We start from the raw sequence: 56,136 nt of genomic DNA on the forward strand, positions 1-56,136 counted from the left end.
ACGACACGGCGGTCCTGGACAACCGGGCGCTGGAACTGGAGGCCGCGGAGCGGCAGCGGGTGCGGGGGGAGATCGCGACGATGGTCAGCGAACGTCCGGACGAGGTGGCGCAGATGCTGCGCGGCTGGCTGAGTGACGTCAAGTGACGCTCGCCAGCGTCGAGCAGCTGGTGGGCGCGGGCGGGACCAACCTGCCCGCGCTGCCGCCGGCTCCCCCGCGTCCCGAGATGCCGGGCCTGCGCAAGGCCGCCGTCTTCCTCGCCCAGATGAGCAGGGAGGAGGCCGGGCTGCTGCTGTCCAAGCTGCGCCCGCGCGAGGTCGAGGCCCTCACCCGCGAGATCATGAAGCTCGGCTCGGTCGAGCCGGAGGACGTCGACGGCGTCCTCACCGAGTTCTCGCAGATGATGGCCGCACAGCGGTACGTGGGCCGCGGCGGCGTCGAGTTCGCCCGCGAGATCCTGGCCGCCGGCCTCGGTGAGGACAAGGCCGAGGGCATCCTCGCCCGGCTCAACGTCGTCTACACCGAGGTGCCGTTCGCCTCGCTGCGCAACGCCGACGTCCGCCAGCTGGTCACCTTCCTCAAGGACGAGCACCCGCAGGTCATCGCCCTGGTGCTGGCCCACCTGTCGGCCGGGCAGTCGGCCGAGGTGCTCTCTGGCTTCTCCCCCGAGCAGCAGGCCGAGGTGGCCCACCGGATCGCCACGATGGACCGCACCTCCCCGGAGATGGTCCGGCTGGTGGAGGAGGAGCTCGGCCGCCGCATGGGGTCGCTGCTCGCCCACCAGGACATGTCCACCGTGGGCGGCGTCGAGACCCTCGTGGAGATCATCAACCGCTCGCCGCGGCCGACCGAGCGCTCGATCCTCGAGTGGCTGGACACCTCCGACCCGGAGCTGGCCGAGCAGGTGCGCGCGCAGATGTTCGTCTTCGAGGACATCACCACCATCGACGACCGCTCGATGCAGCTGGTGCTGCGCGAGGTCGAGGCCAACGACCTGGCCACCGCGCTCAAGGGCGTGCGCCCCGACGTCCGCGACAAGGTGGTCCGGAACCTCTCCGAGCGGGCCGCCGAGAACCTCGCCGAGGAGATCGAGCTGCTCGGCCCCGTCCGCGCCCGCACGGTCGAGGAGGCGCAGGGCAAGATCGTCGCGGTCATCCGCACGCTCGAGGAGCAGGGCGTCCTGACCATCTCGCGCGGTGGGGACGATGAGTTCGTCTCCTGACGGGCCCCGTCCGACGGCCCGGGAGTCGGTGCTGCTGCGCGGGGCCTCGGCCAGCGCGGCGGCGCCGTACCGCTCGGTGCCGGGGACGACGGTGCCCGAGCCGCGCCCGGCACCGCAGGCGGCGACCCACCAGCCGACCGAGCAGCTGACCCGGCCCCTGACCCTGCCGCCCACCCAGCCGCCGGCCCCGCAGCTGACCCGGCCCCTGACGCTGCCCGTCGTGGACGGCGCGCCCGAGGTGGTCGTCGAGCGGCGGTCCTCCGTCCGGCGCGCCGCCGACGTCCCGGTGCCCAACGGCCGCGGCGTGCTGCGGCTCGGCGACGTCTACGCCGAGGAGCTGGCCCGGCTGCGCGAGTTCGCCCGCGCCGAGGGGCACGGCGCCGGCTACGCCGAGGGCCTGGCCGAGGCCGGCCGGGTCGTCGCCGAGGCCGAGGCCGAGGCGGCCGCGCGGCTGGCCGACGCGCAGGCCCGCTGGGAGCGGCGGATGGCCTCGGCCACCGCCGCGCTCGGCGCCGCCGTCGCCGCCCTCGACGCCGCCGTGGTGCCCACCGCCGAGGACGTCCGCGACACGATCGTCGAGGGCGTCCTGACGCTGGTCGAGGACCTGCTCGGCCGCGAGCTGTCGGCCTCGACCACCGCCGGCGTGGACGCGGTCCGCCGCGCGCTGACCCTCGTCCCCGCCGACGCCCCCGCCGTCGTCCGGCTGCACCCCGACGACCTCGCCGAGGTCCCGCCGGCCGCCCTCGCCGCGCTGCCGCGGTCGGTCACCGTCGTCGGCGACGACGCCGTCGAGCGGGCCGGCGCGGTCGCCGAGTGCGGCCCCCGCCGGGTCGACGCGCAGCTGTCGACGGCGCTCGCGCGGGTGCGGGCGGTGCTGTCGGCGTGAGCACCACCGCGCTGCTGCAGCGCGCCCGCCTGGCCGCCCGCCCGCAGCTGACCGGCTCGGTCGTCGGCGCCATGGGGCTCACCCTCACCGTCGAGGGCGTCGCCGCCGCCGTCGGGGACCTCGTCGAGGTCGACCCCGGCCCGCGCGGGCTCGTGGCCGAGGTGGTCGCCGTCTCCCGGGACCGGCTCACCTGCATGCCGCTCGGCGAGCTCGGCGGCGTGCGCGCCGGCGCGCCGGTCCGGAACACCGGCATGCCGCTGCAGGTGCCGGTCGGCGAGGCGCTGCTCGGCCGGGTGCTGGACGGCCTGGGCCGCCCGGTCGACGGGCACGGCCCGCTCGGTCCCGGCAGCGGCGGGGGCATCGACTGGGTGGACCTCGCCAGCGAGACCCCGCACGCGCTGTCCCGCCGCCGGGTGGAGGAGCCGCTGCCGGTCGGCGTCCGCGCGCTGGACACCCTCGTGCCGGTCGGCAAGGGCCAGCGGCTGGGCATCTTCGCCGGGTCCGGTGTCGGCAAGTCCACGCTGCTGGCGCAGATCACCCGCGGCACCGAGGCCGACGTCCGGGTCATCGGGCTGATCGGCGAGCGCGGCCGCGAGGTGAAGGAGTTCCTCGAGGAGAACCTCGGGGCCGAGGGCATGGCGCGCACGGTCGTCGTCGTCGCCACCTCCGACGAGCCGCCGCTGGTGCGGCTCAAGGCGGCGTTCGTGGCCACCCGCATCGCCGAGGGCTTCCGCGACCAGGGCCGCGACGTGCTGCTGCTCATGGACTCCATCACCCGCACCGCGATGGCCCAGCGCGAGGTCGGCCTGTCCGCCGGCGAGCCCCCGGCCACCCGCGGCTACCCGCCGAGCGTCTTCGCGATGATGCCGCGCCTGCTGGAGAAGGCCGGGCCCGGCGCGACCGGGTCGATCACCGGCCTCTACACCGTGCTCGTCGAGGGCGACGACCACAACGAGCCGATCGCCGACACCGCCCGCTCGATCCTCGACGGGCACGTCGTGCTCACCCGGAGGCTGGCCACCACCGGCCACTTCCCCGCCGTCGACGTCCTGGAGTCGATCTCCCGGGTCGCCGGCGCGGTCACCGCGCCCGCGCGGATGGCCGACGCCCGCGAGATGCGGCGGCTGATGGGCGCGCTGCGCGACGTCAAGGAGCTCGTGGAGATCGGCGCCTACCAGGCCGGCAGCGACCCGCTGGTCGACCGCGCCCGCGCGCTGTCCCCCGCCATCGACGCCTTCCTACGCCAGCCGCTGGAGGACAGCACCGCCCCCGACGACGCCTGGGCGATGCTGCACCGGCTCGTGACGGCCGGCTGAGGTGGCGAAGCCGGCCGCCTTCCGCCTCGAGCCGGTGCTGCGGGTCCGCCGCGCCGCCGAGCAGGCCGCCGAGCGGGCCGCCGCCGAGGCGGCCGCCGCGGCCCGCGAGGCGGAGCGCCGCGCCGAGGCGCAGGCCGCCGCGCTGGCCGCGCGGGTCCCGCCCGCGTCCGCGCCGGCGCACGTCTTCGTCGCCGCGATGGTCGCATCGGCCGCCGCGGCTGCCGATGTGACAGCTGCACGGGCGACGGCGCAGGCCTCGGCCGAGCAGGCCGGGCTGCTGCGCGCGCGGTGGACCGCCGCCGCCCAGCGGACCAGGGCGCTGGAGAAGCTGCGCGAGCGGCACCTCCTCGCGCTGCGGACCGCCGAGCTCAGCGCCGAGGAGCGCGCGGTCGACGACCTGGTCACCGCCCGGCACGCGGGGACCGGACCCGAGGGAGAGGAGGACCCGTGGAGGGACTGACCGCGGTGCACAGCCGCATCGCCGAGATCCAGAACCGGATCCTCACCTTCGCCTCGGCGTCGGCCACCTCGACGTCGGCCGCCTCGACGTCGGCTGCCTGGGCCAGCGCCGCGTCCGCCGCCGGGCTCACCGGCACCGCGGCCACGACGGCGACCGGCGCGACGGCGACCGGCGCGGCGGCGACCGCCGGCAGCGGCCTGGAGGACCAGGCGGTCGCCGCGGCGCGGCGCTACCTCGGCGTGCCCTACGCCTGGGGCGGCACCGACCCGTCCGTGGGCCTGGACTGCTCCGGCCTGGTGCAGCGGGTGTTCGCCGACCTGGGCATCGACCTGCCCCGCACCAGCTCCCAGCAGGCCACCGCGGGCACCCCGGTCGCGAGCCTGGCCGAGGCCCGCCCCGGCGACCTCGTGTTCTTCGACAACTCCCCGTCGCGCCCGGGCATCGACCACGTCGGCATCTACGTCGGCGACGGGAAGATGATCGCCGCGCCGCAGGAGGGCGACGTCGTCCGGGTGCAGGACGTCGGCACCCCGACCGTCATCCGCCGGGCGCTGCCCGCCTCCGCCCCCGCCTCCACGGCGGTGGCCGCCCCCGGCGCCGGCCTGGCGGGCGTCCCGTACGCCGACCTGTTCACCGCCGCCGGCGCCAGGCACGGCGTCGACCCGGCGCTGCTCGCCGCGGTGGCGAAGGTCGAGTCCGGCTTCGACTCCTCCGCCGTCTCGCCCGCGGGCGCCACCGGCCTCATGCAGTTCATGCCGGCCACCGCCCAGGGCCTCGGCGTCGACGCCGGCGACCCGGCGTCGTCGATCGACGGCGCCGCCCGCTACCTGCGCCAGCTCACCGACCGGTTCGGCTCGACCGACCTCGCGCTGGCCGCCTACAACGCCGGTCCCGGCACGGTCGCCCGCCACGGCGGCATCCCGCCGTACGCCGAGACCCGGTCCTACGTCCGCAAGGTCACCAGCGCCGCGGAGGCCTACTCGTGACAGCTCCCGTCCTGACCGCCGCCGCGGCCGCGCCCGCCCCTGCCTCCCCGGCCGGCGGCTCCGACCCGGGCTCGGCCGCCGGCTTCGCGTCCGCCCTCGACGACGTCCTCGACGACGCCGCCGCCGGGCGTCCGCGCGCCGACCGCGGCGTCGGCCGCGACGGCGACCGTCCCGGCCGCGCCGTGGGCCGCGACGGCGACCCCGGCCGCCCAGGGGCCACCGCCGACACCCCGGCCGGCAGCGCCGACGACGCAGCCCCGGCCGACGCCCGCCCCGCGGGCGACACCCCCGTGCCGCCCGGCGCGCTGCCGGTCGGCTGGGCGCTGGCCCTCGCCCTCGGCACCGCCGTCCCCGGCACCGGCACGACCACCCCTGGCGGCACCCCCGGCGGCACCGACGCCGCGGCCCCCGGTGCGGCCGCCGCGCACGGCGCCGTCCCCGCTGGGGCCGTCGCGGTGCCGGGCGTCGCCGCCGGCCTCCCCCGGCCCGCCCCGGCGCCGGTCCCCGCGGGCGCCGGCGTGCCGACCGCGCCCGCCGCGCTGCCCGGCACCGCCGTCCCGGCTCCCGCGACCCCTCCGCCCGCGGCTCCCGCCGCGGCGGCGCTGCCCGCGGGGCTCGTCGTCGTCGCGGCCGACCCGCAGCCGGCGCCGGTCCCGGCGGCCGCCCTGCCCGTCCCCGCCGAGGCGCCGGCCGCACCGGCCGCCGCACCGGTCCCTGCGGCCGCGGACCCGGGCGCGCAGGAGCGCGACCCCGGCACCTCCGGTGGGACCCCGCTGTCGGCGGTCCCGGCGCCCGCCCCGGTACCGGCTCCCGCATCGGCGACCCCGGCCGCGGCCCCGGCCCGGCCCGACGTGCCCCAGCCGCCAGTGGCCGCCCAGGTCGCCCCCACGGTCGCCACGCTGGCCGCGGGCCCCGACGGCACCCACACCATGACGCTGGTGCTCACCCCCGAGACGCTCGGCCCGGTCGAGGTCCGGGTGACCGTCCACTCCGGCACGGTCGAGCTCAGCCTGCGCGGCGCCTCCGACGCCGGCCGCGCCGCCCTCCTCGACGCCCTGCCCGACCTGCGCCGCGACCTGGAGGCCTCGGGCCTGACCTGCTCGCGGCTGCAGGTGGACCGCGACGCGGCCGGCTCCGGCTCGTCGCAGGCGCAGGCCGGCTGGCAGCAGGCCCAGCAGCAGGCCGGCGAGCACGGCCGCGGGTCCGCGCAGGGCGGTGCCCAGGGTCGTGGCGCCGCCGACGACCGCGGCCGGCCGTGGCTGCGCACCCCCGACACCGACGGGAGCCGCCCGGCTGCCGCCGCCGACCACCCCGCGTCGAGCGTCCTCGACGTCCGGGCCTGAGAGGAGCCGACGATGACCGAGCCCGTGGGCGGCGTGGGCGGCAGCCCGGCCACGTACACGGCCACCACCGCGGTGGACCGCAGCGACCAGATGGGCAAGGACACGTTCCTGCAGCTGCTGGTCGCGCAGATGCGGTACCAGGACCCGAACAGCCCGACGAGCACGACCGAGTTCATGTCGCAGACGGCGACGTTCACCCAGGTCGAGAAGCTCGAGGAGATCGCCGCGCAGAACGCCGAGCTGCTGGCCCTGCAGCGCTCGCTCTCGGCCGGCGCGCTGGTCGGCCACAGCGTCAGCTGGACCGCCGAGGACGGCACCACGCGGACCGGGACGGTGTCGTCGGTCCGCTTCGGCGGCGACGGGCCGACCGCCGTCGTCGGGGGCACCGAGGTGCCCCTCGGCCGCCTCAGCGAGATCTCCCTCCCCGCCTAGCCCACGCTCCCCCCTCCTGAGAGGACCTCCCCGTGCTCCGCTCGATGTTCTCGGCCATCTCCGGCCTGCGCGCGCACCAGACCAAGCTCGACGTGACCGGCAACAACATCGCCAACGTCAACACGGTCGGCTTCAAGAGCAGCCAGACCGTCTTCGAGGACACCCTGTCCCAGGTGATCCGCAACGGCTCCGCGCCGACCGCCGAGACCGGCGGCACGAACCCGGCGCAGGTCGGCCTCGGCGTCCGGGTCGCCGGCGTCACCACCAACTTCGGGCAGGGCTCCACCCAGAACACCGGCCGCGCCACCGACTTCATGATCAGCGGCGACGGCTTCTTCGTGACCCGCGCCGGCAACGAGAACCTGTTCACCCGCGCCGGGTCCTTCGACTACGACGGCGCCGGCAACCTGGTCACCCCCGACGGCGCCCAGCTGCAGGGCTGGACGGTCGGCGCGGACGGCACCGTCGACGCCAACGGCCCCATCGGCCCGCTGCGCATCCCCTTCGGCCAGGTCATGGCACCGACGGCGACGACCGGCGGGACGCTCGCCGGCAACCTGTCGACGTCGACCGCGGTCGACGGCGAGGTCGAGACGCAGGTCACCGTCTACGACTCGGTCGGGACGGCGCACGAGATCGCCCTCACCTTCACGAAGGACGCCGCCAACCGGTGGACCGTGTCCGCGCAGGAGGGCGAGTCGGCTCCCCTCGCCTCGCAGGTCCTGTCCTTCGACCCGGCGACGGGCGAGCTCCCCCCGGACACGACGTTCTCCTTCACGGTCGCGGGTCAGAGCGTGGGCATCCGCCTCGGGGGGCTGACCGAGTACGGCGGGAAGACCTCGCTCACCCCCAGCGGCGTGAACGGCAACGCCATGGGCACGCTGCAGTCGATCTCGCTGAGCAACGACGGCACGATCATGGGCGTCTACTCGAACAGCCTGCGCGAGCCGATCGGCAAGCTGGCGCTGGCCACCTTCGCCAACCCCGGCGGCCTGTCCAAGGCCGGCAACTCCAGCTACCGGGTGGGCGACAACTCCGGCCAGGCCGTCATCGGCGAGGCCGGCACCGGCGGGCGAGGCTCGCTGACCGCCGGCGCGCTGGAGATGTCCAACGTCGACCTCGCCGAGGAGTTCACCGGCCTGATCGTCGCCCAGCGCGGCTTCCAGGCGAACAGCCGCGTGATCACCAGCTCCGACGAGATCCTGCAGGACCTGGTCAACCTCAAGCGCTGAGCGAGGACCTCCCCCACCAGGCCGCGGCCCGGCACCCGTTCCCCGGGGTGCCGGGCCGCGCCGCGTCGTGCCCCGGTGCGCGTGTGACGTGCGGGAACGCGGTGCCGGGCTCACCCCCGGGGGTGGTGCGGCGGGCCGGGTTCGGCTCAAGCAGTCCCCGCGCGGGACCGATGGTCCCTGTAGCCGGCGCCGCGCCGTCGCGGCCCTCCCCCTTCCCGAACGAGCCAGAGGACCCACCCGTGATCCGAGTGACGCGCCTGAACGGGGAGCACTTCGCGCTCAACCCCGACCTGATCGAGCGGGTCGAGGGCCACCCCGACACGGTCGTCTTCCTCGTCGACGGCACCAAGTACGTCGTCAGCGAGGACGTCGACGAGGTGCTCGACGAGATCCGCGAGTACCGGGCCAGCATCCTCGCGACCGCCTACGCCATGGACCGCGGCACCTACCGCTCCAGCACGACCGCCGGCCCGGGCGCCCCGGCGACCGACCCGGCCGGCGACACCCGCCGCGCGTCGGTCGTCCCCTTCCCGGCCCGTGAGGAGCGCTGACCCGTGGACCCGTCGACCCTGATCGGCTTCGTCATCTCGCTCGTCGCGCTCCTGGTCTTCATGGTCATGGAGGGCGCCGACCCGACGTCGCTGATCTTCCTCCCGGCCATCGTGCTGGTCATCGTCGCCACCTTCGGCGCGGCGATGTCCGGCCAGACGATGGGCGACCTCAAGAAGATGGGCGGCTGGTTCAAGGCCGGCCTGATGCCGGCCAAGGTCCCGGCGGCCTCCGAGCAGATCCAGACCCTGGTCACCCTCGCCGAGAAGGCCCGCAAGGAGGGCCTGCTCGCGCTGGAGGCGCAGGTCAAGCAGATCGAGGACCCGTTCCTCAAGCGCGGCCTGCAGATGGGCATCGACGGCACCGACCCGGAGGAGCTGCGCGCCGTCCTCGAGAGCGAGATCGCCGCCAAGAAGGCCGAGGACAAGGTCGCCGCCAAGTTCATGACGACGATGGGCGGCTACGCCCCGACCATCGGCATCGTCGGCTGCATCGTCGGCCTGATGAACGTCATGGGGAGCCTCAGCAACCCCGAGGCCCTCGGCCCGATGATCGCCTCGGCGTTCGTCGCGACCCTGTGGGGCGTCATGGCGGCCAACTTCTGGTTCCTGCCCATGGGCGCGAAGATCCTGCGGGTCAGCGAGCTGCAGGCCGCTCAGATGGAGCTGCTCGTCGAGGGCATCGCCGAGATCCAGGCCGGCACCAGCCCGCGCGCCGTCCGGCTCAAGCTCAGCGCCCTGATCCCGCCGAGCGAGGCCGCCAAGGAGGCGGCGTGACCATCCCCGGGGGCGGCGCGTGAGCGCCGGCGGCCACGGCGGCGGCAAGCGCCGCGGCAGGAAGCACCCCGAGCACGAGGAGCACGAGAACCACGAGCGGTGGCTGGTGTCCTACGCGGACATGATGACGCTGCTCCTGGTGCTCTTCGTGGTCCTCTTCGCGATGAGCCAGGTGGACAAGGAGAAGTTCGCCGCGCTGGCCAGCGGCCTGTCGGAGGCGTTCGGCGCCCCGGTGAGCGCGCTGAGCAGCGCGGGCACGAACTCCGACGCCTCGGTCCTCGACTCCCTCGACGCCGCCGTCGACGTGCAGATCCCGCCGGCCCCCGCCGCGGAGTCCGACGTCGACGCCGCCGCCGCGCAGGCCGCCGCCCAGGAGGCCGCGAACGTCGCGGCCGAGGCGCGGGCCGAGTACGACCAGCTCGCCGCCGCGCGCGACGCCATCGACGCCGCCCTCGCGGCGGCCGGTCACGCCGGGACGGCGCGGTACGAGATCGACGAGCGCGGCCTGACCGTGCACATCGTGTCCGACCCGGTGCTGTTCGGCCCCGAGGAGGCCACGCTGCAGCCCCAGGGCCGCACCATCCTCGACGCCGTCGCCCCGACCCTGGCCGCGCTGCCCAACGACCTCGCGATCGAGGGGCACGCCAACTCGCTGCCGGTGACCCCGGGCGGGCCGTGGCCCTCCAACTGGGAGCTGTCGGCCTACCGGGCCACCACGGTGGTGCGCCACCTGGCCGCCGCCGGCGTCCCGCAGGACCGGATGTCCGGGACCGGCTACTCCGACACCCGCCCGGTGGTGCCGGCGAGCGACCCGGACGCCCTGTCCCTCAACCGCCGCGTCGACGTCGTCGTGCTGTCCGACGCCTCCGCCGAGGCCCGGCAGCTCCTGCCCGGCCTCGACGCCCCCGCACAGGCCGCGCCCGCACCGGCCGCCGCCCCTGCCCAGGAAGGCACCCACGAGTGAGCACCAAGAGCAAGGCCAAGGAGAAGGAGAAGGACGCCCCGGCCGAGGGCGAGGAGGCGAAGGGCGGCGGCAGGAAGAAGCTGCTCGTCGTCGCCGCCGTCCTGCTGGTCGTCCTCGGCGCCGCGGCGTACCTCTTCCTGTTCGCCGGCGGCGAGGCCGAGGCCGAGGAGCCCGAGCACGGCGGCTACACCGCGCTGGAGCCCATCGCGGTCAACCTGGCCGGCGGCGGCTACCTCAAGATCGGCATCACCCTGGAGTACACCGCGGCCGCCGCCTCCGGCGGGCACGGCAGCGGCGGCGTCGACGGCTCCAAGGCCCTCGACATCCTCATCTCCACCTACTCCCAGGCCCAGCCGGCCGACGTGACCGGCGCCCGCGAGGCCCTCAAGGAGTCCCTGGAGCACCAGATCGTCGAGGCCTACACCGAGGACGGCGTCCCGATGGTCATGCACGTCTACCTCACGGAGTACGTCACCCAGTGACGCACCAGTCCCACTCGTCCCACACTCCCCGGCTGACCGGCGGCGCCCCGCGCCGCCGGTCAGTTCGCGTCCGGGCCCCGCCGATGAGGGGACCGTGACCCGCCCCGACACCGCGACCGCGCCCGCAGGGCCCGGGCCGCAGGCGCCGGCCGGTGGCGGCCGCAGCCGGCGCGGTGCGCCCCGCACCTACGACTTCCGCCGCCCCACCAAGCTCTCCCGCGAGCACGTCCGCGTGCTGCAGATCGCCCAGGAGGCCTTCGCCCGCCAGGCGACGACGGTCCTCACCACGATGCTGCGCACCGGCGCCCGGATGGAGCTGCACGGCATCGAGCAGCACTCCTACGACGACTTCCTCGCCACGCTGCCCGACCCCTGCTTCCTGACGACGTTCACCATCGAGCCGCTCGGCGGCAAGGGCCTGCTGGCCTACCCGCTGGACATGGCGATGGCCGGCGTCGACCACATGCTCGGCGGCTCCGGCGCCGCCCACCAGCCCGAGCGGCCGATGACGGCGATGGAGACCACCATCACCACGTCGCTGCTCACCCGGCTGCTGCAGGAGTTCGCCGCCTCCTTCGCGCACGTCACCGAGCTGCAGCCGGCCATCGACGGCATCGAGTACAACCCCGCCCTCGCCCAGGCCGCGGCCGGCTCGGACACCGTGATGGTGGCCCGCTACACGATGTCGATCGGCAGCCGCGAGGGCGCCGCGTCCCTCGTGCTGCCCTTCAGCTCCTTCCAGCAGGCCCTCGACAGCGCCGCCTCCCCGCAGCTGTCGGAGTCGGCCCAGCGCACCCGGCAGCGCGCCGCCGAGCTGCTCGCCGCCCGCCTGGAGCTGGTGCCGGTCGACGTCAGCGTCCGGTTCAGCCCGCTCGAGGTGTCCTCGGAGGACCTGCTCTCCCTGACCGTCGGTGACGTGCTGCTGCTGCGCCACCCGCGGGACGCGCCGCTCGAGGTCACCACCAACGACGCCGTCTTCGCCCACGCGATCGCCAGCAACCACCGGCGCCGGCTGGCCGCCGCCATCGTCCCCGCCCCGTCCGCCGTGAAGGACCCCGCATGACCGCCACGCTCGACACCACCCAGGCCGCCACTCACGCCGCTGCAGAGACCATCACCGCCGTCGTGGTGGCCGCCGCCCGCGCCGCGGCCGCGCTCGTCCCCTCCGGCGCCGAGCTGGTCCCGGGGCCCGCGGTCACCGACCCCGACGCCGTCCCGGTCCCGCCGGCCGCGGCCGCCGCGGTCGGCGCCCGGCTCTCCGGCGAGATCACCGGCGACGTCGTCCTGGTGCTGTCGGCGGAGGTGGTCGAGGCGCTCGACAACTCCCCCGTCGGCCCGATGGACGTCGCGACCGCGCTGCGCCCCGCGCTCGAGGCCGCCGCGGCCACCCTGGGCCGGGTCCGGGTCGACGCCGAGCGCACCGAGGACCCGGTGACCGCGCTCGACGGGCTGCGCGACAAGGGCATGTTCGTCGCCGTGCCGCTGGTCGCCGGCGCGGGGCACCCCTCCGCTGACCACATCGCGACGCTCGCGCTGCAGGTCACCCTGCCGACGGCGCCGCGCAGCCCGCGCAACAGCCTGGACCTGCTGCGGCACGTGGCCATGGAGGTCACCGTCGAGATCGGCCGCACCCGGATGACCGTGGGCGAGCTGCTCTCGCTGCACCCGGGCGAGGTGGTCGAGCTCGACCGCGCCGCCAGCGCCCCCGCCGACCTGCTGGTCAACGGCACCCTCATCGCGCGCGGTGAGGTCGTCGTCGTCGACGAGGACTTCGGCCTGCGGATCAGCGAGATCGTCAGTGACGCCGCCGCCGAGCTGGGGGCCGCGCAGGCATGACGTGGATGCTGATCCGGCTGGTGCTGTCGCTGGCCTTCGTCGGCGGGGTGCTGTGGTTCGCCGCGCGCCTGGCGAAGAAGCGCGGGCTGGGCTCCAGCGGCGGCCTGGTCGAGGTCGTGGCACGCCAGCGCATGGGCCGCGCCAGCACGGTCAACGTGCTGCGCATCGCCGACCGGGTGCTCGTCGTCGGCGCCACCGAGGAGCAGGTCACCCTGCTCGCCGAGCTCGACGGCGACGCCGTGGAGGCCACGCTCGCGGAGCGCGCCGCCGCCGCGCCGACGGCCGCGGGCGGCCCGGCCGTCCCGGCGCCCCGCGTCGGCGGCGCGCTGGCCGGCTCGGTCTTCGACCGGTCGGGCTGGCAGGGCTTCGTCACCCAGCTGCGCGAGCGGACGGTCCGCCGCTGATGACCGCCACCGCCCCCGCGCGCGCCCTCGCGCGCCGGGCCGCCACCCTGCTGCTGGCCCTGCTCGGCTGCGCGCTCGCCGGCGTGCTGCTCGCGGGTCCGGCCGCGGCGGCGCCCACCGCGCCGACCGCCCCCACGGCACCGACCGTGCCGGCGGTCGACGGCGGGGTCGACATCTCGGTCGGCAACGGCAGCCCGAGCACCTCGATCACGCTGATCCTCGCGGTCACCGTGCTGTCGGTGGCGCCGGCGGTGCTGCTGCTGTGCACGTCGTTCACCAAGATCGTCGTCGTCCTGTCGCTGACCCGGAACGCGCTGGGCCTGCAGTCCTCGCCGCCGAACTCCGTGCTCACCGGCATCGCGCTGTTCCTGACGCTGTTCGTCATGGGGCCGGTGCTGTCCGACGTCAACGACGTCGCCGTGCAGCCGTACGTGGACGGCGCGATGACGGTCTCCCAGGCCTACGACGCCGGCGTCGTGCCGCTCAAGGAGTTCCTGCTCGACAACACCCGCGGCGACGAGCTGCAGCTCATGGTCGGCCTGTCCGGGGAGGAGCAGCCCGAGGACCGCGCCGCGGTGAGCATGACGACGCTGGTCCCGGCGTTCGTCCTCTCCGAGCTCAAGAGCGCCTTCATCATCGGGCTGGTCGTGTTCATCCCGTTCCTGGTGATGGACATGCTGGTCAGCGCCGCGCTCATGTCGATGGGCATGATGATGGTGCCGCCGTCGATCGTGTCGCTGCCGTTCAAGCTGCTGTTCTTCGTGGTCGTCGACGGCTGGGCGATGATCACCACGTCCCTCGTGGGGTCGTACGGATGACCGACGCAGACGTCACCGACATCGCCGTCCAGACCATGATGGTGGCCGCGAAGGTCGCCGCCCCGGTCCTGCTCACGGCCCTGCTGGTCGGTTTCCTCATCTCGCTGTTCCAGGCGGCGACCCAGATCCAGGAACCGACGCTGTCGTTCGTCCCCAAGATGATCGCGGTGAGCATCGCCCTGCTGGTCACCGGCAACTGGGTGCTCTCCGAGCTGGTCGACTTCACCCACACCCTCTTCGACCAGCTGCCGCGCCTGCTCGGGCGGACCTGACCGTCATGGACCTCGAGGTCCCGGCGGTCACCCTCGCGGCCCTGCTGCTGGCCACCGCCCGGGCGGCCGGCTTCGTCCTGCTCGCCCCGCCGTTCACCACCCGCACCATCCCGGCGCCGGTCAAGGGGGCGCTGGCCCTGGCGCTGGCGGTCGCCCTGGTCGACCGCGTGGCGCCGGGCCTGCCCGAGCCGACCACCGGGTTCCTCGTCGTCACCGCCGTCAGCGAGGTGGCCATCGGCGCGGCGCTGGGCTTCGTCGTCCAGCTGTTCTTCACCGCGGTGCAGTTCGCCGGCGAGCTCATCGACCTCACCGGCGGCTTCTCCCTGCAGCCGGCCTACGACCCGCTGGCGATGACCACCAACTCGGTCATCGGCAAGCTGCACTACCTGCTCGCGACGACGCTGCTGTTCACCAGCGGCGGGCACCTGGTGATCGTGCGCGGGTTCGCCACCTCCTACGAGGGGCTGCCGGTCAGCGGCGGGTTCCCGGCCGGGGACGTCGGCCAGGTCGTGCTGACGGCGTTCTCGATGATGTTCCTCGCCGCGCTGCAGATCGCCGGCCCGATGGTGGCCGTGCTCCTGCTGGCCGACGTCGCCCTCGCCCTGCTGTCCCGGGCCGCCCCGGCGCTGAACATCTTCGCCATCGGCTTCCCCGTCAAGATCATGCTGACCCTCGCGCTGCTCGGGCTGACCTTCCCGCTGCTGCCGCCGGCGCTGGACGCGCTGGTGGAGCAGGCCACCCGCGCGATCGTCGGCTTCCGGAGCGGGTGAGGCCGGGTGGCCAAGGACGGACCGGGCGGTGAGAAGACCGAGAAGCCCACTCCCAAGCGCCTCAAGGAGGCGCGCAAGGAGGGGCAGATCCCGCGGACCCAGGAGCTCGGCACCTGGGCGGGCGTGGCGGCGGCGAGCGTGTTCCTGCCGGTGCTCGTCGCGAACGCCTTCGACGCCGTGGGCCGGTTGTTCGTGCGGTTCGGGTCGGTGGTCGAGCACCCGGAGCCCGACGCCGTCGGCGCGCTGCTCGAGGAGGCGCTGACGACCTTCCTCGAGACGGTGCTGCCGATGGCGCTCGCGCTCATGCTCGTCGGGGTGCTCGCCTCGGCCGCGCAGGGCGGGGTCGCGCTGGCCACCAAGGGCATGAAGCCGACGCTCAAGAAGCTCAACCCGTTCCCCGGGATGAAGCGGATGTTCGGCACCCACGGCCTGTGGGAGGCGGTCAAGGCGGTCGTCAAGACGGCGGCGCTCGGGACCGTCGTCGTCGTGACCAGCGGAAGGGCGCAGGCGCTGGTGTCGGCGTCAGGAGCGCTGCCGCTGTCGGCGGTGGTGGCGACGTTCGCCTCCTCCGCCGTGCTCATGTTCCGCGTCGTGGCGATCACCGGCCTGGTCATCGCCATCGCCGACTACGTCGTGGTGCGCAAGCAGACGATGACCAGGCTGAAGATGACCAAGTACGAGATCCAGCAGGAGCACAAGCAGTCCGAGGGCGATCCCCACGTGAAGGGCCAGCGCCGGTCGATGCAGCTGGCCCTGTCGCGCAACCGGATGATGGCCGAGGTCGCCACCGCCGACGTGCTGCTGGTCAACCCGACGCACGTCGCCGTCGCGCTGCGGTACGAGCCGGAGAAGGGCGCGCCGCGGGTGGTGGCCAAGGGCGCCGACGAGATCGCCGCGAGGCTGCGCGAGCGGGCCGCCGAGGCGCGGGTGCCGATGGTGCAGGACGTGCCGCTGGCCCGGGCGCTGCACGCCTCCTGCGAGCTCGGCCAGGAGGTGCCGCCGCAGCTGTTCACCGCCGTCGCCCGGGTGCTGGCCTTCGTCATGCAGCTCGGCGCCCGCGGCGTGCGCGGCGGCTTCCACCGGCCCGGGTTCGAGGCGCCCGACGTCGCCGGCCTGCCGCGGGCCGGCCGCCGGAGGACCCCGGTCGCCTCCTGACCCTGGGACGGCTGTGACTCGTGCGCCGTCAGCGGTCGGCCGGGCACCCCCGGCTGCCGATGGAGTGCCCGTGCGAGGGATGACCAAGGCCGCCGTGCCGATCGGCGTGGTGGCCATCGTCCTCATGCTGGTCGTGCCGCTGCCCGCCGCGGTGCTGGACCTGCTGCTGGGCCTGAACATCACCGCGTCGCTGCTGATCCTGCTCGTCGCGATGCAGATCAGGCGGCCGCTGGACTTCGCGGTCTTCCCGTCGCTGATCCTCGTCGCGACGCTGTTCCGGCTCGCCCTCAACGTCTCCTCGACGCGGCTGGTGCTCACCGACGGCTACGCCGGCAAGGTCATCGAGGCCTTCGGGCACTTCGTGATCGGCGGCTCGCTCGTCGTCGGCCTGGTGATCTTCGTGATCCTCACGATCATCCAGTTCGTCGTCATCACCAACGGCGCCGGCCGCGTGGCCGAGGTGGGCGCCCGCTTCACCCTCGACGCGATGCCCGGCAAGCAGATGGCCATCGACGCCGACCTCAACGCCGGCCTGATCAACGAGCAGCAGGCGCGCAAGCGGCGCACCGAGGTCACCGCCGAGGCCGACTTCTACGGCTCGATGGACGGCGCCTCGAAGTTCGTCAAGGGCGACGCCATCGCCGCCATCATCATCACGCTGATCAACCTCGTCGGCGGGTTCGCCGTCGGCGTCATGCAGCGCGGCATGGCGCCCGGCGACGCCGTCTCCACCTTCTCGCTGCTGACCGTCGGCGACGGCCTGGTCTCGCAGATCCCCGCGCTGCTGCTGTCGACCGCGACCGGCATCATCGTCACCCGCTCGGCGAGCGACGGCGACATGGGCAGCGACCTGCTCGCCCAGCTCGGCCGCTTCCGCCAGCCGGTGCGCATCGCCGGCGGCGGGGCGCTGGCGCTGTGCCTGATCCCCGGTCTGCCGAAGCTGCCGTTCCTCCTCATCGGCGGGCTGTTCCTGGTCATGGCCGCGCGGATGACGGAGGCCCCGGCCGAGGACGACGGCACGCCCGCGCTCACCGCCGCCGAGGAGCCCGCGCCGGACTCCCCCGAGGCGATCGCCGAGCGCATGCGGGTCGACCCGCTGGAGCTCGAGGTGGCCTTCGACCTGGTCGACCTCGTCGACTCCTCCCGTGGCGGCGACCTGCTCGACCGGGTCAAGGCGCTGCGCCGGAAGGTCGCGATGGAGACCGGCCTGGTCATCCCGCTGGTCCGCACCCGCGACAACCTCGACCTGCCCTCGTCGCAGTACGTCATCTGGCTCAACGGCGTCCCCGCGGCCAAGGGCACCTCCCCCGCCGGCACCGTGCTGGCCATCGGGGACGCCCTCGACGGCCTGCCCGGCCGGCCCACCCGCGAGCCGGTGTTCGGCCTGCCCGCCAAGTGGGTGCCGGTGGAGCTGCAGCGGCAGGCCGAGATGGCCGGCGCGACCGTCGTCGACCGCTCCTCGGTCATCACCACCCACCTGGCCGAGGTCGTCCGCCAGAACGCCGCCGAGCTGCTCGGCCGCGAGGACGTGCGGCTGCTGGTCGAGATGGTCAAGCGGACCCACCCGGTCGTCGTCGAGGAGCTCACCCCGGGGCTGCTCACCCTCGGCGAGATCCAGCGGGTGCTGCACGCGCTGCTGGCCGAGAACGTCTCCATCCGCGACCTGGCGCGCATCTTCGAGGCGCTGTCGCTGCGCGCGAAGACCTCCACCGACCTGGACGGGCTGGTCGAGGCGGTGCGCGCGGCGCTCGGCGCGGCGATCAGCCACCCCTACGTCACCCCCGACGAGCGGCTGCACGTGCTCACCCTCGACCCCGCCTTCGAGCAGCGGCTGCTGGAGGCGGTGCGGCAGGGCGACGGCGGCCAGGTGCTGGCCCTGGACGCCGGCTCGGTCGACGCGCTGGTCACCGGGTGCAGCGGGCTGCTCGAGGACGCCGAGCAGCACGGCCTGTCCCCCGTCCTCGTCTGCTCCCCCCAGGTGCGGGCCGCGCTGTCCCGCCTGGTGCGTCAGGTCCTCCCCCGCCTGCCGGTGATCTCCTACTCGGAGGTCTCCCGGACGGCCCAGATCGAGTCACTGGGAGTGGTGAACGGTGCCGTTGCCATCCGTTGAGGCGCCCACGCCCGAGGCCGCCGTCGCCGCGGCCCGCGAGCGGTACGGCAACGCGGTGCGGATCACCGGCGTGCGCCGCATCCGGTCCGGCGGCGTGCTGGGCTTCTTCGCCACCGAGCGGTTCGTCGCCGAGGTGGAGGACGTCGAGCCGGCCCGGCGCGGCCCCGCGCCGAAGTCCGAGTCGGCCCGCCGGATCGAGGTCGCGCTCAGCCGCGACCCCGGCCCGCTCGCCGACACCGGCGCGTTCCTGCGCGCCACCGAGCTGCACCGCAGCCGGCCCGCGGCGGCCCGGCCCACCGCGCGCCCGACCGTCCCCACCGAGCGCCCGACCATCCCGACCGAGCTGCCGGACCCGGTGTCCGAGCTGGCCGGCCTGCTCGGGTCCGGCGACAGCGACCCCGGCGTCGACCTGTACTCCCGGGCGTCCGTGGGCGCCACCCGCCGGCCCGCCGCCGGGACCGCCGCCTTCCGCCCGGCCGCCGCCGTCCGCACCGCTGCCCCCCGCGCGGCCGCCGGCCCGTCCGCCGCCGCGCCCTCGGCTGCCCGCCGGCCCGCCCGGGCGGCGGTCCGCCCGCCGGCCGGGCCCGCCGGTCCCTCGCCGTTCACCGCCGCGCTGGCGCAGGTCGTCGCCGGTGACCGCGAGGTCCGCGAGGCGGTCGACGACGCCGTGCGCTCGGCCGCCGCGGTGTCCGCCGCCGAGGCGCTGCGGGCGGTCCAGGCGGTCGCCGCCGCGACCGCCGAGGCTACGGACGAGGAGCTCGCGCCCCCGTCGGTGCTGCGGACCCCGGAGCCCGCTCCGGCCGCGCCCGCGATGCCGCTGGCCGCCGCCCTCGCCGCCGCCATGGCCGCGCCCGCCCGCGCCGCCGCCCCTGCCCCGGCAGCTCCGGCTCCCGCGCCGGTGCCGGAGCCGGTCGCGCCCGTCGTCGAGGTCCCCGTCGTCGAGACCCCCGTCGTCGAGGAGCCCGTCGCCGAGGAGCCGCTGCCCGAGACCCTGGACGCTCCCGCGGTCCCCGGGTCCGCCGAGGAGTCCGGACCCGGTGTGGACATGTGGGCCGACCCCGTGCCCGTGTCCCGCCCCGTCGCCGTCGCCGAGCCCGTCGTCGAGGAGCCCGTCGTCGAGGAGCCGGTCGTCGAGGAGCCCGACGTCGAGGAGCCTCCGGCCGACGAGGACCCCGAGGACGCCGAGGAGTCCCTGCTCACCGAGCTGCTCGGCCCGGAGGCGGACGAGACCGCCGCCGAGGACCCCGTCGCCGTCGAGTCCGCCGTCGAGGACACGGCCACCGAGGACACGGCCACCGAGGACACCGCCGCCGAGGCGCCGACCGCCGTCGCGCCGGTGCCGGAGGACGAGCCGGTCACCGACGTGCTGCCGGCCGTCGTCGCGGAGCCGATCGAGGTGCCGGCGCCCCAGCCGGTGGCCGCCTGGGCCGACCCGGACCTCACCGGCCCGGTCACCGGGCGCGAGGAGGCCATCGCCGAGGTGCTCCGCGCGGCCCTGGCCCACGACACCCCGGACGACGCGCTCACCGACATCCTCCGCGGCGTGCTCGCCAGCGCCTCCACCCAGGGCGGCGCGCACCGCGGCCGCCCGCCGGTCCCCGCGCCCTCGCAGCGCGTGGACCAGGAGCCGGGCTGGGTCGACGCCTCGGCCGAGTCCGACGAGTGGGAGGCCGACGAGGCGGTGCTCGCGCCGACCGCCAGCGACCCCGCCCCGCTGCCGCTCGACTCCACCGCCGTCCTGCCCCCGCTGTCGCTGCTGCCGCCGCCCACCCCCGGTGCCGAGCTGGCCGTGCCGCGGCTGCTCGGGCGCCCGCCGGTGCCGCCGGCGCGCCGCCTGCCGCCGGTGCCCGGTCAGGCCGTCGCCCGCGTCGCCGCCCCGGCGCCGGGCCTGGCGACCGTGACCCGCCTGCCCGTCGACGCCCGCGCCGCCCGCGGGTGGACGCCGGCCCGCGTCGTCGTGCCGTCGGTGCGCGAGGCCGGTGCGGTGGCGCCGGGCCGCGGCTGGGTCGACCCGCGGATGGTCGAGGCCGCCGGCACGGTCGCCCGCCTGCGCGCGCTCGGCGTGCCGGAGGACCTGCTCGGCGGGGGCTTCCCCGCCGAGGTCGCGCGGTCCGGCACCTACGCGGCGCTGACCCGGGCGCTCGGCGCGGCGCTGCCCGCGGCGCCGTCGGCCCCGGCCGGTGCCGGCGAGGTGCTGTTGGTCGTCGGCCCCGGCGTCGAGACCCTCGCCGCCGCGCGCTCGCTGGCCGCCGGCATGCGGCTCGACGGCGACCGGCTGCAGTGGGCCACCCGCGGCGACCTCGCCGCGCTCGCGCCCGAGTCCAGCCGGATCACCTCGGTCGACACCGCGATCGCGCGCAAGCAGGAGGCCGCCGCCGCGGGGACGCCGACCGTCGTCGCGGTGGACGCCCCGATGCGCGCCGGGGGCCGGACGTGGCTCGAGCAGGTCATGGCGATCTTCTCGCCGGTCGCCGTCTGGGCCGTCGTCGAGGCGACCCGCAAGCCCGAGGACGTCGGCCCGTGGCTGGACGCCCTGCCCCGCGTCGACGCGCTCGTCGTCCAGGACTCCGACCTGACCGTCGATCCCGCCGCCGTGCTGGGCCGGACGACGGTGCCGGTGGCCCTCCTCGACGGCGTGCGGGCGACCGCGCACCGCTGGGCGTCGCTGCTGTGCGAGCGGCTGGAGACCGCTGAGGCATGAGCCCGCTGCGCTGGGACGTCCTCACGGCGGGGTTCGTGCTGGCCCTGCCGGTGCTCGCGCTGTACCTGCGCGGCGACTTCACGCTCGACGACGTCGCCACCCGGCTGCCCTGGTGCCTGCTCGCCGGCTGGGGCGCCGTCGCGCTGCTGCGCTACGCCGCGACGCCGCGGCCCCGCCCGGCCCCGCAGCGCGCGTCCCGGACGCCGGCACTCCCGGACGAGGACCCCACCCCCGCCGCCTGACACCGCAAGAGCACAGGCCGGGACGTCGTCCACAGTTCCGCCCGGCACGCGTCGCTCCGGCCGGCGACCGGGGACGGTCGGCACATGACCGACTGGGTGCACCCGGGACCGTTGCTGCGCAGATCCGAGGCGCTGGCCGCCGGTCTCTCCGACGACGAGCTGGCGAGAGCCGTCCGGCGAGGGGAGCTCATCCGCATCCGGCGGGGCGCCTACCTCGACCCGACGGCAGGGCTGCCGCGGCACCACGCGCTCGTCCTGGCGACGGCGCCGGCGCTCCGGGACGGCAGCGTGGTCAGCCACGCCTCGGCCGCCGTGCTCCACGGCCTGCCGCTGTGGCGGGTGGCTCCCGGGCGGGTGCACGTGACGAGGCGGCCTCCCGCCGCCGGGAGCGGCAGTGCCCGGGTGCACCTGCACGTGGCGCGGCTCGCCGAGGACGAGCTGGTCCTGGTCGACGGTGTCCTCCTGACCGGCCTGGCGCGGACGGTCGTGGACCTGGCGCGGTCGGTGCCCTTCGAGTCCGCGGTCGTCACCGCCGACGGCGCCCTGGCCGCGGGAGGCGTGACGCGTGAGGAGCTGACCGCGTGCCTGCAGAGGACCGGCCCGGTGCCCGGGTCGCGGCGCGCCGCCCGGGTCGTCGCCTTCGCCGACGGACGCAGTGGGAGCGTCGGCGAGAGCCGCAGCCGGGTGTTGCTCCACCGGCTCGGACTCCCCTCCCCGGATCTGCAGGTGCGGCTCCTGCGGCCCGACCGGTCGTTGGTGGGCCGGTGCGACTTCGGCTGGCGTGCACACCGGACCGTCGGGGAGTTCGACGGGCGGGTGAAGTACCGGGCGGACGAGGGACAGGACCCGGGCGATGTCGTGTTCCGCGAGAAGTTGCGCGAGGACGAGATCCGCGACTCGGGCTGGGAGGTCGCACGTTGGACCTGGGCCGACCTGGATGCGCCGGCGGTGGTCGATCGCCGGATCCGCCGGGCGTTCAGCCGGGCCGGACGGCCGCTCTGACCGGGCTCTTGCTGTGTCGCCCCTGCTCCTGCGGTGTCGCAGGACCGCAGGAGTGCCGAGGACACCGCAAGAGCCCAGCCAGAGGGGAGGGCCGCGCGGTCAGAGCTCGAGGTCCTCCAGCATCTCGGTGACCAGGGCGGCGATCGGCGAGCGCTCGGACCGGGTCAGCGTCACGTGGGCGAACAGCGGGTGCCCCTTCAGCTGCTCGACCACCGCGGCGACGCCGTCGTGCCGGCCGACCCGCAGGTTGTCCCGCTGCGCGACGTCGTGGGTGAGCACCACCCGCGACCCGCTGCCCAGCCGCGACAGCACGGTGAGCAGCACGCCGCGCTCGAGCGACTGCGCCTCGTCGACGATCACGAACGAGTCGTGCAGCGAGCGGCCGCGGATGTGGGTCAGCGGCAGCACCTCGATGAGGTCCCGCGCGGCGATCTCGTCGAGGACGTCCGTGGACACCAGCGCGCCGAGGGTGTCGTAGACCGCCTGCGCCCAGGGCGACATCTTCTCGCCCTCGCTGCCGGGCAGGTACCCGAGCTCCTGCCCGCCGACGGCGTACAGCGGCCGGAAGATCACGACCTTCCTGTGCGCGCGCCGCTCCATCACCGACTCCAGCCCCGCGCACAGCGCCAGTGCAGACTTGCCGGTGCCCGCCCGCCCGCCGAGCGAGACGATGCCGATCTCGGGGTCCAGCAGCAGGTCCAGTGCCACCCGCTGCTCGGCCGAGCGCCCGTGCAGCCCGAACGCCTCGCGGTCACCGCGCACCAGCCGCACCTGCTTGTCCGGGGTCACCCGTCCCAGCGCCGACCCGCGCGAGCTCAGCAGCACCAGCCCGGTGTGCGCGGGCAGCTCCGCGGCCGCCGGCACGTACACCTCGCCGGTGTCGTAGAGGCCCGACAGCTCGGCGTCGTCCAGCGACAGCTCGGCCATGCCGGTCCAGCCCTCGTCGACGGAGTCCAGCGCGCGGTACTCGTCGGTCTCCAGGCCGACGGCGGCCGCCTTGACCCGCAGCGGCACGTCCTTGGTGACCAGGCAGACGTCGCGGCCCTCGGCCCGCAGGTTCAGCGCGACCACCATGATCCGGCTGTCGTTGCTGTCGTTGCGGAAGCCGGCGGGGAGCACCGCGGCGTCGCTGTGGTTGAGCTCGACGTGCAGCGTGCCGCCGTCCTCCCCCACCGGCACCGGCGCGTCGAGCCGGCCGTGGGTGACCCGCAGGTCGTCGAGCAGCCGCAGCGCCTGGCGGGCGAACCAGCCGAGCTCCGGGTGGTGCCGCTTGTCCTCGAGCTCCCCGATGACGACCAGCGGGAGCACCACGTCGGCGTCGCCGAAGCGCAGCAGCGCGCGGGGGTCGGACAGCAGGACGGAGGTGTCGAGGACGTACGTGCGGCGAGTGGTCACGGGTCGTCTCCCCTGGGGCGCGAGACCGCGCCCCGCCTCGAAGGTGGCCGGGCCCCGGCGCAGGGGCCGGGCACCGGCCCCCCTGGTCGACGAGAACGTCAGCACCAACCGGGCCTCCCGTGGACGGCGGGGCGGGCCCGTCGTCCACCCCGGACGCTAGAGGCACGGACCGACAGGAGCGCGCGGTCACAGCGCGCCGAAACCCACTGTTCACCCGATGGGGTCCCACCCGTACCGCCCGTCCCGGCGACGGCCGGGCGCGCACGGCTCAGTACCGCTCGCGTCCCCGCGCGTCCGGCGGCCGGGGCAGCGGGCGCGACGCCGGGAGCTCCCACGTGGGCGGCGGCCCGCCGCGCTCCGGCGCCTCCCAGGTCTCCGGCCGCCGTCCCCGCCGCGGTCGCGCAGCCGCTGCCGCCCACAGCGCCGGCACCAGCAGGACCGGCCACTGGACGGCGAGGTCTCCGATCCACAGCAGGCCCGCGAGCAGGAGCGCGAACAGCCATCCCGCCGTCCACAGGCCGAGGGCGCGGGCCTCCCGGGGGTCGCGGCGGGGCACCGGTCAGGCGTCCGAGAGCTCGGCGGTGACGACGGCGGGGGTCAGCGGCTCGTCGAGCAGGCGCACGAAGCGGTCGGCGACGTCCTGGCCGGCCGGGCGGGCGCCGAGCCAGCGGTGCAGCAGGTCGTAGCCCTCGACGTAGGTGGTGATGTACGCCCGCCACAGCGGGTGGGTGAGGAACCGCAGCTGCTGGCGGGCCCGGTCGGGGCTGACCAGCGACCAGTGCTGGATGTAGGCGGCGACCTCGTCGGCGTCGGCCCCGCGGTCGTGCAGGAGCACGGCGGCGTCCTGGCGCACCCGGTTCAGCGGCGCGGCGGCCGCGGCGATCCGCTCGGCGAGGTGCCCGTCGAAGCGCAGCCCCAGGTCGCCGAGCACCTCGGCCGACCACGGCCCCCAGCCGTCGCCGACGGCGGCGTCGACGCCGAGGTCGGCCAGCCCCTCGGCCATCAGGCACTCGGGGGTGTTGACGAGGAACACCGTGTGCTCGAGGTGGCCGGCCCGCTCGACCAGCCCGCGTTCCTTGCGGCAGTGCTCGGTGTGGTGGCCGGGGTAGGACTCGTGCGCCACCAGGTGCACCAGCTGGCTGAGCCGGTGCGGCAGGTCGGCGTTGATCGCCACCCGGGAGCGGTAGTCGCCCTCGTAGTAGTTGAAGCCCGACCACGGCTTGTCGGTGACCACCTCGTAGCGCACCGTCTCGGCCTCGGGCAGCCCGTAGCGGCCGCGCACCCGGTCGCGCAGCGCGCTGGACAGCGCGTGCACCGCGGCCTCCAGCCGCTGCGGCGGGCACTCCTCGCGACGGCGGTGCGCGGCGTAGCGCTCGGCCAGCGACCCCTCGCCGGGCAGCAGCGCGTCCAGCTCGGCGTGCGCGGCGGCGTAGGCGGCCGGGTCGCCGAGGGTGAGGTCGACCTGGAAGTAGCCGCGGACCTCGTCGAGGAAGCCCACCGGCTCCCCGCTCATCTTCCGGGCGCTGCACTCCAGGCCGGTGAGCTGGCCGCGCAGGAACGCGGCGCGGTCGGCCGGGAGCACGGTCGAGTCCAGCTCCTGCAGCAGCGCCCGGGCCTGGGCGCGCAGCCCCTGCGGCGTCGGGGCCGGCTCGCTCTCGACCTCGGCGCGGATCCGCTTCTCGCCGGTGTAGGCGTCGACGAACCCGGACTCCAACCGGTCGAACCGCAGCCCCAGCCGCACGTACTCGAGGGGGACGTCGACCGCGCCGAGTGCCATGGGCCCGAGTCTGTCACCCACCGAAACGGCGGTGCCGCGCCGCGTAGGCCCGCAGCGCCCGCAGGAAGTCCACCCGCCGGAAGTCGGGCCAGTAGACGTCGGTGAAGTAGAACTCCGAGTGCGCCGTCTGCCAGAGCAGGAAGCCCGACAGCCGCTGCTCGCCGCTGGTGCGGATGACCAGGTCCGGGTCGGGCTGGCCGCGGGTGTAGAGGTGCTCGGCGATGTGCTCGACGTCGAGCACCTCGACCAGCTCGTCCAGCGACGTCCCCCGGCTCGCGTGCTCGGCCAGCAGCGAGCGGACGGCGTCGGCGATCTCCCGGCGGCCGCCGTAGCCGACGGCGAGGTTCACCGTCGCGCCCGGCCGGTCGCGGGTGGTCTCCTCGGCCTCCTTGAGGACGGTGACCGTCTCCGGCGGCAACAGCCCCAGCGCGCCGACCGGGTGCAGCTGCCACCGGCGGTCGGGCGCCGACAGGTCCTCGACGACGCCCTCGATGATCCGCAGCAGCGGCGTGAGCTCGGGCTCGGGCCGGGACAGGTTGTCGGTGGAGAGCAGGAAGAGGGTGACCACCTCCACGCCGGCCTCGTCGCACCAGGCGAGGAACGAGGCGATGCGGTCGGCGCCGCGGCGGTGGCCGGCGTTCGGGTCGAGCAGCCCGGTGGCGCGTGCCCAGCGGCGGTTGCCGTCGATGATCGCGCCCACGTGCCGGGGGACGTCGGCGCCCACCAGCTGCCGGGCCAGGCGACGCTCGTACATCTGCGTCAGGACGTCGCGGACCCACTGACGCGCCCCCACGGGGCCACACCCTAGGCGCCCGGGGACGCCGCCGTTCCGCTGCCTCCCGCCCGCGCGCCGCCCCTCCGGGGCGCTGCCGGGGAACTCACAGGTCGCTGGCGCTGCGGCCCCACCTACGCCTCCGTAACCTCGGGTGTGTGACCTCTGCTCCCGACGAACTCGAGCCGGTCCGGGTGGTGGCCGACGGGGCCGAGATCGAGGCCCCGCGCGGCCCCGCCCTCGCCACCGTCCTCGAGGAGGACGAGCGGGTCGAGCGGACCTGGACCGCCGCGGACTTCGCCGACGGCGACTGGGAGCACCCCGACACGCGACCGCGGATGCGCGGGTGGCTGCACCTGTTCGCCTTCTTCGGCGCGATCGTCGCCGGCGCCGTCCTCGTGCCGCTGGGCTCGGTGCTCGGCGCCCGCGCCGGCTTCTCGGTCGCCGTCTACTGCCTGACCATCTGCGGCCTGTTCGGCATCAGCGCGCTCTACCACCGCCGGCGCTGGTCACCGCGCGGCTGGAAGGTCATGAAGCGGCTCGACCACTCGATGATCTTCCTGTTCATCGCGGGCACGTACACGCCGTTCTCGCTGCTCGCCGTCGACCAGCCGCTGGGCTACTGGGTCCTCGGCGGCGTCTGGGCCGGCGCGCTGGCCGGCGTCTGCCTCAAGCTCACCTGGCCGACGGCACCGCGCTGGGTGGGCGTGCCGCTCTACGTGGGCCTGGGCTGGGTCGCCGTCTTCATCCTCACCGACATCCTGCACATCGCGGGCGTGACCTCGCTGGTGCTGCTGGCGGCCGGCGGCGTGCTCTACACCGTCGGCGGCGTCGCCTACGCGATCAAGAAGCCGAACCCGTGGCCGGGCGTCTTCGGCTACCACGAGGTCTTCCACGCGATGACCGTCGTGGCCGCGATCTGCCACTACATCGCCGTCTACTTCGCGATGTACAACAGCCCCTTCGTCTGAGCGCCGGTCAGCTGAACGGCGGCCGCCCGTCCCACCGGGTCGAGGCCCGGCCCGCCGCGCGCCAGGCGCGGGCGACGACGTCGCGGTCGGCCTCGGTGACCAGGTTGCCCATCACCCGCAGCGCCACGGTCATCAGCGACCGGGACCGCATCCCGACCGGGCCCGCCGAGGGCAGGAAGCGGGGCACCGTGAGCAGCCCGGCGAGCCGCCGGGCGATCGAGAAGGCCTCGCCGTAGTGACGGCGCAGCGTCGCCGGCCAGGCGCACGACCAGTCGTCCTCGGCCAGCAGGTCGACGACGGCGCGCCCGGTCTCGAGGCCGTAGTCGATGCCCTCGCCGTTGAGCGGGTTCACGCAGCCGGCGGCGTCACCGACCAGCGCCCAGTTCCGGCCGGCGACACCGGAGACGGCGCCGCCCATGGGCAGCAGCGCGGACGCGACGTCGCGGACCGGCCCGTCGAGCTGCCACTCCTCGCGCCGTGACCCGGCGTAGAACTCCAGCAGCGACTTCAGCTGCACCCCGGCGGGCCGCCGCGCCGTCGCCAGGGTCCCGACGCCGAGGTTGACCTCACCGGCGGCGGCACCCAGCGGGAAGACCCAGCCGTACCCGGACAGCAGCTCGCCCTCCTCGCCGCGCAGCTCGAGGTGGGAGGAGATCCACTCGTCGTCGCTGCGGCCGGAGCGGACGTAGCTGCGTGCGGCGACGCCGTAGGCGGTGTCGCGGTGCCACTCCCGGCCGAGCACCCGGCCCAGCGGCGAGCGCACGCCGTCGGCGACGACCAGCCGGCGGCAGGCGACGCTCACCCGGCTGTCGTCGGCGAGCTCGAACACCACCGCGCGGACCCGGTCGCCCTCGCGCTCCACGTCGACCGCCCGCGCGCCGTCGACCGGGACCGCCCCCGAGCCGACCGCCACCTCCCGGATCCGGGCGTCGAGCTCGGTGCGCGGCACCGCGCCGCCGTGGTCGGGGAAGGCGCCACCCGGCCAGGGCAGCTCCCACACCTGCCCGAACCCGGCGGCGCGCAGGCCGCGGTTGCGGGCGTGTCCGCGCACCCAGTCGCCGAGGCCGAGGTGGTCGAGCTCGGCGATGGCGCGGGGGGTCAGCCCGTCGCCGCAGGTCTTGTCGCGCGGGAAGACGGCGGCGTCGGCGAGCAGCACGTCGTGACCGGCGCGCGCGGCCCACGCGGCCGCCGCCGAGCCCGCCGGCCCGGCCCCCACCACGAGGACGTCGGTCGCGGCGGGGACGGCGGCAGCTGCTGGCACGCCCTCCAGTGTCCCTGCTCCGCGGCGGCCTCCCTGCCGGGTCCCGCCGCGAGCTCGCGAGGGGCGGGGGGCAGGGAGGCCCTCCAACCGAACAGGGGGAACCGGGCGGCGGCGTCCCCAGCGCGGCGCGGTCGGCGTCGGACAGCGGCCCCCGGCCGGCGGCCACGAGCACCGCCGCGGCGGCCTCGGCGTGGCCGCGCTGCACCGCCGCGGAGCCGCCGTGCAGGCCGGCCGCCGCGCGGGTGGCCCACGGGCCGTCCTCGTCGTCGGGCGCCGGCGGGCGCCACGAGCGCCAGTGGTCCACCGCGGTCGTGTCCGGCGGGCCGCCCGCCGGGGTCGCCGGCGCGACCGGCGCCCGGCGGGCGTCCTGCGGCAGGTGGTGGGTCAGTCGACCACCGCCCGGCCGGTGCAGCCGGTCGGCGCCCACCGCTCGGCACGGGTGAGCGTGAGCAGCACCCGGGTGAGGTCCTCGTACGCCGTGTGCAGCAGCTCCCGCGGGCTCACCCCACCAGCCTGGCAGGGCTCACAGCTCCGGGCCGCGCGCCCGGACCTCCTCCACCGAGGCCATGGCGTCGCGCAGCTCGGTCAGCCAGGCGTCGGCGTGCTGCCCGACCAGGCGCACGGCCCAGACCAGCGCCTCCGAGCGGGAGCGGGCGACGCCGGCGTCGACGAGCGTGTCGAGCACCAGCCGCTCGGGCTGGCGGAGCCGGGTCATCACCGGCACCGAGGCGTTGGTGAACACCTCGCGGACGTCGCCGCACGAGGCGCCCCAGGCCACCGAGCGGCCGTAGCGCTCCTGGGCGGCGTCGGCGATGGCCATCCGCTGGCCGCGGGTGTCCTCGCGGAAGCGGGCGATGCGGCCGGCGCGGGCGGCGGTGGGGTCGCCCTCGCCGGCGTCGGGCTCGGCGAGCGGGCCGACGACGGTGATCTCGTCCCGGTCGACGGTGATCTCGGCCGGCCCGGTGAACCAGCCGTCGGGCAGCCGCCCGGCGAACCAGCCGGCGACCTCGGCGCGGTCGACCGGCGGGGTGTCGCCCCCGCGGCCGCCCGGGCCGCGGCGGCGCCAGCCGGGGGCGCCCATGCGGGCGAAGGGTGAGTCGGCGAAGCGGTGGTGGTGTCCGTGCACGACGGCCTCCTCCAGTGAGGTGCTTACGTGATTACACGGTAAGACCGCCGGGCGGGGTCAGGAAGGGGCCATCGCTGCGCTGAGAGCGGACACGTCCGTGACCGGCGCGGAGCAGACGAAGCCCCGGCACACGTATGCGGCGGGGCGCCCGCCGACGGGCGGCCGGTCGGCCAGCAGCGGCACCCCGGGGGTGTCCGGCTCCCCCACCACGACGACGGCGCCCGGGCTGGCCGAGCCCCGCGCGGCCGCGGCGAGCGCGTCCCGCTCGGGCCCGGCCGGGCCGCTGACGGCGACCTCGAGCGGCCCGGCCAGCAGTGCCTCCCCCACCGCCGCGGCCCAGCCCGCCGCCCGCGGCGCCCGGCGCACCAGCACGCCGAGCTGCCCGGTCGCGGCCTCGCCGAGCTCGCGGTGCCGCGGCGACCCGGCCAGCGCCGCGTAGGTGACGAACGCACCGGCGGCCGCGGCGACCCCGGCCGGCGTCGGCCCGTCGGCAGGGTCGAACGGGCGGTGCACCAGCGCCTCGGCGTCGGCGGCGGTGTCGTGCCACCCGTCGGCGTCGAGGAACTGCTCCGCGACGACGTCGAGCAGGTCACCGGCCCAGTCCAGCCACCGGCCCTCCCCGGTCGCCTGGTGCAGCGCGAGCAACCCCTCGGCGAGGTCGCCGTGGTCCTCGAGCACCCCGGCCGGCGTCCCGGCGACGCCGTCCCGCGAGGCCCGCCGCAGCCGCCCGCCCACCCAGTGGACGTCCGCGAGGAGCTCCGCCGCGCGGCGGGCGGCGTCCACCGACGCGGGGGTGCCGGTGAGGACGCCGTGCTCGGCCAGCGCGGCGACGGCCAGCCCGTTCCAGGCGGTGACCACCTTGTCGTCGCGGGCGGGCTGCGGGCGCCGGGCGCGGGCGGCGAGCAGCCGCTCGCGCACGGAGGCGAAGCGGGCGGGGTCGTCGGGATCACGAGGCAGCTGCAGCGTGGAGGTGCCGTGCTCGAACGTGCCGCGCCCGGTCACCGCGAACAGCTCTGCGGCCCAGCGGCCGTCGTCGTCGCCGAGCACCTCGGTGAGCTGGGCCGGCGTCCACACGTAGGTCAGGCCCTCGACGCCGTCGGTGTCGGCGTCCAGCGCGCTGGCGAAGCCGCCCTCGGGCGTGCCGAGGTCGCGGACGAGGAAGGCGGCGGTCGCGTCGGCCACGCGCCGCGCCCACTCCTCGCCGGTGGCCCGCCACAGGTGCAGGTAGACGCGCAGGAGCAGGGCGTTGTCGTAGAGCATCTTCTCGAAGTGCGGCACCACCCAGCGCTCGTCGACCGAGTAGCGGGCGAAGCCGCCGGCCAGCTGGTCGTGGATGCCGCCGCGGGCCATCGCCTCCAGCGTGCGGCGGGCCACCTCCAGCGAGCGCGCGTCCCCGCTGCGGGCGGCGTGCCGCAGCAGGAACTCCAGCAGCATCGACGGCGGGAACTTCGGGGCGCCGCCGAACCCGCCGTGCCGGTCGTCGTGGTCGGCGGCGACCGCGGCCGCGGCGCCGTCGAGGTCGGCGGCCGACAGCGGCGTGGGCGGCCCGAGGTCCAGGCGGCGGGAGATGCCCTCCGCGATCCGGGTGCCGGCCTCCTCGAGCTGGTCGCGGCGCTGCGTCCAGGCCTCGGAGACGGCGGTGAGCACCTGCCGGAACGCCGGCACGCCGCCGGCGGGGCGCGGCGGGTAGTAGGTGCCGCAGTAGAACGGCCGCCCGTCGGGGGTGGTGAAGACCGTCATCGGCCAGCCGCCGGAGCCGGTGAGCGCCTGGGTGGCGGTCATGTAGACGCTGTCGACGTCGGGCCGCTCCTCCCGGTCGACCTTGACGCACACGAACCCGGCGTTCATCTGCGCCGCGGTCGCCTCGTCCTCGAACGACTCGTGCGCCATCACGTGGCACCAGTGGCAGGCGGCGTACCCGACGCTCACCAGCACCGGGACGTCCCGCTCGCGCGCCTCGGCGAAGGCCTCCTCGCCCCACTCGCGCCAGTCGACCGGGTTGTCCGCGTGCTGCAGCAGGTAGGGGCTGGTCGCGGCGGCGAGGCGGTTCGGCACGGTCCGGGGATACCCATCGTCACCCGGCGGCAACGGGAAGGCGATGTGCCATGTCGTGTCGCGCCCGGGACGCCGTTTCCTGTCACTTCTCCACATCGGACGGTGTCCCGGATCGACGCCCGTGGGCGATCAGAGCCATGGCATCTGCGCCGCCGTCGGCGCATCCTCCCCGCGTCCGCATCCCCCTGACCCCGGAGCCCACCATGAGCACCACCCGCACCCGCACCGCCGTCGTCCTGGCCGCCGCCACGGCCGCCCTCGGCCTCGCCCTGCCCTCCGCCTCCGCCGCCTCGTGCAGCACGGCGTGGGGCTCCCAGCCGGAGACCGTCTCCGACGGCGGCGGCGGCACCCTCGACGACGTCCGCGCCGGCCGCCACGACTGCTACGACCGGCTGGTCCTGGACCTCGACGGGATCGACGCCGCCGACGTGGGCTACGACGTCCGGTACGTGCCCCAGGTCGTGCAGGACGGCTCGGGCCGGCCCGTGCCCCTGCGCGGGGCGGCCGACCTGCAGGTCGTCGTGCACACCCCCGGGCACACCGACGCCGGGGCGGCGACCTACGACCCGCGCACCGACGCCGAGGCCGTCGCCGTCGGCGGCTACCGCACCTTCCGGCAGGTCGCCTACGCCGGCTCGTTCGAGGGCAGCAGCACCGTCGGACTCGGCGTCCGCGCCCGCCTGCCGTTCCGCGTGCTGGTCCTCGACGGTCCCGGCGACGGCTCGCGCCTCGTCGTCGACGTCGCGCACACCTGGTGAGCACCACGACCGGGCCGGGACCACCCCCGGCCCGGTCGGCCCGCCGGCGTCAGCGCGCCGGCGGGTCCGTCCGGTCGTCGCGCCCGGGGGCGCTCCGCTTCGGTCCCTCGATGGCGCGGGGCGCGCGGCGCAGGTCGTCGAGCAGGTCCTGACCGGGCCGGCGCGGCGGGTCGACCAGCTCCGCCGGGGTGTCGGGGACGACGACCTGCGGGTGGTCGTCCTCCGGCTCGAAGCTGCGCGGGATCCGCTTGAGGTGCCGGTTCATCGACCGGACCAGCAGGAACACGGCGAGCAGCAGGACCAGGGTGAGGAACAGCCCGAACGGGCCGGACTTGCCGACGTCCTCGGGCAGCTGCTCCTCGGCGGCCAGGACCGCCCCGGCCAGCGCGCCGCTCACCAGCCCGGTGGTCACGGGACCGGCACCTCGCTGCGGATGCCGGCGAACAGGTCGTCCTCCGGCAGCGTCGAGTCCACCAGCGAGCGGACCAGCTCGTAGTCCTCGGTCGGCCACACCCGCTGCTGCAGGTCCATCGGGCAGGCGAACCAGCGGCCGTTCGGGTCGATCTGGGTGGCGTGCGCGATCAGCGCGGCGTCCCGCACCGGGAAGTACTCGGCGCACGGGACGCGGGTGGTGACGCGGTGGCTCATGTCGCGCTCCGGGTCCCAGTTCGCCAGCCACTCGGCGTAGGGCGACTCGGCTCCGGTCTCGAGCATCGCCTCGTGCAGCGCCCGCGTCCGGGTCAGCGTGAAGCCCATGTGGTAGTAGAGCTTGCTCGGCTGCCAGGGCTCGCCCAGCTCGGGGTAGCGCTCCGGGTCACCGGCCGCCTCGAAGGCGTGCACCGAGACCTCGTGGGTCTTGATGTGGTCGGGGTGCGGGTAGCCACCGCGCTCGTCGTAGGTGAGCACGACCTGCGGGCGGAACCGGCGGATCAGCGCCACCAGCGGCGCGGCCGCCTCCTCGGTGGGGACCAGCGCGAAGCAGCCCTCGGGCAGCGGCGGCAGCGGGTCGCCCTCGGGCAGGCCGGAGTCGACGAACCCGAGGAACTCCTGCTGGACGCCGAGGATCTCCCGGGCCCGGGCCATCTCCTCGACGCGCAGCTGCGGCAGGCGCTCCCAGATCTCCGGGCGGTCCAGCGAGGGGTTCAGCACCGAGCCGCGCTCACCGCCGGTGCAGGTCGCCACCATCACCTCGACGCCCTCGGCGACGTACTTCGCCATCGTCGCCGCGCCCTTGCTCGACTCGTCGTCGGGGTGGGCGTGCACGGCGAGCAGGCGCAACTGGTCGGCGTCGGTCACCTCCCCAGTGTCCCCCGACGCGCCGACGGAACGCCGCCGACGGGTCCCCCGGAGGGCTGGATGTGGCGCCTGTCACGGGATGCTCCGGTACCGTCCGCTCCCCGGCAGGGAGCGGATCGCGTCCCTGCACGGGCCGCCCGGCCGGTGTTAGCTTGGCCGGATCGACGTCGCCGCCTCCCGACCGGGACGCGGCTCCCGAGCTGTGCAGGAGTACCCCGCGTGACCACCCCCACTGAGAACGAGCAGGGCATCTGGCTGACCCAGGAGGCCCACGACCGGCTGAAGGCCGAGCTCGACCAGTTGGTGGCCGGCCGGCCCGCCATGGCCGCCGAGATCAACGCCCGCCGCGAGGAGGGCGACCTCAAGGAGAACGGTGGCTACCACGCCGCCAAGGAGGAGCAGGGCAAGCAGGAGGGCCGGATCCGGCAGCTGACCGACCTGCTCCGCAAGGCGCGCGTGGGCGAGCCGCCGACGACGGCCACCACCGCCGAGCTCGGCACCGTCATCACCATCCGCTTCCAGGGCGACGACGAGACCGAGAAGTTCCTGCTCGGCTCCCGCGAGATCGCGGGCACCACGGACCTCGCCGTCTACTCGCCGGAGTCGGCGATGGGCTCGGCGATCCTCGGCGCGAAGCCGGGCACCTCGGTCACCTACCAGGCGCCCAACGGCCGCGACATCACCGTCGAGGTCGTCGCCGTCGAGCCGTTCGTCCCCTGACCCGGCCCCGCGTCGTGGCCCGCTCCCGGCGGGCGGAGAACACCGGCTTCGTCTGCGTGCACTGTGCCGCCGACGTCCCCGCGAACACCGACGGGCACTACCGCAACCACTGCCCGGTGTGCCTGTGGTCGCTGCACGTCGACGACCTGCCCGGCGACCGCGCCAGCGACTGCCGGCAGCCGATGCAGCCGATCGGCCTGGTGGAGAAGTCCGGCAAGGGCTGGCAGGTGGTGCACCGCTGCACGGCGTGCGGTCACCGCCAGCCCAACCGGCTCGTCCGCGACGGCGACGCCCCCGACGACCTGGACCTGGTCCTCTCGCTCCCCTGGTTGTAGGCCGCCGCTCCCGGGGCGTTCCTCGCGGTCCGGCGGTGCTGCAGGACCCCCGGAGGACGAGGAACGCCCCAGGAGCGGACGCGCTCAGGCGGGCGCCAGCCCGCGGCGGCGGAGCAGGGGTGCCGGGTCGGCGTCGCGTCCGCGGACGGCGCGGAAGGCCTCCAGCGGATCCACCGACCCGCCGCGGGACAGCAGCCGCTCGCGGAAGACGTCGCCGTTCTCCCGCCGCAGGCCCCCGTTCTCCCGGAACCACTCGACGGTGTCGGCGTCGAGCACCTCCGACCAGATGTAGGAGTAGTAACCCGCCGCGTAGCCGCCGGCGAAGACGTGCTGGAAGTACGTCGTCCGGTAGCGCGGCGGCACCAGGTCGGAGGCGACGCCGGCCGCCTCGAGCGCCCGCCGCTCGAACTCCGCCGGGTCGCCGATCTCGGTCTCCGGGGTGATCCGGTGCCAGGCCTGGTCCAGCAGCGTCGCGGCGAGGTACTCCAGCGTCGCGAACCCCTCGCCCCACAGCCGGGCGGCGTCGAGCGCCTCGACGGCGGACGACGGCAGCGGCTCCCCCGTCTCGACGTGCCGCGCGTAGTGCGCGAGCACCTCCGGCCACAGCGCCCACACCTCGTTGACCTGGCTCGGGAACTCGACGAAGTCCCGCGGCACCGCGGTCCCGGCGAAGCGCGGGTAGGTCACGGCGGAGCTCAGCCCGTGCAGCGCGTGGCCGAACTCGTGGAACAGCGTGTCGACCTCGTCGAGGGTCAGCAGCGTCGGCCGCCCCTCGGGCGCGCGGGCCACGTTGAGGTTGTTGACGACGACCGGCCGGGTGCCCAGCAGCCGCGACTGGGGGACGAACGAGCTCATCCACGCGCCGCCGCGCTTGCCCTCGCGCGCGGTGAAGTCGCCGAGGTAGAGGCCGACCGCCTCGCCGTCGGGACCGCTGACCTCCCACACGCGGACGTCGGGGTGGTAGCCGGCGAGGTCCGGGCGGGGGGTGAACCGGAAGCCGTAGAGCAGCTCCGCGGCGCGGAAGACGCCGTCGACGAGCACCCGGTCCAGCTCGAACCACGACCGCAGCGCGGCGGTGTCGACCGAGTACCGCTCCGCGCGCACCCGCTCGCTGTAGAAGGCCCAGTCCCAGGGCGCGAGCTCCGCGACGCCGTCGCGGGCGGCGACCTCGGCCAGCACCGCGGCCTCCGCCCGCGCGTTCGCCGTCGACGGGCCGACCATCGGGGTGAGCATCGCGTCGACGGCGGCGGTGCTGCCGGCGGTCTGGTCGGCGAGGACCAGGTCGGCGTGGGTGGCGAAGCCGAGCAGCCGGGCGCGCTCGGCCCGCACCCGGGCGATCCGGACGGCCACCGGCCCGTTGTCGTGCTCTCCGGACGACGCGCGGGTCACCGACGCCTCGAACACGCGGCGGCGCAGCTCCCGGTCCCGCAGCTTGGCCAGCACCGGCTGTCCGGTGGGCAGCAGCAGCGGCAGCACGTACCCGTCCAGGCCGCGGTCGGCGGCGGCGCGGGCGGCGGCGGCGACCTCCTCCTCGGACAGCCCGTCGAGCTCGGCGGCATCCGCGACCCGGACGGCGGCGGCCTCGGTGGCCAGCTGCAGGTTCTGCCCGAACTGCGTGGACAGCTCCGACAGCTCCCGGTTCAGCCCCGACAGCCGGGCGCGGCCGGCCTCGTCTAGCCGGGCGCCGGCCAGCACCCGGTCGAGGTGGTGCCGCTCCACCAGCCGGACCGCCTCGGGGTCCAGGTCCGCGGAGTGCCGGTCGGCGTGGACGGCGTCGACGCGGGCGAACAGCGCGGGGTCCAGCCGCAGCGCGTCGGCGTGCGCGGCCTCCAGCGGCGCGAGCTCGCGCTCGATCTCCCGCAGCCGCGGCGAGGACAGCGACGAGGACAGGTTGCCGAACACCGCCTCGGCCCGGCGCAGCAGCGCGCCGGAGCGCTCGAGGGCCTCGATCGTGTTCGCGAAGGTCGGCGGCTCGGCCGAGCCGGTGATCGCGGCGATCTCCGCGCGCTGCTCGGCCATCCCGGCCAGGACCGCCTCGCGGCAGTGCTCGAGGGTGATGTCGGCGAACGGCGGCAGCCCGTACGGCAGCGGCGACTCGGCGAACAGCGGGTTGTCAGCGGACACGGCGGGGGCGGACTCGGCGCTCATCGCCGTCCATCCTGCGCCGCCCCGGAGCGTCGGACACGGGTGGCCCGGAACCGGCGAGGTCCCGGGTCACCCGTGTCCAGGCATGACACCGCGGTCCTCCCGGACCGCACCGCGACCACGTGCCGTCCCGGCTGCCGCCGAGCCGGACCCGCCGCTCCTCGCGGAGGCCTCCGGCCCCCACGCGTCCCGGCGACGGCGGCTCCGCCGCCGGGACGAGCGCGCGGTTCAGCGGCTGGCGGTGCGCTGGTAGAGGCGGACCGACAGCGGCACGAACACCGCGAGGATGACCGCCGTCCAGATCAGCGTGTACAGCACCGGGTTCTGCAGCGGCCACGCGTCGGGCACCGGGTAGCCGGCGGGCACGTTGCCGAACAGCTCCCGCGCGGCCAGCGTCACCGAGGAGACGGGGTTCCACTCGGCGAAGGTGCGCAGCACCGCCGGGAAGGTCTCCAGCGGCACGAAGGTGTTGGCGATGAACGTCAGCGGGAAGATCACGATGAAGCTGGCGTTGTTCACCACCTCCGGCGTGCGGACCAGCAGCCCCACCACCGCCATCAGCCACGAGATCGCGTAGGCGAACACGAGCAGCACGAGGAACCCGCCCACCGCCTCGCCGATCGAGGAGTTGATCCGCCACCCGACCACCAGGCCGGTCAGCGCCATCACCGTGATCGAGATGACGTTGAGCCCGGAGTCGGCGATCGTGCGCCCGACCAGCACCGCCGACCGGGACATCGGCAGCGACCGGAACCGGTCGATCAGCCCCTTCTGCAGGTCCTCGGCGATGCTCGCGCCGGTGACGGTCGACCCGAAGACGACGGTCTGCGCGAAGATGCCCGGCAGCAGGAACTCCGCGTAGCTGATGCCCGGCGGCAGCCCGCCGATGGCGCCGCCGAACACGTAGCGGAACAGCACCACGAACATGATCGGCGACAGCGTCGCGAACACGATCAGGTCGGGCACCCGCTTGACCTTGATCAGGTTGCGCTTGGTGATGACGACGCTGTCGGACAGCGTCGCGGCCAGCGAGGTCATCGCACGCCTCCCGTGGGGACCGGCTCGGCCGGGGTCTCGTCGGTGGCGCCGGCGTCCCCGCCCTCGGCGGCGTGGCCGGTCAGCGCCAGGAACACGTCGTCGAGGTCGGGGCGGCGCAGCCCGACGTCGAAGATGTCGGCGGTGTGGCCGTCGAGCCGGCGCAGCGCGTCGGCCAGGACCTCCGCGCCGCCGCTGACCGGGATGCTCAGCCGGCGCGCCTGCTCGTCGACGTGCGGCTCGTCCACCGCCAGCGGCCGCAGCCGCGCGACCATCTCCGGCAGGGCGCCGGCGTCGGTGACCGCGAACTCCAGCCGCTGCCCGCCGACCTGCGCCTTGAGCTCGTCGGCCGTGCCGCGCGCGATCGCCCGGCCGCGGTCGATGACCACCATCCCGTCGGCCAGCCGGTCGGCCTCCTCCAGGTACTGGGTGGTGAGCAGGATCGTCGTCCCGCCGTCGGCGAGGTCGGCGATGAACTCCCACATCGCCAGCCGGCTGCGCGGGTCGAGCCCGGTGGTGGGCTCGTCGAGGAAGAGCACCCGCGGCCGGGCGATGAGCGAGGCGGCGATGTCCAGCCGCCGGCGCATGCCGCCGGAGTAGGTCTTCGCCGGCCGGTTCGCGGCGTCGGTGAGGTCGAACCGCTCGAGCAGCTCCCCCGCCCGGGCCCGCGACTCCCGCTTCCCCAGCCGGTACAGCCGGCCCACCATCTCCAGGTTCTCGAAGCCGGTCAGGTACTCGTCGACCGCGGCGTACTGCCCGGTCAGCCCGATGACCGAGCGCACCCGGTCCGGCTCCCGGACGACGTCGACGCCGGCCACCTGCGCGCGCCCGCCGTCGGGCTGCAGCAGCGTGGTCAGGATGCGGACGACGGTCGTCTTGCCCGCGCCGTTGGGCCCGAGCAGGCCGAGCACCGTGCCCTCGGGAACGGCGAGGTCCACCCCCGCCAGCGCCGTGTTCGACCCGAAGCGCTTCTGCAGTCCCTCGACGAGGATCGCGTCGTTCATGACAGGGAAACTAGGTGTGAGCACCGACACTTCCCGAGTCCTTTTCGCGACCCGCGAACGACCCGACGCCTGCTGTTCTCCCCCACGACACCTCTCCCTGTCCGACGGTCCCGGAGGGCAGACCGACGGACGCGGGAGAAGTGAGCGCTAGGCCTCCGAGACGGCGAAGCCGGCCTGCTCGAGCGCGCCGGCGACGGTCCGCGCGTGGTCCGGGCCGCGGGTCTCGAGGACGACGAACACCTCGACCTGCCCGAGGTCCAGGCGCGTCGCCGTCCGCTCGTGCTCGACCTCGAGGACGTTCGCGCCGGCCTCGGCCAGGACGGCGAGCACCGCGGCCAGCGACCCCGGCCGGTCGGGGACGGCCAGGCGCAGCCGCAGGTACCGGCCGGCGGCGGCCATGCCGTGCTGGACCACCTTCATCATCAGCACCGGGTCGACGTTGCCGCCGGACACCACGGCGACCACCGGCGGCCGGAACACCTCCGGCTCGGCCATCACGGCCGCGACCGCGGCCACCCCGGCCGGCTCGACGACGAGCTTGGCCCGCTCCAGGCAGAACAGCAGCGCGCGGGAGAGGTCCTCCTCCCCCACCGTGCGCACGTCGTCGACCAGGTCGCGGACGTGCGCGAGGGTGAGGTCGCTGGGCGCGCCGACGGCGATCCCGTCGGCCATCGTGGACACCCCGGTCAGCGCCACCGGCCGCCCGGCGGCCAGCGACCCGGGGAAGGCGGCGGCCCCCGCCGCCTGCACCGCCACGACCCGCGCCTCGGGCCGCCGTGCCCGCACCGCGGCGGCCACCCCGGACACCAGCCCGCCGCCGCCGGTGCAGACGACGACGGTGGCGACGTCGGGGCACTGCTCGAGCAGCTCCAGCCCGACCGTCCCCTGCCCGGCGATGACGTCGGGGTGGTCAAAGGGGTGGATGAACACCGCCCCGGTCGCCCCGGCGTGCTCGACGGCGGCCGCCAGCGCCGCGGTCAGGTCGACCCCGACCAGGCGCGCGTCGGCGCCGTAGCCACGGGTGGCGGCGACCTTCGGCAGCGGCGCGGACTCGGGCATGAACACCGTGGCGCGGACACCGAGCATCCGGGCGGCCAGCGCCACCCCCTGCGCGTGGTTGCCGGCGCTGGCCGCGACGACCCCGCGGGCCCGCTCCTCCGCGGTCAGCCGGGACAGCCGCACGTAGGCGCCGCGGAACTTGAACGAGCCGGTGTGCTGCAGGTTCTCGCACTTGAGGTGCACCGGACCGCCGACCCGCTCGGCCAGCGCCCGCGAGTGCTCCAGCGGCGTGCGCCGGGCGACCCCGTCGAGCAGCCCGGCGGCGGCGGCGACGTCGGCTCCGGTGACCAGCTCCGCTCCCATGCCCCGATCCTCGCAGGGAGCGCGATCCCGACCCGGCCGACGCAGCGGCTCCCGCATCGTGCCTGGTCGTCGTACCGTGGCTGAGGTGACGGACGTCGCCCCAGCGCAGACCCCACCCGCACCCACGACCCTCGGCGAGCTCCGTGCCAGCGGAGCCGTCGCCCGGCCGGTCAAGGCCGAGATCCGCGCCAACCTGCTCGCCCGCCTGGGCGCCGGCGAGCCCACCCTCCCGGGCATCGTCGGCTTCGAGGACACCGTCGTCCCCGAGGTCGAGCGGGCCCTCATCGCCGGCCACGACCTCGTCCTGCTGGGCGAGCGCGGCCAGGGCAAGACCCGCCTCATCCGCACCCTCGTCGGCCTGCTCGACGAGTGGACGCCGGTCCTCGCCGGCAGCGAGCTCAACGAGCACCCGCTGCAGCCGATCAGCGTGTGGGCGCACCGTCAGATCGCCGAGCACGGCGACGCCACCCCGGTCGGCTGGCTGCACCGCAGCGAGCGCTTCGGCGAGAAGCTGGCCACCCCCGACACCAGCGTGGGCGACCTCATCGGCGACGTCGACCCGATCAAGGTGGCCGAGGGCCGCACGCTGGGCGACCCCGAGACGGTCCACTACGGCCTGGTCCCGCGCACCAACCGCGGCATCTTCAGCGTCAACGAGCTGCCCGACCTCGCCGAGCGGATCCAGGTCGCGCTGCTCAACGTGCTCGAGGAGCGCGACATCCAGATCCGCGGCTACCGCGTGCGGCTGCCGCTGGACCTGCTGCTCGTGGCCAGCGCCAACCCGGAGGACTACACCAACCGCGGGCGGATCATCACCCCGCTCAAGGACCGCTTCGGCGCCGAGGTGCGCACCCACTACCCGCTCGAGCTCGCCGACGAGATCCGCCTGCTGGACCAGGAGGCACGGACCAGCGGCCTCGGCGCCCCCAGCGGGCACGACGCGTTCGACGCCCCCGTCGTCCCCCAGCACCTGGTCGAGATCGTCGCCCGGTTCACCCGGCTGGTCCGCGAGTCCAGCCACGTCGACCAGCGATCCGGCGTCAGCGCCCGGTTCGCGATCGCCGGGCTGGAGACGGTGGCCGCCTCCGCCGTCCGCCGTGCCGCGATCGCCGGGGAGACCCGGCCGGTGGCCCGGGTGGTCGACCTGCCGGGGGTCGTCCCGGCCAGCCGCGGCAAGGTCGAGTTCGCCGACGCCGGCAGCGACCCCGACGACGACCGGGAGGTGGAGGTGCTGGAGCACCTGCTGCGGCAGGCGACCGCGCAGACCTTCCGGGCCCGGTGCGGCGGGCTGGACCTGACCGGCCTGCAGGAGCACTTCACCGGCGGCGAGACCGTCGAGTCCGGCGAGCTGGTGCCGGGCGCGGCGCTGCTGGGCCAGCTGGGCACCATCCCGCGGCTGGCCGAGCTGCTGGGCCGCCTCGGCGTGCCGGAGGGCGAGGAGTCCGCCGAGCAGGCGGCCGCCGCGGTCGAGTTCGCCCTCGAGGGGCTCTACCTCACCCGCCGGCTGGCCAAGGACACCGACGGCACCCGCACGGTGTACGGGGCCTGACGGTGGCGCGCCCACGCCCCGGCAGGGGGTACCGGTACGGCCGCTGGCGGGGCGGGCCCGACCCGCTGGCCCCGCCCTACGACCTGGGCAGCGCCGTCGACGAGATCGGCGACTCGGTGCTCGGCGGGAGCGGCGTCCGCGAGGCGCTGCGGGAGCTGCTGCGCCGCGGCATGGACGGCCGGCGCGGGCTCGACGAGCTGCGCCGCTCGGTGCGGGAGCGGCTGCGGCAGGCCCGCACCGCGGGCCGGATGGACGGCACGCTGCAGGAGGTCCGCGAGCTGCTCGACCGGGCGCTCGCGGCCGAGCGCCGGGAGCTGTTCCCCGACCCCGACGACCTGGCCCGGCTCAAGGAGGCCGAGCTCGACGCGCTGCCGCAGGACACCGCGGGCGCGGTCCGGGCGCTCAAGGAGTACGACTGGGCCTCGGCCGAGGCCCGGCAGACCTACGACCAGATCCAGGACCTGCTGCGGCGGGAGGTGCTCGACAGCTCCTTCGCCAACATGAAGCAGGCGCTGCAGAACGCCACCGAGCAGGACGTGCAGGCGGTCAAGGACATGGTCGCCGACCTGTCGCAGCTGGTGGACGCGCACAACCGCGGTGAGGACACCGAGGAGCGCTTCCGCGAGTTCATGGAGAAGCACGGGCAGTTCTTCCCCGACGACCCCCAGTCGGTGGACGAGCTGATCGACTCCCTCGCCCGCCGGGCCGCCGCGCAGGAGCGGATGATGGCCGGCCTGTCGCCCGAGCAGCGGGCGGAGCTGGCCGACCTGATGGCGCAGACCATGTCCGACCTGGGGCTGGCCAGCGAGATGGCCCACCTGCAGGACGCGCTGCGCCAGGCCCGTCCCGACCTGCCCTGGGGCCAGCGCGGCCAGGTGCCCGACGGCGAGCAGGGCCTGGGCCTCGGCGACGCCACCAGCGCCGTCGCGGAGCTGGCCGACCTCGAGGCGCTGTCCAACCAGCTCTCGCAGGGCTACGCCGGCGCCTCGCTGGCCGACGTCGACGAGGAGCTGCTGGAGCAGGCGCTGGGCCGCGAGGCCGTCGACGACCTCGCGGCGCTGCGGCAGATGGAGCGCGAGCTGGAGCGGCAGGGCTACCTCAACCGCTCCGACGGCAAGCTGGAGCTCTCGCCGAAGGCGGTGCGCCGGCTGGGCGCCACCGCGCTGCGGCGGGTGTTCGCCAAGCTCGACGCCACCGGCCGCGGCGAGCACGACGTCGCCGACGCCGGCGCCGCCGGGGAGCTCACCGGCAGCTCGCGGGAGTGGCAGTTCGGCGACGAGCAGCCGCTCGACGTCGTCCGCACGGTCCGCAACGCCGTGCTGCGCACCGCCGGCGACCCGCACGGGGACGGCGACCGCCGGGTCCGCATCGCCGTCGAGGACTTCGAGGTCGTGGAGACCGAGCGGCGCACCGGCGCCGCGGTCGCGCTGCTGGTCGACCTGTCCTACTCGATGGCGCTGCGCGGCACGTGGGGGGCGGCCAAGTCGACGGCGATGGCGCTGCACTCGCTGGTGACCACCCGCTTCCCGCAGGACGCGATCCAGATCATCGGGTTCTCGTCGACCGCGCAGGTGCTCAAGCCCGAGACGCTGGCCGAGCTGAGCGTCGACACGCTGCAGGGCACCAACCTGCAGCACGGGCTGATCCTCGCCCGCCGGTTCCTGGCCCGGCACCGGGACGCGGAGCCGGTGGTCCTCGTGGTCACCGACGGCGAGCCGACGGCGCACCTGGAGGAGGACGGCACGCCGTACTTCTGCTGGCCGCCGATGCCCGAGACGATCGCCCGGACCGTCGCCGAGGTGGAGCGGGTGGCCCGGTCCGGCGCGACGCTCAACGTGTTCGCGCTCGACCCCGAGCCGGGGCTGGTGCACTTCGTCCACGACATCACCGCGCGCGCCGGCGGCCGGGTCTTCACGCCCGACAGCGAGCGGCTCGGCGAGTACGTCGTCGCGGACTACCTGCGCACCCGTCGGGGACGCCGGGCCCGCTGAGGGGAGGGGTCGCCGCGAGCCCCGGGCCCGCGGCGGCCCCTCCCGGACCGGTGGGCGGCCACCGGCCCTCAGCGGCGGCGCAGCACCCGGCCGTCGGGGAGGGTGCGACCGCTCAGGAGCGCGACCAGCGGGCCGCTGTCCGCGCGGACGACCTCACCGTCGCCCCGGCTCCACGCGGTGTCGGCGGCCTCGAGGCGGACACCGGTCAGGTCGAGCCCGAAGACGGCGCCGTCCGCGGCGGCGAGCCGGTCGAGGACGGCGACCACGGCCCCGGCCGGTGCGACCGGCGGCCGCCCGAGCGCGACGGTCACGTCCAGGGAGTGGATGACGGCGTGGCTCAGGGCCCCGGCCGCGCCACCGCCCGGCGGCTGCCACCCGTGCAGGACCGGCGAGCGCAGGGCGTCCAGCAGCTCGGCTGCCGGCAGGGAGGCGTCGCGGTCCGCCACGGTGTCGGAGAGCCGGGCGAAGTCCCCGCCCGCGGCCGCCATCTCGGCCCCGAACTGCTCGGCCGACAGCCGCGCGGGCATCGTCACGTGCGCCACCACGTGCCGGACCCGCCAGCCCGCGCACAGCGAGGGGGCGTCCCAGGTGCCGGCCGGCCCGGAGGCCAGCAGGTCCGCCAGGCCGTCGTACGTCTGCCCCACCCAGGACCGGAGGTCGTGCGCGTCCACCTCGTGCAGGCTCTCCGCCATCTCGTCCCCTTCTCTCGTCCGGCTGGTCAGGGTGCCGGGTCACGGGCGCCCAGGGGTGGACGCCCCGCGGCGGAGGAACTCATCGGTCCTGGCCCGGACGAGGCTGGGCCGCTGGGCGCCGGGGGCGGCCGCGGTCGGTCGGCTGCTCGTCGGCGGCGCACGTGCGTGGGTCCGGGGCGCCGCGTTGCGCCGGGCAGCCGGTGACCGGGCGCCGGCCCCTCCCGGCCGCGGTCCACGCTCGGTGCTCGCCCGATAGCGTGGCGCCGTGTCCCGATCGACCCGGCTCCTCCGCGCCGGCCTGCTCACCGCGGCCGGCGCCCTGCTGATCGCCGGCTGCGGAGGCGGCGGGGACGACTCGTCCGCGGCGTCGAGGCCACCCCGGTCGTGACGCAGCTGAGCGCCGCCCTCGAGGCGACCGAGACCCGGGGCGTCGCGGCCCTGCCGCCCTGCTCGACCAGGCCGTCACCGCGTTCGACGGCGTGACCGTCCCCGGGGAGGTCGCCGCCGACCGGCAGGCGGTCCACGACGGGCTCGCGCGGCTGCGCGCCCAGGTCGGCGCCATCGACCCGGACAGCCCGGACGCCGACGGGCGGGTGGACGGCGCCGTCACCGCCGTCGAGGGCTCGGCGGCCGGACCGGCGCTGTCGCGCGTCGGGGCCCACCACGACCGGAACTGCGGCTCCGGGGCCGCGCCCACGAGGTGACCGTCACGGTCGAGGAGGTCGGCGTCGACGTCGTCCTGCCGCTGCGCAGCGCCCTCCTGCGCGACGGCGGCCCGGCCGCGATGCCCGGCGACGACGACCCCGCGACCGTGCACCTCGCGGCCCGGACCGCCGACGGGCGGGTGGTCGGCGTCGTCCGGCTGTCGCCCGCTCCCTGCCCGTGGCAGCCGGCCCGGGCGCCGTGGCAGCTGCGCGGCATGGCCACCGACCCCGCCGTGCGGGGCACCGGGGCCGGCCGCGCGCTGGTCGCGGCCGGCCGGGAGCTGCTCGCCGCGCGGGACGCGGACCTGCTGTGGTGCGACGCCCGCGTCCCCGCGGCCGGCTTCTACGAGCGGATGAGCTTCCGCGTGGTGACCGCGCCGTTCGACGTCGCGGGCACCGGCCCGCACGTCGGCATGCTCACCCCACTCGGAGCGGGTGGGCGCCGCTCGAGCTGATCCCGGGGATGCGTCCGGCGCGGAAGGCGTCGACGAACAGCCGGTGGTCCTCCTGCGTCTGCCGCGCGTAGGAGTGCGCGAAGTCGACCAGGTCGGCGACGAACTCCTCCCGCCGGCCGCCGACCATCGCCGACACCGCGTCCTCGGTCTGGAAGTCGACCAGCGTGTGGTCGCTGTCGACGTCCCCGACGCAGTGCATCTTCGCCGTCGCCCGGCCCAGCTGGGCCACGACCGGGGCGATCTCCTCGGGCTCGGTGAGGTCCTCCCAGTCCAGGTCCACCTCGTAGGGCGAGAGCTCCTGGACGACGAACCCGACGCCGTCGATCTCGGTGTGGCCGAGGAACTGCGAGGCGTTGGCCTGCAGCGCCCGCTGGCTGACCGCGGTGCGGTGCCCGTGGTGCTCGAAGTAGGAGCGGATCCGCTCGTCGCGGACGATCCGGCTGGGCGCGGCCACGTTGCCCTGCTTGAGCGACAGGACGACGTCGTTCTCCAGCGCCTGGTCGTAGCCCTCGAGCAGCACGTTGTAGGCGGGCAGGCCGGCGCTGCCGATGCCGAACCCGCCCGTGCCGATGACGTCCTTGACGTCGTAGGCGACGTCGCGGCGGCGCACCGGCGGGACGACGGTCTCCCGCCAGCGGTCCAGCGCTGCGAGCACCCGGTCGCGCTCGGCGTCCTCGAGCCGGCGGGTGCGGCCGCCGTCGGCGAACCGCCGCTGGTAGGTCTCGACGACGGTCGTGCGGTCGAGCAGCGCGGCCCGCGTGCGGGTGGTCGTCTCGAGGATCGCCTCGCGGACGGCGCCCTCGGTGTTCGCGGCGGTCAGCGCGAACGAGCGGTCGTCGTCGGAGCGGCGGAACGCCTCCACCTGGTCCAGGTAGGCGCCGAGGTAGGTGCCGACCAGCTCCCCGATCACGTCGTCGCCCAGGGCCTTGCGCCACGCCAGCAGCGCGAAGCTGGCGGCGAACCGGCGCAGGTCCCAGGTGACCGAGCCGACGTAGGCCTCGTCGAAGTCGTTGACGTCGAACACGATCCGCCCGGCGCCGTCCATGTAGGTGCCGAAGTTCTCCGCGTGCAGGTCGCCCTGGATCCACACCCGGCTGGTCCGCTCGTCGCACCAGGGGTCCTCGAGGCGGTCCATGTCGGCGTAGAAGAGGCAGGCGCTGCCTCGGTAGAACGCGAAGGGGTCGGCGGCCATCTTGCGGAACTTGGTGCGGAAGGCGTCGGCGTCGACGGCCATCAGCTCGGAGAAGGCCTCGACCAGGACGTCGACGATCAGCTGCGAGCGGTCACCGGGAGTTCGATCGGGGGCCACCCGTCGGGGGGATTCGGACACGGGGCGCACCGTAGGGGCCGACTAGCCTGCAGGACAGACGGTTGCGCGGCGCGACGGGCGGGGTGGCGGTGACGAGGGCGAGCAGGGCGCGACGGCTGGCGGCCGGCGCCGCCTACGGCGGCACCGGGCTGGGCCTGGCCGGGGCCGGGCTGCTCGGGCTGCTCCGCCTCCAGGCCCTCGCGGCCCGCCGCCGGGTGGAGGCGCGGACGTCGAAGCAGGACCCGCCCTCCGGCGACGGCGTCTACGGCCGGGGCCGCGGCAAGCCGATCGTGTTCACCGTGCTCGGCGACTCCAGCGCCGTCGGCCTGGGCGTCACGCGCGCCACGGAGACCCCCGGCGTGCTGCTCGCCGCCGCGCTGACCGAGCTCGCCGAGCGCCCTGTGCGGCTGGTCCGGCTGGCCGTCTCCGGCGCCGAGTCCTGCGAGCTGGACCCGCAGGTCGAGGCCGCGCTGGTCCAGCGGCCCGACGTCGCGCTGATCATGATCGGCGCCAACGACGTCACCACCCGCACCCGGCCGTCGGTGTCGGTGCGCCACCTGGCCGACGCGGTGCGGCGGCTGCGCGAGGCGGGCGCGCAGGTCGTCGTCGGCACCTGCCCCGACCTCGGGACGATCCGGCCGATCGGGCAGCCGCTGCGGCTGCTGGCCCGGCGGTGGAGCCGGCAGCTGGCCGCGGCGCAGACGATCGCCGTCGTGGAGGCCGGCGGGCGGACGGTGTCGCTCGGCTCGGTGCTCGGGCCGAGCTTCGCCCAGGACCGCTCGCTGTTCAGCGTCGACGAGTTCCACCCCAGCGCGGCCGGCTACGCGCAGGCCGCCGCGGTCATCCTCCCCGCGCTCGCCGACGCCATCGGCGTCTGGCCCGCCCGGGCCGAGCGCGGCCGGCTGCGCCGCACCTCGGTGCGCCCGGTGGCCCAGGCGGCGGCGCGGGCCGCCGGGCGCCCGGGCACCGAGGTGCGGGCCACCGAGGTCCGCGGCTCGGGCACCGGGCCGCTGGGCCCCTGGGCCCGGCTGCTGCGCCGCCGGCCCAGCGAGCTGCCCACGCCCGAGGAGGCCGGCCAGGCCAGGGAGGCGTCGGTCGGCTGAACGCCGCGTGACCTGCAACACAGCGGCGTCCTGTTCCGGGCGCACCCGCGACCGGCCGCGTACCCGGGGGTAGTTTCCGGGGTGACCCGACACCCGGCACCCCCGGCCGGGAGCCCCTCACCGTGGAGGACCCCATGCCCGAAGCCGTCATCGTCGCGACCGCGCGCTCCCCCATCGGGCGCGCGTTCAAGGGGTCGCTCAAGGACCTGCGCCCCGACGACCTGACCGCCACCATCGTCCGCGCGGCGCTGGACAAGGTCCCCGCCCTGGACCCGACCGACATCGACGACCTGATCCTCGGCTGCGGCCTGCCCGGCGGCGAGCAGGGCCACAACATGGGCCGCGTCGTCAGCGTGCTCCTCGGCATGGACCACCTGCCGGGCACCACGATCACCCGCTACTGCTCGTCGTCGCTGCAGACGACCCGCATGGCCATGCACGCGATCAAGGCCGGCGAGGGCGACGTCTTCATCTCCGCCGGCGTCGAGATGGTCTCCCGCTTCGTGAAGGGCAACAGCGACTCGCTGCCCGACACCCACAACCCGGTCTTCACCGACGCCGAGGCGCGCGTGGCCAAGACCGCCGAGAGCGGCGCCGACTCGTGGACCGACCCGCGGGAGAACGGCGAGATCCCCGACATCTACATCGCCATGGGGCAGACCGCCGAGAACCTGGCGCTGCTCAAGGACGTCTCCCGCCAGGAGATGGACGAGTTCGCGGTCCGCAGCCAGAACCTGGCCGAGAAGGCCATCGCCGAGGGCTTCTGGGAGCGGGAGATCACCCCGGTCACCACCCCCGACGGCACCGTCGTCAGCAAGGACGACGGCCCGCGTCCCGGCACCACCCTCGAGGGCATTTCCGGCCTCAAGCCGGTCTTCCGCCCCGACGGCCGGGTCACCGCCGGCAACGCCTGCCCGCTCAACGACGGCGCCGCCGCGGTCGTGGTCATGAGCGACACCAAGGCCCGCGACCTCGGCCTCACCCCGCTGGCCCGCATCGTCTCCACCGCGGTGACCGGCCTGTCGCCGGAGATCATGGGCTACGGCCCGGTCGACGCCTCGAAGCTGGCGCTGCAGCGGGCGGGCATGACCATCGACGACATGGACCTCGTCGAGATCAACGAGGCCTTCGCCGCGCAGGTCATCCCGAGCTACCGGGACCTGGGCATCGACATCGACAAGCTGAACGTGCACGGCGGCGCGATCGCCGTCGGTCACCCCTTCGGCATGACCGGCGCCCGCATCACCGGCACGCTGCTCAACGGCCTGCAGACCACGGACGGCACCTTCGGCCTGGAGACCATGTGCGTCGGTGGCGGCATGGGCATGGCGATGGTGCTGGAGCGCCTCTCCTGAGCCGCTCCCGGCACGCCACGGCGGCCCGGTCCCCTCGGGGGGCCGGGCCGCCGTCGTCCCCGGCGCGGGATCAGCCGCGCAGCGGCCGGAAGGCGGCGCGGACCTCGGTCGCGAACAGCTCGGGCTCCTCCCAGGCGGCGAAGTGCCCGCCCCGGTCGACCTCGTTGAAGTAGGTGAGAGTCGGGTAGGACCGCTCGACCCAGCTGCGCGGGGCGCGCCAGATCTCACCCGGGAACGTGGTGAAGCCGGTCGGGACCGCGACCGGTGGGGGCGTCTGGCCGGCCGCCGCGGCGGCGGGGGCGTCCGGTCCGTAGCTCTCCCAGTAGGACCGGGCCGACGACGCGCCGGTGCCGGTCAGCCAGTACGTCGTGACGTTGTCCAGCACGTGGTCGCGGGTGAGGTTGCCGGTGGGCTGCCCGTCGGTGAAGGCGCGGGCGATCTTGTAGTAGGAGTCCGTGTCGTGGTCGAGCATCCAGGCCGCCAGCGCGACCGGTGAGTCGAGCAGGGCGTAGCCGATCGTCTGCGGCCGGGTGGCCTGCTCGAGGAAGTAGGCGAAGCCGCTGGTCCGGAACGTCTCGACCGCGGCGGCGGCCTCGCGCTCCTGCTCGGTGTCGGTCGGCTGGGGACCGGCCAGCGCGGTCACCAGCAGGTTGAGGTGGATGCCGAGCAGCCCCTCGGGCGCCTGCCGGCCCATCGCGTCGGTGACCCCGGCACCCACGTCGCCGCCCTGGGCCACGTAGCGGGTGTAGCCGAGGCGGCGCATCAGCTCGGCCCAGGCGCGCCCGACGCGGGCGACGTCCCAGCCCAGCTCCCGCGGCTCGGCGGAGAAGCCGTAGCCGGGCAGGGACGGCAGCACGAGGTGGAAGGCGTCCTCGGCGCGGCCGCCGTACGCGGTCGGGTCGGTGAGCGGGCCGACGGTCTCGAGCAGCTCGACGACCGAGCCCGGCCAGCCGTGCGTCATGACCAGCGGCAGCGCGTCCTCGTGCCGCGAGCGCACGTGCAGGAAGTGGACCTCCACCCCGTCGATCTCGGTGGCGGCCTGCGGCAGCGCGTTGATCCGCGCCTCGCACGCGCGCCAGTCGTAGTCGGTGAGCCAGTGGCGCACGAGGGCCTGCACCGTCGCCAGCTGCACGCCCTGCGACCGGTCCGCGACCAGCTCCGCGGAGGGCCACCGCGTCGCGGCGACGCGCCGGCGCAGGTCGAGCAGGTCCGCCTCGGGGACGGCGATCCGGAACGGGCGGATGGCGGTGGGGTCGGCTCCGGCGGCGGTCCGCGGCGGGGGCACGGCCCCGGGGACGGAGACGGTGGTCGGGTCGGTGGGAGCGGACATCCGGGCCTCCTGGCGCGGGCTGGGGGTGGACCCGCTCGCGGGCCCTCCCCACCCCAGCGCCGTCCGGCCGCCCCCGCATCGTCCGTGGCGGACGATCCGGCGTCGTCCGGCCCGGCAGACGCCGGTGGCCCGGCCCCTTGAGGGGGACCGGGCCACCGGGACGTGCTGCGGGTCAGTTGTCCTGGAAGTAGGACAGCAGCCGCAGGATCTCCAGGTACAGCCAGACGACCGTGACGAGCAGGCCGAAGGCGATGTACCAGGCGAACTTGGCCGGGGCGCCGCGGCGGATCGCCTGGTCGGCCATGTCGAAGTCGAGCAGCAGCGAGAAGGCCGCCACACCGATCACGACGAGGCTGAAGACGATGGCCAGCGGGCCGCCGTCACGCAGGCCCAGGCCGCCCGGGACGAAGAACGACACGAGCAGGTTGACCAGGACCAGGGCCAGGACGCCGAACAGGGCGCCGACGATCCAGCGGGTCAGCTTGGGGGTGACCCGGATGGCGCCGGTCTTGTAGACGACGAGCATGCCGGCGAAGACACCGAAGGTGCCGATCACCGCCTGGATCACGATCCCGGGGTAGACCGTGTTGAAGGCCTCGCTGATGGCGCCGAGCGCGACACCGTAGAGCGCGCCGTAGGCCAGCGTCGCCGCCGGGTTGGCGATCTGCTTGAAGCTGATCACCAGGCCCAGGACGAAGGCCACGAGCACCGCGGGCAGCGCCAGGCCCCACGCGGCCTGGCCGGGCAGCGCCCAGACGGCGGCGGCGGCCAGGACGGTGACGAGGAACGACAGGCCCGTCTTCTGGACGACGTCGTCCATCGTCATGTAGCGGGTGGCCGGCGGCCCGTACGGCCCGGCGGGGGCCGGGGCGCCGTAGCCCTGGGGCGCGCCGTAGCCCTGCGGGGCGCCGTAGCCCTGGGGCGCGCCGTACTGCTGGCCGTGGGGCTGGCCGTACTGCTGCTGACCGGGAGCGGCGTAGCCCTGCTGGCCGTACTGCTGGCCGTAGCCGGGAGCGCCGTAGCCCTGGCCGTACGGCTGGCCACCGCCGGACGCGGCGTTGGCGAAGCCCCGGCCGAAGACCGGGTTGGAGCTGGGCATCGTCATCTCCTCGAGGTGACTGGTCGGTCGGTGGGCTGCTACCTCGCACCCCACTCGGTTCCTACAACGCCGCAGGTGGCCTGCGCGTTCCTGACCCTGCCAGTACCCCCGACCGGGTGGGAAGACGCGCCGGGGGCGCGACACCGTGCGGTGCCGCGCCCCCGGGTCGTGCGGGGAGGTGGAGGTCAGGCCTCGACCCCGCCGTGGTCGTGGTCGTGGTCGTGGTCCGGCGAGAGGCCGCCACCGCCGGCCTTCTGCTCCGGGGTCACCCGGAACTGGCGGTCGGTCGGGTCCTCCTCGAACGTGCCACCCGGCACCGGCCGGCCGGCCACGCCGTTCACCCGGGACGTGTCGTAGCCCAGGGTCAGCACCGAGTAGGCGATGGCGTCGGAGTTCGTCTCGAGTGCCTTCGGGTCGACGTTGTCGATCGTGTCCCCGGCCTGGTGGTAGTTCGGGTCGTAGGCGACCCCGGCGGTACCGCCGTACAGCGGCACCTGGTACGCCTGCTTGAGGACCTCGGCGCCGGTGAACAGGCCACCGGAGGGGATGCCGTTCTCGATGAACGCCTGGTAGTCGCTGCGGCCGCTGAACTCGCTGCCCTCGTACCACAGGCCCTGCGCCTCGAAGTAGTCCTCGAGGACGTACTCGATCTGGGCCGAGCCCTCGGGGACCGTCACCGGCGCCCGGAAGTCCGACTGGTCGCCGTCGTAGACGAACCGGGCGAAGTTCGGCGAGCCGACCATGTCGAAGTTCAGGTACAGCCCGATGTCGGCCTTCTGCTGGTCACTCAGCTGCGAGACGTAGTGCTCGGAGCCGAGCAGGCCGAGCTCCTCGGCGCCCCACCAGGCGAACCGGATGGTGTTCTCCGGCTTCAGCTTGGTGATGTTCTCGGCGACCTCGAGGATCGCCGCGCTGCCGGAGCCGTTGTCGTTGATGCCCGGGCCCGCGAGCACGGAGTCGAGGTGCGCACCGGCCATGACCACGTTGTCCGAGGTGCGGCCGGGCAGTTCGGCGACGACGTTGTAGGTGTCGCGGATCTCGCTCTCCGCGTCGACGGTCAGGTCGACGGTCGTGCCCGCGGCGGCGAGCTCCTGGCCCAGGGCCGTGGGGACGCCGATGACCGGGATGGTGATCCCGGGAGCGCCCAGGGTGCCGTTGAGCGGGCCGGCCGTGTTGTTGAAGACGATGACCGCGGAAGCCCCGGCGGCCTCAGCGTTCTGCGCCTTGACGGCGAAGGCGCAGCCGCCCCGCTGGACGAGGGCCACCGACTCGGCTGCGAGGCCGGCGAAGTCCGTGGCCTCGCAGCCGCTGCCCAGACCCGTGCCGGCGAGGTCGACCGGGGCGACGACGCCGTCGTCGACCGTGCCCGGGCCGGTGTAGGTCATCGGCGCGTAGTCGGTGCCCACCGTGTACGTCGTCGCCGTGGGCGCGACGCGGCTGAACGAGCTCTCACCCAGCCGGAAGAACGGGAACTCGAACCCCTGGACGTGGACGGTGTAGCCGACCGCCTCCAGCCGCTCCTCCACGTAGTCGACCGAGGCGTCGTAGCCCGCGGTGCCCGAGGCGCGGTTGCCGCCGTTGGCGTCGGCGATCGCCTGGAACGCCTCGAGGTGCTCCGTGACGCCCTCGAGCGTGACGCACTCGGTCAGCTTGGCGACGGTGTTGTTGGTGCGGGTCTCGCAGCCGCCGGCGGCACCGGCGGGCAGCGCGGCGACCACGCTCCCGGCCAGCGCGATGGCGCCGGCACTGCCGATCACGGCGAGCCGCGACCGGCGGGACGGGTGGACCTGGGTCATGGACGACGTCCCCTCGAACGTAGGGTGTGAGCTCCGTTGCTCAGGGTCACCTTGTCAAGACGGTCACGGGGGACGTCAACCCCTGGATTTCCTCGCCCGCATGCGCTATGGGGCCGGAAGAACTGCGGGTGCGGACCGGTGCCCCCGGTGGGACTCGAACCCACACTGCGACCCTTTTAAGGGGCCTGCCTCTGCCGATTGGGCCACGGGGGCGGGCGCGCTGCGGACGGCTGCCCGGTGCCGCCCAGCCTAGGGCGGCCCTCCGGCCGTGCTCCGGCTCAGCCGGTCCCGGCGAGCTCCGTGGCCCGGGACAGGACGGCGTCCAGCATCGGCTCGGTCAGCCGGCCGGTGAACGTGTTCTGCTGGCTGACGTGGTAGCTGCCGAGCAGGGTCAGCGGCCCGCGCGGCCCCTGCAGCGCCACCTCCACGCCGTGGCCGAACGCCGGCCGCGGGCGGGGCAGGACGTACCCCGCCCCGGCGAGGACCGGCCACAGCGCCGTCCAGCCGAACCCGCCGAGGACGACGACCACCCGCAGGTCGGGCAGCAGCGCCAGCTCGCGGGCCAGCCACGGCGAGCAGGTGTCGCGTTCGGCCGGCGTCGGCGCGTTGTCCGGGGGCGCGCAGCGGACCGCGGCGGCCACCCGCACGCCGGTGAGCTCGAGGCCGTCCCCGACGTGCGTCGACGTCGGCTGGCTCGCCAGGCCCGCCCGCCACAGCGCGGCGAAGATCCAGTCGCCGCTGCGGTCGCCGGTGAAGACCCGCCCGGTGCGGTTGCCGCCGTGCGCGGCCGGCGCCAGCCCGACGACGGCGATCCGCGCGTCGGCCGGGCCCAGGCCGGGCACCGGGCGGCCCCAGTAGTCCTGGTCGCGGAAGGACGCGCGCTTGACCCGGGCGACCTCCTCGCGCCAGGTCACCAGGCGCGGGCAGGCCCGGCAGCCCGAGATCCGGGCGTCCAGGACGGCGAGGTCGCGGGCCGCGCGCGCCGACCGGGCCACCCCCGCCGGCGTCCGCGTGACCGGGAACCCCTGCGCGTCGACCGCCACCCGCCCAGTGGACCACCCGCCCGGGGGCGCGCGGAGCGCGGGGGCGCCAGGCATGATCACCCCATGGCCCGCAAGCAGAAGGCGCCGCTGACCTGGAAGCTCCTCGGCACGGGGACGGCCACCGTGTCGGGCATCGCCGTCCGCAAGCTCACCGACGCCGCCTGGTACGCGGCCCGCGGCACGACCCCGCCGAAGAACCCGGCCGCGCCCGGTGTCTCCTGGCCGGACGCGCTCGCCTGGGCCGCGTTCTCCGGGCTGGCGGTCGCGGCCGGCCGGCTGCTGGCCGCCCGCGGCGCGGCCACGGCCTACCAGCAGCTGACCGGCAAGCTGCCGCCCGGCCTCAACGAGGCCGGCTGACGGTCACCCCCGGGCGAGCCGCAGCGCGATGCCGTCGAGGATGTCGTGCTCGCTGACGACGACCTCGTCGAGCGCGAACGCGTCCATGACCACCCGCAGCACCAGCGCGCCGGCGCCGATGACGTCGACCCGCCCGGGGTGCATGACCGGGTACGCGGCCCGGCGTTCGCGGGTGGCGGTCAGCAGCCCGGCGGTGACCGAGCGGACCGCCGAGACCGGGACGCGCGAGCCGTGGATGGCCTCGGCGTCGTAGGCGGGCAGCCGCAGCGCGAGGGCGGCCACCGTGGTCACCGAGCCGGCCAGGCCGACCAGCGTGACCGCCTCCTCCACCGGCACCGCCGCGGCCACCTCGGCCAGCGCCGCGCGGATGTCGGCCTCGCTGGCGCCGATCTCGTCCGCCGTCGGCGGGTCGCCGTGCAGGTGCCGCTCGGTCAGCCGCACGCAGCCGACGTCGACGGAGCGGGCGGCGCGCACCCCGGAGGCGTCGCCGAGGACGAACTCGGTCGACCCGCCGCCGATGTCGACCACCAGGTAGGGCGGGCGCGGCGGCGGGCCGCCGTGCGCGGCGGCCGCGGCGGCGAGGGAGGCGGTGGCGCCGAGGAAGGACAGTCGCGCCTCCTCGTCGCCCGGGACGACGTCCGGCGGACGGCCGAGCGTGGCCAGCACCATCGCCTCGAAGTCCGCGCGGTTGGCGGCGTCGCGGGTGGCACTGGTGGCCACCATCCGCACCGCGGTGGCGCCGAGGTCGCGGGCCTGCGCGGCGTACTCGGCGAGCACCACCCGGGTGCGCTCGATCGCCTCGGGGGCGAGCCGGCCGGTGGCGTCCACGCCCTGGCCCAGCCGCACGACCTCCATGCGGCGCAGCAGGTCGGTGTGCGCGCCCTCGGGCGGCACGTCGGCGACGAGCAGGCGGATGGAGTTGGTGCCGCAGTCGATCGCGGCCACCCGGGTCACGGCCGCTCCTCCGGCTGCGCGCAGGGGCCGGCGGCCCACCACTCCCCCATCCCGGCCACCGCGCGGTCGCCGATCGGGTTGACGCCGGGCCCCGCGGCCAGCGCGTGGCCGGCCAGGGCGTGCAGGCACTTGACCCGGTCGGGCATGCCGCCGGCGGTGTTGCGGGTGGGCAGCTCGCCGAGGGCGTCGCGCTCGGCCAGGTAGGCCTCGTGCGCCGCCCGGTAGGCCGCGGCGAGGTCGGCGTCGGTGCCGAGGTCGGCCTGCCACTCGCGCATGCGCCCGGTGGACTCCAGCCGGCTGGCGGCCGCCGACGCCCGCGGGCAGGTCAGGTAGTACAGCGTGGGGAACGGCGTGCCGTCCTCCAGCCGCGGCGAGGTCTGGACGACGTCGGGCTGGCCGCACGGGCAGCGGTGCGCGACCGCCCGCACG

The 56,136-nt window shown here is 75.6% G+C and carries 57 protein-coding genes and 1 tRNA gene (2 of these 58 cut by a window edge); 36 read left to right on the top strand and 22 right to left on the bottom strand.

The window, feature by feature from the left end; translation table 11 throughout:
* The 24 genes from fliF to ACI8AK_RS09675 all read left to right on the top strand — a co-directional run.
* Positions 1 to 146 carry the 3' portion of a flagellar basal-body MS-ring/collar protein FliF gene (gene fliF / locus ACI8AK_RS09560; RefSeq protein ID WP_387993860.1) on the top strand. The gene continues 1,456 nt to the left of window position 1, outside the view, so the window shows 146 of its 1,602 coding nt (coding positions 1,457–1,602); its start codon lies off the left edge, out of view; it ends in the stop codon at positions 144 to 146.
* Positions 143 to 1,222: a flagellar motor switch protein FliG gene (gene fliG / locus ACI8AK_RS09565; protein ID WP_387993858.1), complete on the top strand. Its 1,080-nt coding sequence runs from the start codon at positions 143 to 145 to the stop codon at positions 1,220 to 1,222. Before fliF ends, fliG begins: the two co-directional genes overlap by 4 nt.
* Entirely contained in the window at positions 1,206 to 2,108 is a 903-nt protein-coding gene (locus ACI8AK_RS09570; RefSeq protein ID WP_456956019.1) for a FliH/SctL family protein, read from the top strand. Before fliG ends, ACI8AK_RS09570 begins: the two co-directional genes overlap by 17 nt.
* Positions 2,105 to 3,424 (top strand): FliI/YscN family ATPase, encoded by a 1,320-nt coding sequence (locus tag ACI8AK_RS09575; protein ID WP_387993854.1) that lies wholly within the window; start codon positions 2,105 to 2,107, stop codon positions 3,422 to 3,424. The genes ACI8AK_RS09570 and ACI8AK_RS09575 overlap by 4 nt, the downstream gene beginning before the upstream one ends.
* A gap of 1 nt (position 3,425) precedes the next feature.
* A complete protein-coding gene (locus ACI8AK_RS09580) occupies positions 3,426 to 3,884 on the top strand; it encodes a flagellar export protein FliJ (RefSeq protein ID WP_456956021.1) in 459 nt (152 codons plus the stop codon).
* A complete protein-coding gene (locus ACI8AK_RS09585) occupies positions 3,872 to 4,870 on the top strand; it encodes a lytic transglycosylase domain-containing protein (protein WP_456956023.1) in 999 nt (332 codons plus the stop codon). The genes ACI8AK_RS09580 and ACI8AK_RS09585 overlap by 13 nt, the downstream gene beginning before the upstream one ends.
* Positions 4,867 to 6,213, top strand: coding sequence for a flagellar hook-length control protein FliK (locus ACI8AK_RS09590; protein WP_456956024.1), 1,347 nt, complete (start codon positions 4,867 to 4,869; stop codon positions 6,211 to 6,213). Before ACI8AK_RS09585 ends, ACI8AK_RS09590 begins: the two co-directional genes overlap by 4 nt.
* A 12-nt stretch (positions 6,214 to 6,225) precedes the next feature.
* A complete protein-coding gene (locus ACI8AK_RS09595) occupies positions 6,226 to 6,645 on the top strand; it encodes a flagellar hook capping FlgD N-terminal domain-containing protein (RefSeq protein WP_387987853.1) in 420 nt (139 codons plus the stop codon).
* A gap of 32 nt (positions 6,646 to 6,677) precedes the next feature.
* Positions 6,678 to 7,877, top strand: coding sequence for a flagellar hook protein FlgE (locus ACI8AK_RS09600; protein ID WP_456903319.1), 1,200 nt, complete (start codon positions 6,678 to 6,680; stop codon positions 7,875 to 7,877).
* Positions 7,878 to 8,116: 239 nt separating this feature from the next.
* The gene (locus tag ACI8AK_RS09605; protein WP_387987855.1) at positions 8,117 to 8,428 is read left to right on the top strand and encodes a flagellar FlbD family protein; all 312 of its coding nucleotides are present in this window, start codon (positions 8,117 to 8,119) and stop codon (positions 8,426 to 8,428) included.
* 3 nt (positions 8,429 to 8,431) lie between these two features.
* Positions 8,432 to 9,202 carry a motility protein A gene (locus ACI8AK_RS09610; RefSeq protein WP_387987856.1) on the top strand — a complete coding sequence of 257 codons (771 nt, stop codon included), beginning with the start codon at positions 8,432 to 8,434 and terminating at the stop codon, positions 9,200 to 9,202.
* Between the two features lie 19 nt (positions 9,203 to 9,221).
* The gene (locus ACI8AK_RS09615) at positions 9,222 to 10,166 is read left to right on the top strand and encodes a flagellar motor protein MotB (RefSeq protein WP_387987857.1); all 945 of its coding nucleotides are present in this window, start codon (positions 9,222 to 9,224) and stop codon (positions 10,164 to 10,166) included.
* Positions 10,163 to 10,648: a flagellar basal body-associated FliL family protein gene (locus ACI8AK_RS09620; protein ID WP_456903320.1), complete on the top strand. Its 486-nt coding sequence runs from the start codon at positions 10,163 to 10,165 to the stop codon at positions 10,646 to 10,648. Before ACI8AK_RS09615 ends, ACI8AK_RS09620 begins: the two co-directional genes overlap by 4 nt.
* Before the next feature lie 94 nt (positions 10,649 to 10,742).
* Positions 10,743 to 11,711 carry a flagellar motor switch protein FliM gene (locus ACI8AK_RS09625; RefSeq protein WP_387987859.1) on the top strand — a complete coding sequence of 323 codons (969 nt, stop codon included), beginning with the start codon at positions 10,743 to 10,745 and terminating at the stop codon, positions 11,709 to 11,711.
* A complete protein-coding gene (fliN, locus tag ACI8AK_RS09630) occupies positions 11,708 to 12,484 on the top strand; it encodes a flagellar motor switch protein FliN (RefSeq protein ID WP_456956026.1) in 777 nt (258 codons plus the stop codon). Before ACI8AK_RS09625 ends, fliN begins: the two co-directional genes overlap by 4 nt.
* The gene (locus ACI8AK_RS09635) at positions 12,481 to 12,888 is read left to right on the top strand and encodes a FliO/MopB family protein (RefSeq protein WP_456903321.1); all 408 of its coding nucleotides are present in this window, start codon (positions 12,481 to 12,483) and stop codon (positions 12,886 to 12,888) included. The genes fliN and ACI8AK_RS09635 overlap by 4 nt, the downstream gene beginning before the upstream one ends.
* A complete protein-coding gene (gene fliP / locus ACI8AK_RS09640; RefSeq protein WP_456956028.1) occupies positions 12,888 to 13,706 on the top strand; it encodes a flagellar type III secretion system pore protein FliP in 819 nt (272 codons plus the stop codon). Before ACI8AK_RS09635 ends, fliP begins: the two co-directional genes overlap by 1 nt.
* Positions 13,703 to 13,978 (top strand): flagellar biosynthesis protein FliQ, encoded by a 276-nt coding sequence (gene fliQ, locus ACI8AK_RS09645; RefSeq protein ID WP_387987863.1) that lies wholly within the window; start codon positions 13,703 to 13,705, stop codon positions 13,976 to 13,978. The genes fliP and fliQ overlap by 4 nt, the downstream gene beginning before the upstream one ends.
* A gap of 5 nt (positions 13,979 to 13,983) precedes the next feature.
* Positions 13,984 to 14,748, top strand: coding sequence for a flagellar biosynthetic protein FliR (fliR, locus tag ACI8AK_RS09650; RefSeq protein WP_387987864.1), 765 nt, complete (start codon positions 13,984 to 13,986; stop codon positions 14,746 to 14,748).
* Positions 14,749 to 14,754: 6 nt separating this feature from the next.
* Positions 14,755 to 15,903: an EscU/YscU/HrcU family type III secretion system export apparatus switch protein gene (locus tag ACI8AK_RS09655; protein WP_456956030.1), complete on the top strand. Its 1,149-nt coding sequence runs from the start codon at positions 14,755 to 14,757 to the stop codon at positions 15,901 to 15,903.
* Between the two features lie 79 nt (positions 15,904 to 15,982).
* On the top strand, positions 15,983 to 18,013 hold the full coding sequence (flhA, locus tag ACI8AK_RS09660) for a flagellar biosynthesis protein FlhA (RefSeq protein ID WP_456956032.1): 2,031 nt from the start codon (positions 15,983 to 15,985) through the stop codon (positions 18,011 to 18,013).
* Positions 17,994 to 20,714: a hypothetical protein gene (locus ACI8AK_RS09665; protein ID WP_456956034.1), complete on the top strand. Its 2,721-nt coding sequence runs from the start codon at positions 17,994 to 17,996 to the stop codon at positions 20,712 to 20,714. The genes flhA and ACI8AK_RS09665 overlap by 20 nt, the downstream gene beginning before the upstream one ends.
* Complete coding sequence (locus tag ACI8AK_RS09670) at positions 20,711 to 20,956, top strand: hypothetical protein (protein ID WP_456956036.1); 246 nt, start codon at positions 20,711 to 20,713, stop codon at positions 20,954 to 20,956. Before ACI8AK_RS09665 ends, ACI8AK_RS09670 begins: the two co-directional genes overlap by 4 nt.
* Before the next feature lie 84 nt (positions 20,957 to 21,040).
* Positions 21,041 to 21,958, top strand: coding sequence for a type IV toxin-antitoxin system AbiEi family antitoxin domain-containing protein (locus tag ACI8AK_RS09675; protein ID WP_456956038.1), 918 nt, complete (start codon positions 21,041 to 21,043; stop codon positions 21,956 to 21,958).
* A gap of 99 nt (positions 21,959 to 22,057) precedes the next feature.
* On the opposite strand, the gene ACI8AK_RS09680 is transcribed toward ACI8AK_RS09675, so the two are convergent.
* The 4 genes from ACI8AK_RS09680 to ACI8AK_RS09695 all read right to left on the bottom strand — a co-directional run bounded on the left by ACI8AK_RS09680 (position 22,058) and on the right by ACI8AK_RS09695 (position 25,923).
* Positions 22,058 to 23,353: a PhoH family protein gene (locus tag ACI8AK_RS09680; RefSeq protein WP_387987870.1), complete on the bottom strand. Its 1,296-nt coding sequence runs from the start codon at positions 23,351 to 23,353 to the stop codon at positions 22,058 to 22,060.
* Positions 23,354 to 23,621: 268 nt separating this feature from the next.
* Entirely contained in the window at positions 23,622 to 23,909 is a 288-nt protein-coding gene (locus ACI8AK_RS09685; protein WP_387987871.1) for a hypothetical protein, read from the bottom strand.
* 3 nt (positions 23,910 to 23,912) lie between these two features.
* A complete protein-coding gene (locus ACI8AK_RS09690; RefSeq protein WP_387987872.1) occupies positions 23,913 to 25,130 on the bottom strand; it encodes a DUF885 domain-containing protein in 1,218 nt (405 codons plus the stop codon).
* Between the two features lie 13 nt (positions 25,131 to 25,143).
* Positions 25,144 to 25,923, bottom strand: coding sequence for an isoprenyl transferase (locus ACI8AK_RS09695; protein ID WP_387987873.1), 780 nt, complete (start codon positions 25,921 to 25,923; stop codon positions 25,144 to 25,146).
* Positions 25,924 to 26,060: 137 nt separating this feature from the next.
* Here ACI8AK_RS09695 and trhA point away from each other — a divergent pair, with 137 nt between their 5' ends.
* The gene (gene trhA / locus ACI8AK_RS09700) at positions 26,061 to 26,873 is read left to right on the top strand and encodes a PAQR family membrane homeostasis protein TrhA (RefSeq protein ID WP_387987874.1); all 813 of its coding nucleotides are present in this window, start codon (positions 26,061 to 26,063) and stop codon (positions 26,871 to 26,873) included.
* 7 nt (positions 26,874 to 26,880) lie between these two features.
* Here trhA and ACI8AK_RS09705 read toward each other — a convergent pair whose 3' ends face one another.
* From ACI8AK_RS09705 to ACI8AK_RS09715, 3 genes are all read right to left on the bottom strand, one after another.
* Positions 26,881 to 28,134: a geranylgeranyl reductase family protein gene (locus tag ACI8AK_RS09705; RefSeq protein ID WP_387987875.1), complete on the bottom strand. Its 1,254-nt coding sequence runs from the start codon at positions 28,132 to 28,134 to the stop codon at positions 26,881 to 26,883.
* A 523-nt stretch (positions 28,135 to 28,657) separates the two neighbouring features.
* The gene (locus ACI8AK_RS09710) at positions 28,658 to 29,260 is read right to left on the bottom strand and encodes a hypothetical protein (protein WP_387987876.1); all 603 of its coding nucleotides are present in this window, start codon (positions 29,258 to 29,260) and stop codon (positions 28,658 to 28,660) included.
* Positions 29,261 to 29,317: 57 nt separating this feature from the next.
* Positions 29,318 to 31,315: a thioredoxin domain-containing protein gene (locus ACI8AK_RS09715; protein ID WP_387987877.1), complete on the bottom strand. Its 1,998-nt coding sequence runs from the start codon at positions 31,313 to 31,315 to the stop codon at positions 29,318 to 29,320.
* A 203-nt stretch (positions 31,316 to 31,518) separates the two neighbouring features.
* On the opposite strand from ACI8AK_RS09715, the gene ACI8AK_RS09720 reads away from it, so the two are divergent.
* Complete coding sequence (locus ACI8AK_RS09720) at positions 31,519 to 32,073, top strand: AMIN-like domain-containing (lipo)protein (protein ID WP_387987878.1); 555 nt, start codon at positions 31,519 to 31,521, stop codon at positions 32,071 to 32,073.
* A gap of 49 nt (positions 32,074 to 32,122) precedes the next feature.
* Here ACI8AK_RS09720 and ACI8AK_RS09725 read toward each other — a convergent pair whose 3' ends face one another.
* Positions 32,123 to 32,485 (bottom strand): hypothetical protein, encoded by a 363-nt coding sequence (locus tag ACI8AK_RS09725; protein ID WP_387987879.1) that lies wholly within the window; start codon positions 32,483 to 32,485, stop codon positions 32,123 to 32,125.
* Positions 32,482 to 33,369 (bottom strand): mycothiol conjugate amidase Mca, encoded by an 888-nt coding sequence (gene mca, locus ACI8AK_RS09730; RefSeq protein WP_456956040.1) that lies wholly within the window; start codon positions 33,367 to 33,369, stop codon positions 32,482 to 32,484. The genes ACI8AK_RS09725 and mca overlap by 4 nt, the downstream gene beginning before the upstream one ends.
* A 219-nt stretch (positions 33,370 to 33,588) precedes the next feature.
* Between mca and greA the strand changes: the two genes are divergently transcribed.
* The gene (greA, locus tag ACI8AK_RS09735) at positions 33,589 to 34,089 is read left to right on the top strand and encodes a transcription elongation factor GreA (RefSeq protein ID WP_110907602.1); all 501 of its coding nucleotides are present in this window, start codon (positions 33,589 to 33,591) and stop codon (positions 34,087 to 34,089) included.
* Between the two features lie 14 nt (positions 34,090 to 34,103).
* Positions 34,104 to 34,424: an RNHCP domain-containing protein gene (locus tag ACI8AK_RS09740; RefSeq protein WP_387987881.1), complete on the top strand. Its 321-nt coding sequence runs from the start codon at positions 34,104 to 34,106 to the stop codon at positions 34,422 to 34,424.
* A gap of 84 nt (positions 34,425 to 34,508) precedes the next feature.
* On the opposite strand, the gene ACI8AK_RS09745 is transcribed toward ACI8AK_RS09740, so the two are convergent.
* The 4 genes from ACI8AK_RS09745 to ilvA form a co-directional block, all read right to left on the bottom strand.
* Positions 34,509 to 36,572 (bottom strand): M3 family metallopeptidase, encoded by a 2,064-nt coding sequence (locus ACI8AK_RS09745; protein ID WP_456956042.1) that lies wholly within the window; start codon positions 36,570 to 36,572, stop codon positions 34,509 to 34,511.
* Positions 36,573 to 36,797: 225 nt separating this feature from the next.
* Positions 36,798 to 37,607, bottom strand: a complete 810-nt coding sequence (locus ACI8AK_RS09750; protein WP_387987883.1) for an ABC transporter permease — start codon at positions 37,605 to 37,607, stop codon at positions 36,798 to 36,800.
* Positions 37,604 to 38,608 (bottom strand): ATP-binding cassette domain-containing protein, encoded by a 1,005-nt coding sequence (locus ACI8AK_RS09755; RefSeq protein ID WP_387987884.1) that lies wholly within the window; start codon positions 38,606 to 38,608, stop codon positions 37,604 to 37,606. Before ACI8AK_RS09755 ends, ACI8AK_RS09750 begins: the two co-directional genes overlap by 4 nt.
* Before the next feature lie 147 nt (positions 38,609 to 38,755).
* Entirely contained in the window at positions 38,756 to 39,970 is a 1,215-nt protein-coding gene (gene ilvA / locus ACI8AK_RS09760; protein WP_456956044.1) for a threonine ammonia-lyase, read from the bottom strand.
* Between the two features lie 85 nt (positions 39,971 to 40,055).
* On the opposite strand from ilvA, the gene ACI8AK_RS09765 reads away from it, so the two are divergent.
* Together ACI8AK_RS09765 and ACI8AK_RS09770 are read left to right on the top strand one after the other, a co-directional pair.
* On the top strand, positions 40,056 to 41,519 hold the full coding sequence (locus tag ACI8AK_RS09765; RefSeq protein ID WP_456956046.1) for a sigma 54-interacting transcriptional regulator: 1,464 nt from the start codon (positions 40,056 to 40,058) through the stop codon (positions 41,517 to 41,519).
* Positions 41,520 to 41,521: 2 nt separating this feature from the next.
* Complete coding sequence (locus ACI8AK_RS09770; protein ID WP_387987887.1) at positions 41,522 to 43,510, top strand: VWA domain-containing protein; 1,989 nt, start codon at positions 41,522 to 41,524, stop codon at positions 43,508 to 43,510.
* Positions 43,511 to 43,578: 68 nt separating this feature from the next.
* Here ACI8AK_RS09770 and ACI8AK_RS09775 read toward each other — a convergent pair whose 3' ends face one another.
* Positions 43,579 to 44,202: a maleylpyruvate isomerase family mycothiol-dependent enzyme gene (locus tag ACI8AK_RS09775; RefSeq protein WP_456956048.1), complete on the bottom strand. Its 624-nt coding sequence runs from the start codon at positions 44,200 to 44,202 to the stop codon at positions 43,579 to 43,581.
* 265 nt (positions 44,203 to 44,467) lie between these two features.
* Between ACI8AK_RS09775 and ACI8AK_RS09780 the strand changes: the two genes are divergently transcribed.
* From ACI8AK_RS09780 to ACI8AK_RS09790, 3 genes are all read left to right on the top strand, one after another.
* Complete coding sequence (locus tag ACI8AK_RS09780) at positions 44,468 to 44,590, top strand: hypothetical protein (protein WP_387987889.1); 123 nt, start codon at positions 44,468 to 44,470, stop codon at positions 44,588 to 44,590.
* Between the two features lie 91 nt (positions 44,591 to 44,681).
* The gene (locus ACI8AK_RS09785) at positions 44,682 to 44,906 is read left to right on the top strand and encodes a hypothetical protein (RefSeq protein WP_456956050.1); all 225 of its coding nucleotides are present in this window, start codon (positions 44,682 to 44,684) and stop codon (positions 44,904 to 44,906) included.
* Positions 44,903 to 45,361: a GNAT family N-acetyltransferase gene (locus ACI8AK_RS09790; RefSeq protein ID WP_456956052.1), complete on the top strand. Its 459-nt coding sequence runs from the start codon at positions 44,903 to 44,905 to the stop codon at positions 45,359 to 45,361. Before ACI8AK_RS09785 ends, ACI8AK_RS09790 begins: the two co-directional genes overlap by 4 nt.
* On the opposite strand, the gene ACI8AK_RS09795 is transcribed toward ACI8AK_RS09790, so the two are convergent.
* Positions 45,324 to 46,691: a DUF2252 domain-containing protein gene (locus ACI8AK_RS09795; protein ID WP_387987892.1), complete on the bottom strand. Its 1,368-nt coding sequence runs from the start codon at positions 46,689 to 46,691 to the stop codon at positions 45,324 to 45,326. The two genes, ACI8AK_RS09790 and ACI8AK_RS09795, sit on opposite strands and share 38 nt — an antisense overlap.
* 41 nt (positions 46,692 to 46,732) lie before the next feature.
* Between ACI8AK_RS09795 and ACI8AK_RS09800 the strand changes: the two genes are divergently transcribed.
* On the top strand, positions 46,733 to 47,773 hold the full coding sequence (locus ACI8AK_RS09800) for an SGNH/GDSL hydrolase family protein (protein ID WP_387987893.1): 1,041 nt from the start codon (positions 46,733 to 46,735) through the stop codon (positions 47,771 to 47,773).
* 134 nt (positions 47,774 to 47,907) lie between these two features.
* Positions 47,908 to 49,128, top strand: a complete 1,221-nt coding sequence (locus ACI8AK_RS09805; protein ID WP_387987894.1) for an acetyl-CoA C-acetyltransferase — start codon at positions 47,908 to 47,910, stop codon at positions 49,126 to 49,128.
* Between the two features lie 70 nt (positions 49,129 to 49,198).
* On the opposite strand, the gene ACI8AK_RS09810 is transcribed toward ACI8AK_RS09805, so the two are convergent.
* The 5 genes from ACI8AK_RS09810 to ACI8AK_RS09830 form a co-directional block, all read right to left on the bottom strand.
* A complete protein-coding gene (locus ACI8AK_RS09810; RefSeq protein WP_456956054.1) occupies positions 49,199 to 50,458 on the bottom strand; it encodes an epoxide hydrolase family protein in 1,260 nt (419 codons plus the stop codon).
* Between the two features lie 172 nt (positions 50,459 to 50,630).
* A complete protein-coding gene (locus ACI8AK_RS09815) occupies positions 50,631 to 51,557 on the bottom strand; it encodes a Bax inhibitor-1/YccA family protein (protein WP_456903338.1) in 927 nt (308 codons plus the stop codon).
* A 185-nt stretch (positions 51,558 to 51,742) separates the two neighbouring features.
* Positions 51,743 to 53,353, bottom strand: a complete 1,611-nt coding sequence (locus tag ACI8AK_RS09820; protein ID WP_456956055.1) for a M28 family metallopeptidase — start codon at positions 53,351 to 53,353, stop codon at positions 51,743 to 51,745.
* 139 nt (positions 53,354 to 53,492) lie between these two features.
* Positions 53,493 to 53,566, bottom strand: a tRNA-Leu gene (locus tag ACI8AK_RS09825).
* A gap of 65 nt (positions 53,567 to 53,631) precedes the next feature.
* Positions 53,632 to 54,396: a uracil-DNA glycosylase gene (locus tag ACI8AK_RS09830; protein WP_387987898.1), complete on the bottom strand. Its 765-nt coding sequence runs from the start codon at positions 54,394 to 54,396 to the stop codon at positions 53,632 to 53,634.
* A 63-nt stretch (positions 54,397 to 54,459) separates the two neighbouring features.
* On the opposite strand from ACI8AK_RS09830, the gene ACI8AK_RS09835 reads away from it, so the two are divergent.
* Complete coding sequence (locus ACI8AK_RS09835; RefSeq protein WP_387987899.1) at positions 54,460 to 54,753, top strand: DUF4235 domain-containing protein; 294 nt, start codon at positions 54,460 to 54,462, stop codon at positions 54,751 to 54,753.
* 3 nt (positions 54,754 to 54,756) lie between these two features.
* On the opposite strand, the gene ACI8AK_RS09840 is transcribed toward ACI8AK_RS09835, so the two are convergent.
* Together ACI8AK_RS09840 and ACI8AK_RS09845 are read right to left on the bottom strand one after the other, a co-directional pair.
* Positions 54,757 to 55,707, bottom strand: coding sequence for a Ppx/GppA phosphatase family protein (locus ACI8AK_RS09840; RefSeq protein ID WP_456948753.1), 951 nt, complete (start codon positions 55,705 to 55,707; stop codon positions 54,757 to 54,759).
* Positions 55,704 to 56,136, bottom strand: partial view of a DUF501 domain-containing protein gene (locus ACI8AK_RS09845; RefSeq protein ID WP_387987901.1) — the 3' portion only. Its footprint extends 98 nt past the window's final position; the window shows 433 of its 531 coding nt (coding positions 99–531); its start codon lies beyond the right edge, outside the window — the gene reads right to left on this strand; the stop codon is at positions 55,704 to 55,706. The genes ACI8AK_RS09840 and ACI8AK_RS09845 overlap by 4 nt, the downstream gene beginning before the upstream one ends.

This window comes from Geodermatophilus sp. SYSU D00867, assembly GCF_054050315.1.

Excerpts from the sequence above, each read along its gene's own strand:
- ilvA (WP_456956044.1), bottom strand. The coding sequence starts at position 39,970 with ATGGGAGCGGAGCTGGTCACCGGAGCCGACGTCGCCGCCGCCGCCGGG.
- ACI8AK_RS09745 (WP_456956042.1), bottom strand. The coding sequence starts at position 36,572 with ATGAGCGCCGAGTCCGCCCCCGCCGTGTCCGCTGACAACCCGCTGTTC.
- ACI8AK_RS09570 (WP_456956019.1), top strand. The coding sequence starts at position 1,206 with ATGAGTTCGTCTCCTGACGGGCCCCGTCCGACGGCCCGGGAGTCGGTG.
- ACI8AK_RS09835 (WP_387987899.1), top strand. The coding sequence starts at position 54,460 with ATGGCCCGCAAGCAGAAGGCGCCGCTGACCTGGAAGCTCCTCGGCACG.
- fliR (WP_387987864.1), top strand. The coding sequence starts at position 13,984 with ATGGACCTCGAGGTCCCGGCGGTCACCCTCGCGGCCCTGCTGCTGGCC.
- fliP (WP_456956028.1), top strand. The coding sequence starts at position 12,888 with ATGACCGCCACCGCCCCCGCGCGCGCCCTCGCGCGCCGGGCCGCCACC.
- ACI8AK_RS09815 (WP_456903338.1), bottom strand. The coding sequence starts at position 51,557 with ATGCCCAGCTCCAACCCGGTCTTCGGCCGGGGCTTCGCCAACGCCGCG.
- flhA (WP_456956032.1), top strand. The coding sequence starts at position 15,983 with ATGACCAAGGCCGCCGTGCCGATCGGCGTGGTGGCCATCGTCCTCATG.
- ACI8AK_RS09670 (WP_456956036.1), top strand. The coding sequence starts at position 20,711 with ATGAGCCCGCTGCGCTGGGACGTCCTCACGGCGGGGTTCGTGCTGGCC.
- ACI8AK_RS09595 (WP_387987853.1), top strand. The coding sequence starts at position 6,226 with ATGACCGAGCCCGTGGGCGGCGTGGGCGGCAGCCCGGCCACGTACACG.
- ACI8AK_RS09690 (WP_387987872.1), bottom strand. The coding sequence starts at position 25,130 with ATGGCACTCGGCGCGGTCGACGTCCCCCTCGAGTACGTGCGGCTGGGG.
- ACI8AK_RS09775 (WP_456956048.1), bottom strand. The coding sequence starts at position 44,202 with ATGGCGGAGAGCCTGCACGAGGTGGACGCGCACGACCTCCGGTCCTGG.
- ACI8AK_RS09720 (WP_387987878.1), top strand. The coding sequence starts at position 31,519 with ATGAGCACCACCCGCACCCGCACCGCCGTCGTCCTGGCCGCCGCCACG.
- ACI8AK_RS09820 (WP_456956055.1), bottom strand. The coding sequence starts at position 53,353 with ATGACCCAGGTCCACCCGTCCCGCCGGTCGCGGCTCGCCGTGATCGGC.
- fliQ (WP_387987863.1), top strand. The coding sequence starts at position 13,703 with ATGACCGACGCAGACGTCACCGACATCGCCGTCCAGACCATGATGGTG.
- ACI8AK_RS09635 (WP_456903321.1), top strand. The coding sequence starts at position 12,481 with ATGACGTGGATGCTGATCCGGCTGGTGCTGTCGCTGGCCTTCGTCGGC.
- ACI8AK_RS09750 (WP_387987883.1), bottom strand. The coding sequence starts at position 37,607 with ATGACCTCGCTGGCCGCGACGCTGTCCGACAGCGTCGTCATCACCAAG.
- ACI8AK_RS09805 (WP_387987894.1), top strand. The coding sequence starts at position 47,908 with ATGCCCGAAGCCGTCATCGTCGCGACCGCGCGCTCCCCCATCGGGCGC.
- ACI8AK_RS09755 (WP_387987884.1), bottom strand. The coding sequence starts at position 38,608 with ATGAACGACGCGATCCTCGTCGAGGGACTGCAGAAGCGCTTCGGGTCG.
- ACI8AK_RS09810 (WP_456956054.1), bottom strand. The coding sequence starts at position 50,458 with ATGTCCGCTCCCACCGACCCGACCACCGTCTCCGTCCCCGGGGCCGTG.
- ACI8AK_RS09675 (WP_456956038.1), top strand. The coding sequence starts at position 21,041 with ATGACCGACTGGGTGCACCCGGGACCGTTGCTGCGCAGATCCGAGGCG.
- fliN (WP_456956026.1), top strand. The coding sequence starts at position 11,708 with ATGACCGCCACGCTCGACACCACCCAGGCCGCCACTCACGCCGCTGCA.